The organism is Parabacteroides sp. ASF519, from assembly GCF_000364265.2.
GTDB lineage: Bacteria > Bacteroidota > Bacteroidia > Bacteroidales > Tannerellaceae > Parabacteroides > Parabacteroides goldsteinii.
The window spans coordinates 3,748,646-3,806,316 of the sequence record NZ_AQFV02000006.1; the positions used below are offsets into that span (position 1 = coordinate 3,748,646).

The following is a 57,671-nucleotide window of genomic DNA, read 5'->3' on the forward strand; positions in this document are numbered from 1 at the left end:
TATGAAAGAATCTTATATAAATGTTTGCTTCGTGTTATTAAACTACTTGTCAATTAAAAATTATCACACTCCTCTCTACGTAAGAGTTACTATGAATAATGAAAGTGATTGAGAATTAGGACTTGAATTGCTATTGTATCTCGTATTTGCTAAACAATTTCATGGTTTAACCATCTGCAAAGTCTTTTATGGGGATTCAAACAGTGCTATTTGCTTAATTTTGCGTACTTTTGCATAGAATTTAGTAACTCTTACGTAGAGTGCAATCAATTTGCTAAACAAGCATCTTTATTTTTACAAGCATTTTAATATCTGAGAATTAGCATTATCTACGACAGAACTATCCAACGAAGCCAAATAGATTTGCATAGTCATTTCTGAATCGTGCCCCATTCCTTCGCTGATAACTGAGATGTCCGGTAAAACCATAGCTCTGACGGTTCACGGGAACAAAAGCCAAGTCGATGCAGGAATCGCCGGCCACATCGAGCGTATCCATTATATAATACTGGTAGTAGTTCACGGCTTGTGTAGAAGATAACGGACTGACGAAACGATTTAGCAAAATAGGGATGTTATTATCGAATATATTGACCGTTTTGAATATCTCTTCCAGATTGGAAGTAATCCCTACACCGTCATCCACCCCGTAGTCAATACCTTGCATACGTTTGGCCTTTACGAGCGTCTTTGCCACTTTGGGACTTTTCCGGTAATATACATCCGACAACTTCTCACGAACGGAGACGGTCAGGATCGGTTTCCCGTTGAACGCCGAGGTATCCACATAATTCTGGATAAATTTGAACTTGTGGAGCAGTTTGTTCTTATCCAGATTGGGTTTGAAGTCATCCAGCGATAAGACCAACTTCTCATATATCTCCGCCTGGTATTTGTCTTTAGACTCAATACGATTTTCATCCTTATGCTCAATTACTTTTTTGATTAGTTCCACTGCCGGATTATTTTTGCGACGGTATTTTTCCCTCTTTGGTTTCACCACGACTTCGGATAGTTGGAACACGGCAGGTTGGAGCAGCAATTCCAGTCCTTCATTCTTTTGTCCTGCTTTTAAAGAGATTGTTTTTGGATTATATTCCAGAGAAGATGCGGAGAGTTTCAAATGTTTTCCTTTATGTTGTAGAGTGAATCTTCCGTTTTCATCGGTTAGCATCCCTATTGTAGTACCTTCAAAATACACGGAAACAAAAGGCAAAGGTTCACCGGAAATGGAATCTTTTACCATACCGGACACCGAGGTTACGTTTTGAGCATGTACCGTAGAAAGAGCAGACGTGGCTGTATGAAACAGGGACAGAAGCATAAAATATCTGATTGCTATTTTCATATCTTCTTTACTGATGTTTCTGATTTTTAAAAGCATCGGCTGCATCACATTCGGTGGTTGTAACAAAGCGGGTTCCCATCTGAATGCTGGAGGTTCCCATTTCCAATATGCGGTACATGTCTTCTCCTGTATAGATACCTCCTGCTTCCACAAAACTATCGGATGCCTTGGCATATAAAAGACTAAGTCCGGTAGCGGAAATAACTCCGATGCCACCTTCGTTGGCTACTGCCGCAGCCAAGCCCGATAAAGAGACACCGACTCCCATTCCTCCCTGAATAATAGGAAGGCGGAGTATTAAATTACCTATTTGCAATGTTCTCATTGAGTGTTTTTTTATTCTTTTTGTCCTTTATGTAGAAATCTGGGGACGAAAGTAGAGAGGGATTTCTGGAATATTATTATCTTCTAACGTAAGTAAGGAACCGCTGTATGCCGAACGGTATGTACTGTTTTACGTAACAGGATTTCAGTATATTCCATTTTGCAGCTATGGAATAACAAGAAAATGATGGGTAGGTATAAAAAAACGAAATGGTCTGCTTTCACAAGCGGGCCATCTCTTATTAACCAAAACCTTAACTATGAAAAAATTTACGTTTTTCAACAGCAAATATACAATTTATTTTTTTATAACCTCATGGAAATATTATTATTTTTCCTCAAAGTCGCATTTTTAACATTTACCATCGTTGCATGTCGATGACTTGGTTTGAGTATCATAAATCAACAGACCTTCTGTTTTGCCAAAAGGAATCACACATGGGGGAGTATCGCTTCAATTTGTGCAATACAGATTTTCATATAATTATTTCATTTTAGTTTTAACAGATTGGTTATTACTATTAAACATGGAAGGACGGTTTCTGAAATGCTTCTTGAAAAACTTATTGAATGCACTCTGGCTTTCAAAACCGAGTAGGAAACCTATCTCTGGCAGAGGGATTCTTTCTTTCAAATATTTTTTTGATAATTCCATGCGTAAATCATTGAGGATTTTTTGATAGGAGGTTCCTTCTGCCTTTAGTTTTCTTTGGATATTGCGTTCACTCATATTGAATTTCTCCGCGACATCTTTTAAAGACAGGCTACTGTTGGAGAGACTGTGCATGAGATAGCGACGGACAGTTCTGGAGAGACTGTTGTTTTGACCGCTTTCATGCATTTGTATTTCATTCATATAATCTTCAAAAATGGCAAGCATTTCTTTATTACCTGTGACGATTGGTAAATCCAGGACTGACTTATTGAAAATAAGGATAAGTTTGTCATGGTTGAATATGACGGGGCAACCCAGGTATTCCTCCAGTTTGTCTTTTGTCCCTTCTTTCTCGTACATGGAATATACGCGTATTGGATGCAGAAACCTTCCTGTAAAACTGTAGGCATATTGAAGGAAAAAGCCGCATTGCATTTCAATCCATTGTTGTGATGCGACCGGGTAGGACTGTTTAAACTGCGAGTCCAGGGATATTTCGAGGGAGAAATTGTTTTCGTCTTCTTTCGTTTCAAATGCGTATATGTTATTAATTGCCGGGTCGAACGGGTTTTCATTCTCAAAAATCTCTCGTACGGTCTTGCTTTGGTTATAGATATTGAAAAAGCTCCCGGTCAGGACGAATGGCAGTAGAAATCCGGTTTCCAGGCCTATTCTGGTATTACCTGTCTTTTTAACGATATGTTCCAGATATACACCCAGTATGTTTGCGTCGATTAGAGATGTCGGATTTTGCAGAATGGCATAATCATACTTTAAGCCTGTTAATATTTCTGAGATTTCTGCTTGTGTCGTTCCGAAGTGCTTTAGAAGCATATTCAATAGACCTGCTGTGATAAACATATATTTGTCGCTTTTGGACAAAAGTATGGCTTAATTTTCAATTGCCAAAAAATTGCAGTATCTATCTTTGCAGCGTGTAAGAGTTAAATATAAAATATGGTGAACATGAAGCTTTGGAAGTATAGCGGAACATTCCTGACATGGACAGGGATTATCCATACAATTTATGCATTCTTTATCGGAAAAGATGCTTTGGATAAAATGTTGGGAGATGGATTGGTCGATTCGGTAAGAGAAGATTATGAGCGTGGTTTTGCCTTTTGGTTCCTGATATGTGGGATTGTACTGATACTTTGGGGGCAGACACTTCAATACTATATAAAGAAAGAGCAAAAGCCGGCTCCTGCGTTTCTGGGTTATTGCATGTTACTTTTTACTGTGGCTGGTTGTATATTTGTTCCGGTTTCCGGTTTTTGGCTTTTCCTCCCGCAGGCTGTTATTATAATTTATTCGAATAGAACATCCAGTACATGGAATGTCTGAAATGCGTGTCTATGGAATAGGACTGTAGCGCCATAAGTTTTTCTCCGGCTTTGTTTGTAGTTTATTTTCCTTGTTTCGTCATCTGAAATGACGTGATTCGTCGAATAAGTCTTTTCCGGGTTGCAATAGAACCTACTTTTGCATTCCAATTTATTATTAATGTGTATGAAAAAATATATTTTGATTTTTCGGACATCCGTAAGAAATAAACAAGATATAAAGCGTATCGAAACGCTTTTCGTCCAATTCCCCCAAATCGACAAATGGCATGTGGACTTGGAGAATTGGGAGAAGGTATTGAGGATAGAATGCCGGGAAATGATTCCGGCTACCATCCTAAACGCATTACAGACTATCCATATTTATGCGAAGGAGCTGGAATAGCATCTGTCGCAAAACCTATAGGTCTGACAACGAGCCGCAGTTTTTCCCCATGATATAAGGTAAAGAACGGCGTATCTTTTCGGTGGGCCAGTCCCACCATTGTAATTCCAGCAACCGGGCGATTGTTTCTTCGTCGAAACGTTTGCGTATTTCCCTGGCCGGTGTTCCGCCTACGATGGTATAAGGAGGAACGTCTTTGGTGACGACTGCCCGTGCTGCTATGACAGCTCCGTCTCCGATATGTACGCCTGCCATGATTACAGCCTCATAACCTATCCATACGTCGTTGCCGACGACGATGTCGCCTTTGTTGTCCCAGGCAGAGGCGACGTCTTTTTTATCCAGGCCCCACTCTTCGAAGAATAGGGGAAATGTATAATTAGACAGGGAATCTAATGTATGGTTGGCACTGTTGAAAAGGAATTTCGCTCCACAGGCGATGGAACAGAACTTCCCGATTATCAACCGGTCTTTATTGATCGGATAATGATATAAGACGTTGTTCTTCTCGAACTGGGTCGGGTCGTTGACAAAATCGTTGTATATCGTATAGTCGCCGACAAGGATATTGGGGTTTGTAATGACTGTGTTCAGATAGATAGTCTGAAAGTCGTTTGTACGTGGATATGTTTTCATTTCTTTTGTTTTACCAGCATAATTACCGGATTATCTTCTTCATCCAACCTCGAGGCTATTTCTTTCAATTTGCCATCTTTCAGTTGGCCTTTCTTGTAAATCTCAACGAGAGGGGAGGCATTTAGACTGGTGACGTTTTCGATTTCGCGATTAATTGATTTCGCAGTCATAGCCACGGTTCTTTTTTCTGCATAGTCATTATTGTATACGGCAACTTGATACAGGTTTTTTTCTTCCTTCTCGTACACCAGTTGATCCGTATAGAATCCGTTACCCTTTTCAAAATTAAATACATTTTTAACGGTTTCCATAAAATAATAACGGTCGGTATGAATACCCATATAAAGAAAAACTTCGGGCTGCATGGTATGCGCAGATGGAGTTCTTACGATAAAGGGGTTTAATGTTCCATCCGGTGCATAGTTATACAATGTGTCGGCTGATGCGTCCATAAGTGTCCATTGGCCGTGGCTCAGGCGTATTTGGTAAGAATAACTTGCCACAAAGTTACTTCCATCGGTCACTATCGGTGCGTTAATCGTTTTAAAAGGAATAAAAATCTCCCGGGTGATGCTTCCGTCCTGTTTGGATAGAATAACATGGTATGCTTTACTTCTGTCCTTTCCTTTATTATGATAATCTGACATATCATAGCAAATCAAATTATTTTTGTCGTAATCAAAAACAGATGAAACTTCCCAGTCCAGGTTCAGACACCGTTTGAATTTTCCGTAAAGGCCGTACACCAGGATTTTATTGCCCGGCGACTTTACGAATATTTCGTCATTGCTTTCATCGAGAATAATCTCGTTAATCCTTGTATATTCTTCCGCTCCTGGGCCTTGCCGGTTTATCTTTCTTACTCCTTTGCCGGTTTTTCTGTCAAAAATAAAAATATCCCCGTCGTTATTCCTGTTTGTTACCAGTAAGCATTTTTTTCCTACATCTTTGACCAAGCCTTGTGTAAGAAACTCGTCGGTGGTTTCCAACGCAATATATTCCACATCCATAAAATCCTGAAGAATCAGTTCCTTTTTAGGATAGCTTTTCGATACGTCGACGGTGATTAAATCATCGGTTGACTGTTTGTTTTCTCCACACCCTGCCAATACCACCAACAGAATGATTGCTAAAAATGTATTCGTTTGTTTCATGGTAACGATTTTTATGTGACAAACATACATAAAATAATCGTCGCATTGTATGTGAACCGAATAAAAATCAAGATAACTCTCTATAACGATTCTTTTTTGTTTAGGATAAAAAGAATGAAAAGAGCTAATGTTTTTTTATTTAGAGGTAGGTGTAAATCGATTTAGACCTACCTCTAAATGAAAATAGACCTACCTCTAAATTTATTTACACCTACCTCTAACAAAAGAATCATTGGATATATGATCAAATGACTTTTAGACGATACTGATAAAAGATTTTGTTTTTCGGAATATGTCTTATTTTTTTAACTAAAGATAAAATCACCCAACATAATAAACTAAAAGACACCTTTTTATGTTTACCCGGAAATTAAATTACAGACAAAAAGACATGATGATGAAAGCAGAAAGAATATTACCTGTTGATTTGTATAATTCCGTATCAACGCCGGAACTGAAGCTCGAAAGTTCGCTGAGAATCCTATATGTAAAAGAGGGTGAAGACTATAAATTGCTACCTCTGGACTCGGGTACCCTGGCCGTAATCTGTACCGGAGGAACTTTTACCTGTAAAGCCTTGCACCATACATACGATGTATCGGCCGGACAACTTTTGCTCGCTGCCAGTGACGACGTGACGGCGGTCGAAGCCTTTCCCAGTTCCCGGTTTTCCGGAATAATTGTTTATGTGTCCGAAGAGCTGTTGATTAACCGTCAGCGTCTCGTGTACCGCGATATTCCTTCCGACGAAATCGAGGAGACAAAAATTTATCTGCACCTTGTCGAATCGCAAATAGAACAGATGAAAGAGATGCGTGCGAAGGTGGTCGAATCTCTCCTGAGAGCTCTGATTATAAATTTACAACAGGGAAAAGCGGTGTCTGACACGCCGAAAACAGAAAATTCACTCTTTTTCCAACAATTTGCGACATTAATTAGTAGATATCACCATTCTCCTGCGTACTTTTACGCAGAGAAATTAGGAATCACTTCGCAAGAGTTGAATATCCGGTGTAAGCAAGGAGCCGGTATCTCTGCGGCCGAGTGGATTAGTGAGTTCGTATTGCTGGAAGCAAAAGACCTGTTATCGAAAACCCGTCTGCGTCCTTCGCAGATTGCAACGATGCTGGGATTTGCCAACCACGACACTTTCTCGCGTTGGTTCCGCAGGCATACCGGGGAGATTCCGACGGAATGGAGATAACACTAAGTATATGAATACGATAGATTTATTATTTGAGAACACAAAGATTAAAGGAAAAGTCATTTTATCAGACTCCTTACATGAAAACAAGGCTTTGCTGAAGGATAAAACCTTGTATAAGTTTATATGGGTTTTGTCCGGTCAACTGGAGCTGGATGTCGACCACCAACCGGTCGTATTGAAAGAAGGCCAGTTACTCACCTTGTCCCATCTGCACCATGTGGACTTTGTACGGGTGGACGGCGAGTATCTGTCTTTGTTGTTCAACAGTAATTTTTATTGTATTTATGGCAACGACCATGAGGTTTCGTGCAACGGGTTGCTGTTTCACGGTTCCTCGCATGTCGTTATCTTTGATTTGTCCGGTGAGGAGCGGCGGAAAATCGCGACGCTGACCGGGATTATGCGTGAAGAATTTGAAAGTCGCGACCATTTGCAGGACGAAATGCTCCGCGTGCTGTTGAAACGCTTTATTATATTATGTACGCGTATCGCAGAAAACAGGCAGGGCGTAAGGAAGGAAAACGGGATGCAGTTTGAGACGATTCGCAAGTTTTATGTTTTGGTCGATACCCATTTCAAAGAAAAGAAACAAGTGCAGGAATATGCCGATATGCTGAATAAGTCGCCCAAGACGCTGGCTAACCTGCTGTCTACCTACCAACAACCTTCGGCCATCCGCGTAATCCATAACCGGGTGCAGGCAGAGGCGGAGCGCTTGCTGCTCTATTCATCCAAAAGCTCCAAAGAGATTGCCCTGATGCTGGGTTTTGAAGACCAGGCCACCTTCAGCCGCTTTTTCAAAAATGCCACCGGATTGAGTACGACTGAGTATCGGAAGAAGAATAAAATCATCAAAGAATAGCGCAACATTTGTTTCTCCCGTTTGCTTATCGGATTGGGTTATAAGTTCTGAACCGATTTTGTCCGGCTGCTTTCCCATGCCGCTTCAATCAGACGGATAACGTCTACCACTTCGCGGGCATCGCTTTCTAAAATGATGCCGTTACGGATATGCTGGTAAATGTTTTCGTAGAAAGCACCGTAATTGCCTGGGAGGCTCGGATATCGTTCGCGTACATTTATAGTATTCTTTTCGGTATGCAGGAGACCCCAGATGGAGGAATCCTCTTCGCCCCAATGAGGGGAGTCGGGCATCAGGCCGTTTGTCAGGTCCTCTTCCTGGCGGTCGAGGCCGTATTTGACGAAAGAACCTTCCGTGCCGTGCAGGATGAAACGCGGCTCACGTTCGCACATCAGGTAGCTGGCTTTCAGGGTGATTCTTACCTCAGGGGCTTTGGAGGGTTTTAGGAGATGGATGATGAAATAATCGTCTACCACACCGTTATCGCGCAAGGTGGCGATGTCGGCAAAGATGGCCTGCGGCATGCCGAACAATTGCACGGCCTGGTCTATCACATGTGTTCCCAGATTGTAAGTCATGCCTCCTCCGGCTTCGCCTGTTTCTTTCCAGGTGCCTTGCTTGATGAAATTGCGGAAACGGGGGAAGGTCGATTCGAACTCGACCAGGCGTCCGAGCAGGTTTTTAGCGAGTATTTCCTTAACGGTCAGGAAATCGCTGTCCCAACGGCGGTTCTGATAAACACTCAATGTTAGTCCTTTTCCGGCGGCGAGGGCGACCAGTTCATTGGCTTTTTCTACCGTTTGGGTAAAAGGTTTTTCTACAATGACATGTTTTCCGGCTTCAAGTGCGCGACGGGCATATTCATAATGGGAACTGTCGGGAGTGTTGACTACGACCAGTTCCAGACCGTCCACTTCCAACAATTCGTCGAAGCTGCGGACGATGCGGGCTTGTGGATACCGTTCGCGGGCCAGGTTTTTGCTTCGTTCGGTGATAGCCGTCAGTTCGAAATGCGGATTCATGCTGATAAACGGGGCATGAAATACCTGTCCTGACATTCCGTAGGCGGCTAATCCTGTTTTAATTTTATTCATAACATATAAGAGTTTGATTGATAAAGCAGCCGAATTATGTATTCGGCTGTATGTGATCCCAATCGGCACCGTTATTCGCTCCGATAATCCAGTTAAAGGCATAATGGCGTTCTATCACGATTCCGCCGTCGATTCCGGTCGGAGCTTTTTGCCCATGAATGCGTGCATCCACACAGGCCCAGTCGTAACGCAATGTAAGGTCTGCTTCATCCAGTATTTCCTTTTCCGGACGCGAATAGCCTTTGGACAATAAGTCCTGCAATCCTTTATGTTGCCAGAAAATAGCAGCCAGGACGGGCACATCGACAATCTCAGACGGATAGGAGAGGTCGTCGACAACACCTGCCGCCCAAAGCAGCACGGCGCAGCATTCGTAACGCCATACGAACTGGATACAGGTTTGCCGTTCGGGTTTGGGGTCATTGATATAGGCTGTTTCTTTTGTCGTAAGGTAAGATTTGGAGCCATACAAATCGTTCATCTTGTTGAAATAAAAGAGAGCTTTTTCGCGGTCCGCATCTTCCGAGAGGATGACTTCCGAATAGACGGCAACGGCAAACAATGCGGCCGCCCGTTCCACCATTTCTTCACGGCTTCTCATCTGCACTTCGCTTTCCAGGACTTCACAAGGCAGTTGTTCCATATAAGGAATGTTTCTTGCTTTGAGCTGGGCGTTTGAACGCAGGCGTCTTTTCATATCGGCAGGCGATTCTTGGGGGCGGTTTCCGTCCAGCAGGTCGGCATTGGCAATCGGGATAAATTCCGTCAACTGGCTTTCGCCTTTGATAGAGAATAGCAATTTGCCTTCCTGGGTATATATCTGCATGCTGGGGTAGAGCAGGAAGCCGTTTACATCGTTCGCAATGGCGAAGAGGCCGTTGATGATATAGCTGGTGCGATCTCCATTGTCGTCGATATCGAAAGTGATACCGGTCACGCAGTTGAATACACGGATTTGCTGTAAAACGTTCTCCTTCAGTTCGACCAGCGGAGTTTCTGCTGAAGAAAAATAGTTTGCCATCCCGGCTGTATGGGAGGCGATAAAATCAGGCTTGTCCTGCCGGTGATTGATATTGAAGGAGATCGTTGAATCGTCTGCAAGGGTTAGGAGGATATTTCCGTTTTCCGGTGTGAACTCTTTTGTCATTTCCTTAAAATGCTCCCGGATGGCTGTTACGATGCGGCCGGGGTCGCCAATGACTGTGTATAGCGTGATATTCGCTTTTTCCATATTTATCTGATTTTATTCTTTTGCGAATATACTGTATTATTTAATTATTAATGATATAATTCGTTTTATTTCTTTTTGAGCAGTGGAATATAATCGGCATATCCTTCCTCTTTCATCTTTTCCTTTGGGATAAATTTCAGGGAGGCGCTGTTGATACAATAACGTAATCCTCCTTTGGCGATAGGGCCGTCATTGAACACATGTCCCAGGTGTGCGTCTCCTGTTTTGCTGCGTACCTCCGTCCGGTTCATGCCATAAGATTTGTCTGATTTCTCCATAATCAAACTTTTATCTATCGGCTTTGAAAAGCTGGGCCAGCCACAGCCGGAGTCGAATTTATCCGTCGAAATGAATAATGGCTCGCCGGTTGTGATATCTACGTAGATGCCTTCCCGTTTTTCGTTCCAGTATTCATTCTTGAATGCCCGTTCCGTTGCATTCTGTTGTGTTACTGCATACTGTTCTGCTGTGAGTTTCGAACGTAGTGTTACGTCGTCCGGCTTTTCGAATTTCTTTTCCGAGGCAGTCTTATCGTTTGTATTCATGTCTGTTTTTTTTGATAGTTGATTACTCCTTGTTACTTGTGCCATTACTATCACGTTTGTCAATAGCAAAGCGGCAGTTAATATAAAACTCTTCATATCTGATATTTGTTTATATGGATTTATTTCTTTTCGAGTTTAGTTCGTCATAACATGAAATACTGGCACAAATTAAGAAACTTTTTCTTGATAAATTTGAACGTCATTGAAAAACTGTAATTCAGGTATATTTATCCGTAATGTGTATACAATATAATAGGTTGCATCCGAATACATTTGTAACAGAATAAAAATGTATAGATTATGGGTGAAAAAAAGAAGGTATCACAGATTACGAGGCGTGGTTTTATTAAAACATCGGTAGTAGCCGGAGGTGCTTTATTGGCATCCAATTTGGTTCCGTTAGCTGCATGTTCCACCAATAACGGACAGGGAGAAGAACCCGGAGAAAATGGAGGAACAACAAATAATCCGTCAGGTGAAGCAGCGGCAGTTTATATGTTAACAGAGATTTCTCCGGCTAGTTTGCTGCGGATCTATGAAGCACTAGGGCGTTCAGCTTCAGGTAAAGTTGCCGTGAAACTGAGTACGGGAGAACCCGGCGGGCATAATTTCCTGCAACCGGCACTTATCAGCGATCTGGTGCGGAAAGTAAACGGAACTATCATTGAATGTAATACAGCTTATGCCGGCGGGCGTTCCAATACGGAAGCCCACCTGAAAGCAGCGGCAGATCATGGTTTTACAGCTATTGCAGATGTCGATATCATGGACTCGGAAGGGGAGATCAGTCTGCCGGTGAAAGGGGGAAAACATCTTACAGAGGATATTGTAGGTTCCCATTACACCAATTATGACTTTACGGTTGTTCTATCCCATTTCAAAGGACATGCCATGGGCGGCTTCGGCGGAGCGATAAAGAATATATCTATCGGTATTGCTTCGGCTTCCGGAAAGGCGTGGATACACTCAGCCGGTAAAAACAGAAATGCGGAAGAGATGTGGAGACAATTGCCTGAACAGGATATTTTTCTGGAATCGATGGCTGAAGCTGCCAAAGCGGTAGTTGATCATTGTGGTGATAAGATACTTTATATCAGTGTGATGAATAATTTATCGGTGGATTGCGATTGCGATTCGCATCCGGAAGATCCGCAAATGGCAGATATCGGTATCCTGGCCTCATTGGATCCGGTAGCATTGGATAAAGCCTGTGTGGACATGGTGTATAGTTCACCTGATGAAGGACGGAGTCGCTTGATCGAACGGATGGAGTCGCGCCACGGCATTCATACACTTGAACATGCAGAAGCAATCGGTATCGGTAGTCAGAAGTATAATTTAATCAGACTGGATGTATAAAAAGGAGTTTTGCATCAGGTCAAAAAGACGCCATTTATATCTTTATAGGTATGATCGCTTGAAATAAATCAGTTTGAGAACGTTTTTGTTTGAAAAAAATAGTATATTTGTATATTCACAACCTAATAGATATGAGTGATGATGAACTATTCGAACTATCTTTACATTGCTATCCGGGCAGCGATAGATGCCGGTAAAGCTATCATGGATATTTATACAGATCCTGCATCTGATTTTGAAATTGAACGCAAAGCTGATAATTCTCCGCTAACAAAAGCAGACAAAGCTGCTCATAAGCTGATAATGAATGTCCTTTCCGTGACCCCGTATCCGATATTGAGCGAGGAAGGGAAGGATATTCCGCATGCTGAACGGGCTGCCTGGGAAACTTTCTGGCTGGTTGATCCGCTGGACGGAACCAAGGAGTTTATTAAAAAGAACGGTGAGTTTACTGTAAATATCGCTTTGATTCAAAAGGGAGTCCCTGTATTGGGAGTTATTTATGTGCCTGTGCGGAAAGAACTCTATTTTTCGGCTGACTCTGTAGGAGCTTATAAGTTGATTGCAGATTGTGACCTGCAACCTTCTATGGATGAGATTATGCAAAAGGCTACGCGACTGCCTGTATCTATGGGACATCAGGGTATTGTCGTTGTCGCTTCCCGTTCGCATCAGAGTCCGGAGACGACCGATTTTATAGAGAATCTGCGGAAACAAGGACAGCCTGTTACCTTGATCAGTAGCGGTAGTAGCCTGAAAATCTGTCTGGTGGCAGAAGGAAGTGCGGATATTTATCCCCGTTTTGCACCGACAATGGAATGGGACACAGCTGCCGGTCATGCGATCGCAAGAGGGGCCGGATGTGACGTATTCCACATAGATGGCCGAACTCCGTTGAAATACAATAAGAAGGATTTGCACAACCCCTGGTTTATCGTGAAACCTCTTTCTTCCATTTGCTGATTATTTTGGTCAAAAGGATTAAAATAGGTTTTTTGCGTACGAATAACGTTAATTTTCTTATTACATTTGCACCTTATCTGAGAAATTTAGACAGATTAGGAACGCGATGAACTTCGAAATATTATTTGTATTGCTAGCCTTGGCCGGAATGGTTGCGGCATTGATATGGGATAGGATGCGACCGGGAATGGTATTACTGACTGTTGTAGTATTATTCCTGGTCGTAGGAATATTGTCTCCAAAAGAAATGTTGGAGGGATTCAGTAACAAAGGGATGATAACCGTCGGCATGCTCTTTTTGGTGAGTGAAGGAATCCGGCAGAGCGGGGCGCTCGGGCAAGTTATCAAGAAACTGCTTCCGGAAGGAAAAACTACCGTTTTAAAGGCCCAGGTCCGGATGTTGCCTCCTATTGCATTTATTTCTGCCTTTCTTAATAATACTCCGGTAGTTGTTATTTTTGCCCCGATCATCAAACGATGGGCTGAGTCGGTAAAACTTCCGGCTACCAAATTTCTTATACCTCTTTCTTATGTAACCATATTAGGCGGTATTTGTACGCTGATCGGAACCTCCACCAACCTGGTTGTTCATGGTATGGTTATTGAAGCCGGCTACGAGGGGTTCACTATGTTTGAACTCGGAAAAGTCGGCATTTTTATTGCCATAGCCGGTATCCTGTATCTGTTTGTATTCTCCAATAAGTTATTGCCCGATTCCCGTCAGGATAATTATGTGGACGATGGGGAAGAAGAGAGTCCGGGAAACCTGCATCGGGTGGAAGCTGTATTGGGTTCCCGTTTTCCCGGTATCAATAAGACATTGGGAGAGTTTAATTTTGCTCGCCATTACGGTGCTATCGTAAAGGAAGTGAAAAGTGGGGGAGAACGTTTCACTCATGATCTGGATAAGGTTACTTTGCATGAAGGCGATACACTGGTACTTTGGGCCGATGATTCGTTTATTCCGACGTGGGGAGAATCGAGTGTCTTCCTGATGCTTGCCAATGGTAATGAAAATACTGAACCGGTATCGAAAAAGAAACGTTGGCTGGCACTGGGGTTACTTATCTTTATGATTGTAGGGGCTACAGTTGGCGAATTGCCGGCCGTGAAAGAAGCCATTCCGGGGATGCGTCTGGATATGTTCTTTTTCGTTTGCATCACTACTATTATTATGGCTTGGACGAAGATATTTCCTCCGAAGAAATATACCAAATATATATCCTGGGATATTCTGATTACAATCGCTTGTGCGTTTGCTATCAGTAAGGCGATGGAAAATTCCGGTTTTGCAGCCTTGGTAGCCAGCTATATCATTAGTATGGCTGACAATCTCGGGCCGTATGCTCTGCTTGCCATTATTTTTATCATAACAAATATTTTTACCGAACTGATAACGAACAATGCGGCAGCGGCCTTGAGTTTTCCGATAGCATTGTCGGTCGCTACACAGTTGGGAGTAAACCCGACACCATTCTTTGTGGTGATTTGTATGGCGGCGTCAGCCAGTTTCAGTTCTCCGATCGGTTATCAGACGAATCTGATCGTACAAGGTATCGGTAGTTATAAGTTTACGGATTTCGTCCGTGTGGGATTGCCGTTGAACCTGATTACGTTTTTGATTTCCGTGTTCGTGATACCGATGATCTGGGAGTTTTAATATAAAAGGTAATAAGAAATAAAATGAATAATACACAGCCGAATAATATATATCCGATTTTCGACCGTATGTTGGGAAGAGAGGATAAAGAGGCGCTTTTGAAACAACGTAGTGTGATGGTTTGGTTTACCGGGCTGAGTGGTTCCGGTAAAAGTACGATTGCCATTGCTTTGGAGCGTGAGTTGCATAAGCGCGGTCTGTTATGCCGTATTCTGGATGGCGATAATATCCGTAGCGGTATCAATAACAATTTGGGATTTTCTGCGGAAGACCGGGTGGAGAATATCCGTCGTATTGCGGAAGTAAGCAAACTATTTATTGACACCGGTGTTATAACTATAGCGGCTTTTATCAGTCCGAACAATGAGTTAAGGGAGATGGCTTCTACGATTATCGGAAAAGATAATTTCCTGGAAATTTATGTGAATACGCCGATCGAAGAATGTGAGCGGCGTGACGTAAAAGGATTGTATGCAAAAGCCCGCAAGGGAGAGATCAAAGATTTTACAGGCGTTTCGGCCCCATTCGAAGCACCGGAGCATCCGGCTTTGTCATTGGATACCTCGGTGTTGAGCCTCGAAGAGTCGGTAAATAAATTATTGGAATTGATATTGCCTAAAGTGAAAGTATAGAAAGAAATGAGCTATCCCGTTCCCGTGCTTGATACGGGATCGCAAAGGCACAGACCGTATCCTATATGTATCTTTTGATATTGCTGGTTCTTCTGCGGCCCCGTGTCAAGCACGGGGACAAGATAGCTCACATCTGATAAACATTGAAACAATAAATATAACAAATATAAACTATGTCAGATTACAAATTAAGCCATCTACAGGAGCTGGAAGCAGAATCTATCCATATCATACGGGAGGTTGCTGCTGAATTTGAAAATCCTGTGATGCTTTATTCTATCGGTAAAGACTCATCGGTGATGGTCCGGTTGGCAGAAAAAGCCTTTGCTCCGGGAAAAGTGCCGTTTCCTTTGATGCACATTGATTCTAAATGGAAGTTTAAGGAAATGGTTCAGTTCCGTGATGAATATGCAAAAAAGTTCGGATGGAACCTGATCGTTGAATCAAATATGGAAGCATTTCATGCCGGTGTAGGACCTTTTACGCATGGTAGCAAGGTACATACCGACCTGATGAAAACACAGGCGTTGTTGCATGCCCTCGACAAATATAAGTTTGATGCCGCTTTTGGTGGCGCCCGCCGTGACGAGGAAAAGAGTCGTGCCAAAGAACGTATTTATTCGTTCCGCGACAAGTTCCATCAATGGGACCCGAAGAACCAGCGTCCAGAATTATGGGACATTTACAATGCTCGTGTCCATAAAGGTGAAAGTATCCGTGTCTTTCCGTTATCCAACTGGACTGAACTGGATATCTGGCAGTATATCCGCCTGGAGAATATTCCGATCGTTCCTTTATATTATGCCAAGGAACGCCCTATCGTTGAACTCGACGGTAATCTGATCATGGCTGACGACGACCGTTTGCCGGAACAGTATCGCGACCAGATCAAAATGCGTATGGTCCGTTTCCGTACACTCGGATGTTGGCCTTTGACCGGAGCGGTAGACAGCGATGCCGATACAATCGAAAAGATCGTGGAAGAGATGATGACAACCACCAAAAGCGAACGCACCACTCGTGTAATCGACTTTGACCAGGATGCCAGCATGGAACAGAAGAAACGGGAAGGATATTTTTAATTTTCAATTCTCCATTTTCAATTTTGAATTAAATTATGGCAACATTAAATATAAAAGAATTCCTGGACAGGGACGAACAGAAAGATTTGCTTCGTTTCCTGACGGCAGGTTCGGTAGATGACGGTAAATCGACCTTAATCGGACGTCTGCTGTTCGACAGTAAAAAGATATATGAAGACCAGCTGGATGCCCTTGAACGTGACAGTAAACGTATGGGAAATGCCGGCGACCATATCGATTATGCCTTATTGCTTGACGGCTTGAAGGCCGAACGTGAACAAGGTATTACGATCGACGTGGCTTACCGTTATTTCAGTACGAACAACCGTAAGTTTATCATCGCCGATACTCCGGGACATGAACAATATACCCGTAACATGATAACCGGCGGTTCGACTGCCAACCTGGCTATTATCCTGGTAGATGCCCGTACCGGTGTAATTACGCAGACCCGCCGCCACACTTATCTGGTTTCTTTGCTGGGGATCAAACATGTGGTACTGGCTGTGAATAAAATGGACTTGGTCGACTTCGACAAACAAATATTCGATAAGATTGTCGCTGATTATAAGGCGTTCGTGAAATCCTTGAATATTCCGGATATCACTTATATCCCGCTTTCTGCTTTGGATGGCGATAATGTGGTGGATAAGAGCGACCGCACTCCCTGGTATGAAGGACCGTCTCTGTTGGATTTCCTGGAAACAGTGCCAATCGACCAGGATCGTAATTTCGAAGATTTCCGTTATCCGGTACAATATGTATTGCGTCCGAACCTGGACTTCCGTGGCTTCTGCGGTAAGGTCTCCAGCGGTATCATCCGTAAAGGAGATACGGTGATGGCTTTGCCTTCACGCAAAACATCGAAAGTGAAAAGTATCGTTACTTACGATGGCGAATTGGATTATGCTTTCCCTCCCCAGTGCGTTACCATTACTCTGGAAGACGAAATCGACGTTTCCCGTGGCGAAATGCTGGTACATCCGGATAATCTGCCGATGGAAGACCGTAACTTCGAATCGATGCTGGTCTGGATGGATGAAGAACCGATGGATATGTCCAAACAGTTCTATATCAAGCATACGACCAACCTGACCCGTGCACGTGTGGACAGTATCCGTTATAAGGTGAATGTCAATACAATGGAGCAGTTGTCGGTTGAGAACGGACAGTTGACTGCCGATAGTTTGCCGATGAAACTGAATGAGATCGCCCGTGTTGTGTTTACGACCGGAAAAGAACTGTTCTTTGACCCTTATCAGAAGAATAAACAGACGGGAGCCTTTATCCTGATCGACCCGATTACCAACAACACGTCGGCTGTCGGAATGATTATCGACCGGGTGGATGCCAAAGATATGGTGACAGAGGATGCTCTGGCTGTATTGAACCTGCCGGAACTCGGAATAGGCGAAGAACATTATGAGGCGATTCGTACGGTATGTGAAGAATTAGGACGTCAGGGCGTTCCTGTGAAATGTATAACTGAAAAGAAATAACTTATGGGGTTGCTGGAATTTGATAAATTGCCAATCAATACGCTGGTTGGTGCGGACTGGAAGACGTTTAAGGCTGTGACAGCCGATAAAACGATCGACAAAGGTTTTCGAAACAAGTATTATCTGACAAAATCGGTATGCCGCCTGCTTAGTTTACTGCAACCTTTAGAAGACGCCCGTTATCGTAAAATAGCGGATAAACCGTTGGAGATGGACCCGGTGTTCATACTGGGTCATTGGCGTAGCGGTACGACATTCGTACACAATGTATTTTCGTGCGACAAGCATTTCGGATACAACACCACGTATCAGACGGTATTCCCGAACCTGATGCTTTGGGGACAACCTTTCTTTAAGAAGAATATGTCATTCCTGATGCCCGACAAACGTCCGACCGACAATATGGAACTGAAGGTCGACCTTCCGCAGGAAGAAGAGTTTGCTTTGGCGAACATGATGCCGTATACTTATTATAATTTTTGGTTTTTCCCGAAACACATGCTGGAATATTGCGACCGGTATCTGTTGTTCGACAATACGACCGAGCACGAATTGAAAGTGTTTAAGGAAACTTTCCTGAAACTTGTCAAGATATCGCTCTGGAATACACACGGCTCACAGTTCCTGAGTAAGAACCCGCCGCATACCGGACGTGTGAAAACATTGTTGGAAATGTTTCCGAATGCCAAATTCATTTATCTGAAGCGTAATCCTTATACCGTATTTGAGAGTACACGCAGTTTCTTTACAAATACGATACAACCGCTTCGTTTGCAAGATATCACTAATGAACAGATTGAAAGCAATCTTATTGAAGTATATCGCCGCTTGTTCTACAAGTTTGAAGAGCAGAAAGGGCTTATCCCTGAAGGGAACCTGGTAGAAGTGAAATTCGAAGATTTCGAACAGGATGCTTTTGCGATGACCGAAGATATTTATCGCAAATTAAACCTGCCGGGATTTGAATCGTCTAAAGCCGAGATAGAGAAATATCTGGGAAAGAAGAAGGGATATAAAAAGAACCAGTACAAATACGACGACCGTACAGTACAGATCGTTGAAGAGAACTGGGGAATGGCTCTCAAGGAGTGGGGATATTCTTTATGATATTCTTTCAACTTTTAAGCAAAGCTTATGAATTATATAAAGAATATATTGTTATTTTTGTTTGCGGGCAGTCAGTTGTCGACTATCGCCGGACAGGAGAAGGTTGTGCCTTTTGCGTTTGGTGATATGGATCAATGGGTTGTCCGTGAAATCCAGGAGTCTGGAATTATAGGTGGAAATAAGAAGCATCTCTATGAGGTGGGACCGACGGATACGATTGTCGGCAATACCGCTTATCACAACCGGGGAGGTTCGCCGTGGGCGAATTCCAATGTGATGGCGAAAGTGGCCGGAGTAGTGAAGACGAATACATCTGTTTTTCCGGAAAGGAGAGGAGATGGCTGGTGTGCCCGCCTGGAAACACGTATGGAAAGTGTAAAGGTTTTTGGCCTGGTCGATATTGAAGTGGTTGCGGCCGGTTCTGTCTTCCTGGGTTCGGTTCATGAACCGATCAAGGGGACAAAGAATCCTCAGGCTATGCTGAACAGCGGTGTTCCTTTTACAAAGAAACCGACGGCAATCCGTTTCGATTATAAGGTAAAGGCAGCACCCGAAAAAGACCGTATCCGCAGTACAGGATTCAGCCGTAAGTCGAAAGTGGCCGGGCAGGATTCTATCGCAGCGATTTTGTTTTTGCAGAAACGCTGGGAAGATAAGGAAGGTAATATATATGCTAAAAGGGTAGGAACGATGGTTCAACGTTATGTCTCATCGACAGATGGTTGGGTGAACGACGCTACTTATCCGATTATGTATGGCAATATATCCGGCCATGCGGATTACAAACCATACATGTGCATACAGGTAGAGGAACGTTATGCAACGAACAGCCAGGGCGAGAGCGTCCCGGTAAAGGAGATCGGCTGGGCAGAGGAAGGAGACGAACCTACACATATGGTTTTACAGTTTACTTCCAGCCATGGAGGCGCCTATATCGGTTCTCCCGGCAATACGTTCTGGATTGATAATGTAAAACTGGTATATTAATTTTCAATTATAATGGTGGAGGCAAAGATAAAAGCACTGCGTGATGAGTTGGAACAGCATAATTATAATTATTATGTACTTTCCACACCGACGATATCAGACCGTGAGTTTGATGAGAAGATGAAAGAATTACAGGCATTGGAGGAAGCTCATCCCGAATTTGCCGATCCGCATTCACCGACGCAGCGGGTGGGAAGCGACTTGTCGAAGGAATTTGAACAGGTAGTCCACCAGTATCCGATGCTTTCTTTGGGAAATACCTATTCCGAAGAAGAAATACGTGATTTCTATGAGCGGACGGAACGTGCTTTGAACGAGCCTTTCGAGATTGTTGCCGAACTGAAATATGACGGAACTTCCATTTCGTTGATTTATGAGAACGGACGCCTGGTCCGTGCCGTGACCCGTGGCGACGGAACCCGTGGCGATGATGTGACGGCTAATGTAAAGACAATCCGTTCTGTCCCGTTAAAGTTACGGGGGGATAACTATCCGGAAAACTTTGAGATACGGGGTGAAATTCTATTGCCCTGGGCAGAATTCGACCGTCTGAACAAGGAACGTGAAGAGCAGGAAGAACCGCTTTTCGCCAATCCTCGTAATGCTGCTTCAGGCACATTGAAACAACAGAATCCGGCTATCGTGGCTTCACGTAAACTGGATGCTTATTTTTATTATTTACTGGGTGAAGGTCTTCCTGCCGACGCTCATTACGAAAATCTACAGATTGCTCGTACCTGGGGATTTAAAATACCTGATGTCATCCGTAAATGCGACAGCTTGCAGGATATTTTCGACTATATCGCTTATTGGGATGTGGAACGGAAGAACTTGCCGGTGGCTACTGATGGCATCGTATTGAAAGTAAATTCACTGCGCCAGCAGAAGAATCTGGGATTCACCGCCAAGAGTCCTCGTTGGGCTATTGCTTATAAATTTCAGGCAGAGCGGGCGGTAACACGTCTCAACTCAGTCTCTTTTCAGGTAGGACGCACAGGGGCCGTTACTCCGGTTGCCAATCTGGAACCGGTATTGCTGGCTGGGACGACCGTCAAACGTGCCTCTCTGCATAACGCAGATATTATTGAAGGACTGGATTTGCATCTGGGAGATAATGTATATGTAGAAAAAGGCGGAGAGATCATTCCTAAGATCGTTGGTGTCGATGTCGATTCCCGTTCGATGTTGTTGGGAGCGAAGGTAACTTTTATCAAGACTTGCCCTGAATGCGGTACGCCTTTGTATCGTCCGGAAGGGGAGGCGGCCCATTATTGTCCGAATGAAGCCGGTTGTCCGCCGCAGATTAAAGGTCGTATCGAACATTTCGTTACCCGCCGCGCCATGAATATAAATATCGGTCCGGAAACGGTAGAAGATTTGTATGAAGCCGGACTGGTAAAAAACGTTGCCGATCTGTATATATTGGAGATGCCGGACTTGTTGCGTCTGGAACGTTGGGCGGAGAAAAGTGCCCGTAACCTGATGGCGAGCCTTGTAGAATCCAAACAGGTACCGTTTGAACGGGTGTTGTTTGGGTTGGGTATCCGTTATGTCGGCGAGACTGTGGCAAAGCGCCTGGCATCTGCATTCCATTCGATGCAACAATTACAGGAGGCTTCCTTGGAGACATTGACGGAAGTGGATGAGATTGGCGAACGTATTGCCCGTAGTGTCGTAGACTATTTTGCCGACGAAAACAACCGTATCCTGGTAGCCCGCCTGCAAGAATACGGATTGCAAATGACGGTAGCCGAAGAAGTGCTGGCAAACCGTTCCGATAAACTGAAAGGATTGACAATCGTGATTAGCGGTACATTTACCCAACATTCACGTGACGAATATAAAGCCATGATCGAACAGCATGGCGGAAAGAACAGTGGTTCCGTCTCCGGCAAAACGGATTATATCCTTGCCGGGGAAAACATGGGTCCGGCCAAACTTGAAAAAGCAGCAAAGCTGGGAGTGAAGATTATAAATGAAACTGAATTCTTAAACATGTTGGCAGAATGAGACTGACGAACCATTTTATCCGTAAGAAAGTAAAGGCCTTGGCTGGGCAGTCCGGAAAGCGTCAGAGTAACTTCTGCACCCTGAAAGATGCCCGCCATATCCTGGTGTTGTTTAATGCCGAAGACCGTGATGTCGTTGAGCCTTGCCTCAAAACATTACGTACGTTGAATAAGAATGTCAATGTTTGCGTCTATGTGTCCGGCGAAACGGTGCCAGAGATGAATCCGTCGTATATGGTTGTCCATGCCAAGACCGATCTGGATATGTGGTATATGCCAACGGATGAAATCCAAAAGAAGTTTTATTCATGCAATGCAGATATACTAATCGACCTTACCCAAGGTAATAATTATGTCATGCAATATTTGTTGTTGAAGCATCCCGGAACCTTAAAAGTCGGAGCAAAAAACGGTGAACTGGATTTATATGACCTCACGATTTCAATGACAGAAAACGCTGATATAAAGCATTTATTCGAACATATCTTATTTTATTTGCAGACAATCCGTTCCAAATGATATAATTTCGTTATTTTTGCAGTGCTAAATAACAAAAAAGGAATATTTTCCCCATGGCAGACATAAATTTAAAAGGAATGGGTGTGGCATTGATCACTCCCTTTAAGGACGACGAAAGTGTGGACTATGATGCGTTGAGCAAACTGGTAGACTACCAGGTGCAGAACGGAACCGATTATTTGGTAGTGTTAGGAACTACTGCGGAAACACCAACCCTCACTGAAGAAGAAAAAAAGAAAATTATCAGCCTCGTTGTAACTAAGGTTAACGGCCGTATTCCTATCGTTTTAGGTGTTGGCGGTAACTGTACCCGCACGATTGTTGAGAAATTAAAGAACGATAATTTTGATGGTATCGACGCTATCCTGTCTGTCGTACCTTATTATAATAAACCTTCCCAGGAAGGAATTTATCAGCATTACAAAGCTATTGCCGGAGCCACCAAACTTCCCATCGTATTATATAATGTACCGGGAAGAACAGGTGTAAATATGACTGCTGCTACAACACTCCGTATTGCACGTGAGTTTAAGAATGTAGTCGCTGTAAAAGAGGCTTCCGGTAATATCACCCAGATGGATGACATCATTAAGAATAAACCGGCGAATTTTAATGTTATTTCCGGTGATGACGGTATCACCTTTCCGTTGATTACATTAGGTGCGATCGGTGTTATTTCTGTTATCGGTAATGCCTTCCCCCGTGAATTCAGCCGGATGGTTCGTTTGGCGTTGGCCGGCGATTACGATCATGCCCGTACTATCCATCATCGTTTCACCGAATTATTCGAATTACTGTTTGTAGACGGTAATCCTGCCGGAGCGAAGAGTATGCTGAATGCAATGGGCTTCATTGAAAACAAACTGCGTCTGCCATTGGTGCCGACACGTATCACGACCTTCGAGAAGATACGTGACGTACTCCGTGAGTTGAGCATTAAATGTTGATGCACCCCGTGCTTGTCACGTCTGAATTTTGAACGATTATTTCCTGAAATAAAAACAATTGTTTTTGAAACTAAATACTTAAGTTATTGTAGTTAAATACTTAAGTATCTGAAATCAAAAACAATTGTTTTTTTGTCCCCCCATATCATCTCATGCAGTTACTTTCAGCTTTCAGTTTTCCTTTGATGATATATTTTTCAATTTGTCCGGCTGAAGGGATGAATTTGTAAAAAAATGTATACAAAAAATCAGTGTAAAACAACTTCCGGCAAAACATATGACTTTTGTCTTCAAAGCATATATGTTTTGTCATCAAAAGATAGGTCTTAACATTTCGAAACACCTATGCTTTGTCAGCGGATAACTACCCGTCGGCAAACGGATAACTACCCATCAGTAAACAGATAACTACCCATCAGTAAACAGATAACTATCGGTGGGCAAACGAATGCCTACTTGTCGAATTTTGAATTCAATATAATCACCTTTCAGCCAAATCCAATCTTTTTCAAGGCGGATATCTGGCTGAAACCTGAAAGGTGAAGTTTGGGAACACCTCCGGAGAATCAGTTTTCTTCTGCCGGCTGGTATAAATACCGTTTGATGCTGCGCTTCGGTGTCTTTTCGAACTCTTCCTGATACAATTTGAAGCAGGTTACTTTGCTGTAGCCCGGCATCTCTGTATTGAGTTGGTCGATGTTTTGTTGCATCAGTTTTTCTATTTCGGAATGTTGGATGCCTGCTTTGTCAACCTGTTCCCAATCCGGATAGATCAGGGCAACCAGTTTACCGCCTTGCGAGATTACCAACGATTCGGAAACATAAAGCATGTTGTTCAGGCGGTCTTCTATTTCTTCCGGATAGATGTTCTGTCCGCTTGGTCCCAGAATCATGGATTTGCTACGTCCGCGGATATAGAGGAAACCGTCGGAATCTATTGTTCCCAGGTCGCCGGTACGCATCCAGCCGTCGGGCATCATGACCGCTTTGGTCGCTTCGGGATTCTTGTAATATCCCAACATGACGTTCATGCCGCGTACCAGGATTTCACCTACTTCGTTAACCGGGTCGGCAGAGTCGATACGCGCTTCCATCCGGTCGACAATGCGGCCGACAGAACCTTGTCTGAACGTATCCCATTGTTCGTATGCCACCAACGGACCGCATTCCGTCATTCCGTAGCCAACAGTATACCGGAACTTGATGGAGCGGAGAAATTCTTCCACCTCTTTGTTCAGGGCGGCGCCACCGATTACCACTTCGCCGAATTTACCTCCGAAAGAATCATTCAATTTCTTTGCGATGGTGTCGAGTACTTTCTGGTCGAGGTAGGGGACTTTCAGCAGTAATTTGATGAGCGGCTTTTCCAGTTCCGGGAATATCTTGTTCTTGACGATTTTCTCGATGATAAGAGGTACGGCGAGTATCAATGCCGGTTTCACACGGGCAAATGCTTCGGCGATAATCTTCGGGCTCGGTGTGCGGGTAAGGAAATGCACATGGCATCCTTTGTTCACACAATTCAGAATCTCGAAAGCCAGGCCATACATATGTGCCATCGGCAACATGCAGACCACACTGTCTCCCGGATGGATAAACGGCAGGTTGTCGTAAGCAAATTGCGTATTGCTCCATAAGCTGCGGAAAGGAATCATAACCCCTTTAGAGAAGCTGGTCGTTCCCGAAGTATAGTTCAATACGGCCAGTTCTTCCGGTTGTTCGACATGATATTTAACATCGGCAGCCGTGAAGGAGCGGGGATATTTCTTTCCGAAATACTCGTTAATCCTGTCGCGCACTACCCGTACTTCCTTATTCTTGCTCTTGATGATGGAGAAATTGTCCAGCATCATGAACAGTTTGACATCGGGCATCATCTGCTCGTTCATATTCTCCCAGTTGTTGGCTCCGGCCAGTACGGCCTTTGCCCCTGAATGGTTTACAATATGATGGATATTGTCCGGCTTGAACTCGTGGAGGATGGGGACGGCAACCGCACCATACGCCAGTATGCCGAAAAAGCAGATGGCCCAGTTAGACGAATTTCGTCCGACCAAAGCTACTTTGTCTCCTTTCTTTATTCCTGCATGTTCGAGTATTATATGAAATTTTTCGATACGCCGGGCCACATCTTTATAATGGTACGTGTGTCCATTATAATCTGAGAAAGCAGGCAGGTCCCAATGTTCCTTGATGCTGTTCTCTATAAGTCCTAAAAAACGATTTTCCATGAAGATATATTTATATGAATAACCATGAAAACAAAACGAATGTTGCAAATATAGTAAAAAATACAGACGCTATTATTTTGTTTATTCATGAAAAGTATTTATGTTTGCGGTATTCGTATAAATCTTTGTATATTATATGATTATAAAAGGTTACAGAAAACTCTTCAATTGTTTGATGTTCTATCTTTAAACAATACATTCTTTCCCGGACAGAACCGTCTGTGGCACGGTTTACTATTTTCTTATTCTTAGTTATTTCTTAAAAAATACTGTGTTCAATATGAGTACGACAACAGCTCAGCGTGCACCCCGCAGTGCATCCAATTTTGCTCCGGCGGCGGAAGCAAATGGGTATGGTATGAACGACCGTATCAAACGGTTACGCCAGCTTTCTTTTGAGGCTGAACCTTCCCTGTCTATCGAACGGGCGCTTATCGAAACCCGTTTCTACAAGGAGAATTACGGGAAATATCCTGTTCCGATCCTGAGAGCATTGAACTTTCTTGAGATATGCCGGCAAAAGACCATCTATATAGGTAAAGACGAACTGATTGTGGGTGAACGTGGTCCGGCACCGAAAGCTGTTCCTACTTTTCCCGAGCTGACCTGCCATAGTGTGGAAGACCTGCATGTGCTGAATACCCGTGAATTGCAACGTTATACCATCAGCCAGGAAGATATAAATACTTATGAACGCGAAGTAATCCCATACTGGAAAGGCCGTACTCAGCGTGAACGTATTTTCAGCCATGTCCCGAAAGAATGGAAAGAGGCTTATGAAGTCGGTATGTTTACCGAATTTATGGAACAGCGTGCTCCGGGACATACGGCTCTTGACGGAAAAGTCTACCGCTACGGTTTGCTGGACCTGAAAGAACGGATTGCCGGCGAACTGGCAAATCTCGATTTTATGAATGACCCTGAAGCGACGGATAAACAGGAGGAACTTACCGCCATGTCTATCTCCTGCGATGCCGCCATTCTCTTTGCCGAACGTCATGCCGACTTGGCGGACGAAATGTCGATGGCGGAGAAAGACCCGGTGCGGGCTGCCGAACTTCGTAAGATAGCTGAAGTTTGCCGTTGGGTTCCGGCCCATGCTCCCCGTACGTATTGGGAAGCTATCCAGATGTATTGGTTTGTCCATCTGGGAACTATTACCGAACTGAACGGCTGGGATGCCATGAACCCGGGACATTTCGACCAGCATCTGGCTCCTTTCTATGAAAAGGAAATAGCTGCGGGAACCCTTACCCGTGATGAAGCCAAAGAATTGATGTCTTGCTTCTTTATCAAGGTAAATAACCATACGGCACCGCCGAAAGTCGGTATTACCGCCAAGGAAAGCGGAACCTACAACGACTTTACCAACCTGAATATCGGAGGAGTGAAAGCCGACGGTAGCGACGGGGTAAGCGAAGTTTCCTATATCATGCTTGAAACGATTGAGGAACTGCATATCCTGCAACCGGGAAGTGCCATTCATATCGGTGCCCGTACGCCGGAACGGTTCTTGCGGGCCGGATGCAAGGTGATTCGCCAGGGACACGGTTATCCGTCGGTATTCAATCCGGACGTGTATATCCAGGAACTGATGCGACAGGGGAAATCTCTGCATGATGCCCGGGAAGGAGGTTGTAGCGGTTGTATCGAGGTGGGTGCTTTCGGGAAGGAGGCTTATGTGCTGACCGGCTATCTGAATGTACCGAAGATACTGGAAGTAACCCTTCACAATGGTGTCGACCCGGTGTCCGGCCGTAAAGTAGGACTGGAGACCGGTAATCCGTGTGACTTTGCCGGTTACGATGATTTATACGCCGCCTTTATGAAACAAGTGCATTATTTTGTGGATATGAAGGTGCGTGTAAGCAATTATATCGACCGGATGTTTGCCAAATATGCACCGGCCACATTCCTTTCCTTGTTTATTGACGATTGTATTGCCAAAGGACGCGATTATTACAACTGCGGACCGCGTTATAACACCACTTATATACAATGTACGGGGCTGGGAACAATAACCGACAGCCTTTCCTCCCTGAAGAAACATGTCTTTGAAGACAAACGTTTTTCGATGGATGAAATGCTGAAAGCAATGGCTGACAATTTTGCCGGAGCGGAAGTTATGCGTCAGACAATCCTGAACCGTACGCCTTTCTTCGGTAATGATGACGAATATGCCGATGCTATTGCCGTCAAAGTATTCGATGATTTGTATGATGCTATTGAAGGCAAACCGAATACGAAAGGGGAGTGTTTTCACCTGAATATGCTGTCGACTACCTGTCATGTTTATTTCGGTAAGGTGATGGGAGCGACCCCGAACGGCCGTCTGGCAGAAAAGGCTATCTCCGACGGGACTTCTCCTTCACATGGTGCCGATACGCACGGACCGTCTGCCGTTATCAAGTCATTGGGCAAGCTGGACCAGGTGAAGAGTGGCGGAACATTGCTGAACCAGCGTTTCCTTCCGAGCCTGTTGAAGCGGGAGGAAGATATATCGAAACTGGCTTCCCTGATTCGTAGTTATTTCGCTTTGGGCGGACATCATATTCAGTTTAATATTGTGGATACGGAAACGCTGTATGCCGCCCAGAAATGTCCGGAAGATTACCGCGACTTGTTGGTTCGTGTAGCCGGTTACAGTGATTATTTCAATGATATGAATGCTGACTTGCAGGCAGATGTGATTGCCCGTACGGAGCAGGAAAGCTTTTAGTAATTGAAAATTAAGAATTGAGAATTGAAAATTAGTTGATGGGGTTAATATTCGATATTAAGCGGTATGCTATCAATGACGGGCCGGGCATCCGGACGACTGTCTTTATGAAAGGGTGCCCGTTGTCGTGTGTTTGGTGTCATAATCCGGAGGGGGTATCCAGCCGGAAACAGAAACTCTATACAAAGAAGAAATGTATAGGATGCCGGACGTGTGTGGAGAATTGTCCGCAAAAGGCACTGGCTTTGACACCCGAAGGGATTGTTACCGACAATGCTCTCTGTCATTTGTGCGGCAAATGTGCGGAGGGCTGTCCGGCTCTGGCAATGGAGATATCCGGAACCGAATATTCCGTAGATTACCTGATGAAGGAGATTGAAAAGGAAACGGTATTCATGGACCGGTCGGAGGGAGGCGTAACCTTTTGCGGAGGGGAGCCGTTGTTGCATCCGGATATGTTGCTGGAATTACTTCATCGTTGTGGTGACCTGGGTATCCATCGTGCCGTCGATACGACATTGTTTGCCGGAGAGGAGATTGTCAGGGAGGTGATGCAACATTCCGAGCTTTTTCTGGTAGACCTGAAGCATATGGATACAGTTAAACATAAACTTTACTGCGGAGTGTCTAATGAATTAATATTGTCTAACTTACGCATGGTGGCGGAAGCTGGTCATGCGTTTCATATCCGTATCCCTTTGATAGAAGGTATGAATGCGGATGAAGAAAATATAACCCGTTCGGCCGCATTCCTTTCTTCCTTACCCTGGCAGCATCGGACGGTGAATCTGCTCCTTTATCATGATATTGGTAAGAACAAACATGAGAAGCTGGGGACGGTATATAACCCGGCCCATTATCCGATGGCGACGCCGTCGGAAGAAACGGTGGAGCGTTGTAAGGCTATTTTCAGTATGTATAATATAAATGTAATAATCGGGGGATAAAGGCAATATTATCCCCTATCGTTTTCTGTATTCTTTGGGAGATATTCCTGTGTGATGCTTAAAATACTTTCCGAAGAAAGATTGGTTGGCAAAGTTTAAACTATCGGCTATTTCCTGTATGCTCATCTGGCTTGACTTCAATAACGTTTTTGCTTCCAGAATCACATATTCGTCAATCCAGTTTCCGGCAGGCTGTCCGCTGACTTCTTTGGATATGAGTGAAAGGTATTTGGCTGTGACACAAAGTTTGTCGGCATAAAAGGCAACACTCCTTTCCTGCTTGTAGTTTTCCAGTACCGTTTGCATAAACAATCCGAACAGCTCTTCTTTGCGAGACCTTTTACCTTCATTAGCCGGTTGGTGTTTGCGGAAGATATTGCAGACGTCGTAGAATAATGACAGTAACAGGCTTTGAATAACTTCTTTCCGGTATACATGCTCTTTCATCTTAACCCTTTTCCATAACATGGGATGATATTCGGAAAGATAATCCAACTCTTCCTCAGTCAGGGTAGTGCATGGATGGTCCCTGACGTAGAAGAAAGCTGATAAAAGATTCTTCATTCCCGGGATCGTATCGTCAATGAACTGTTTGGATACTCCCAGGAAAATACCGGCAAAGTCATCACTGCGTTCGTAATGCTGCACTATCTGGTCCGGCAGAAGAACTACCAGATTATTAGGAACGATTGTATATTCTTTCAGATTGATGCTGATCCGTACGGAACCTTTCTGGCAAATGGCAAAAACGGCGGCATCTGCAATACGGCTGGGATAATCGAATAGCGGAATTTCATTCAAATCGTCGAAAATAACGAAATCGTCATCAAAGAAGTCTATTTTGGATGAATGTTCGACCTTCGAGATGTCTATTATAGGAACTGTTTGGTTCATCTTTTCTTTATTTATATGCAAATATAGGAAAAGAATGCATACGAATGCGAAAAACAGAACAATTCTACGGCTCAACTGACCTTTTATAAAATAAGGATTCTCATCACTTTTGCATCGTTTATTTCTCTTTAAAATACTAATAAATAGATAGGTATGAAGATTGTAGAATGTGCGGGCATCTCTTTGCTTATAATTCTGTTGATGAGCTGTTCCGGCCAAAAGGACAAGCCGACGGAAGAGAGGGTAATACCGGTGAAAGTGGTTGAAATAACGGGCAGCAGCCTTGTTGATGGTCAAAATTATGTTGGAACGGTAGAGGAAATGTCTGCCTCTTCCCTGAGTTTTCAGGTTATGGGGAATGTGCAGGAAATTCTTGTCCGTGAAGGGCAGAAAGTTCATAAAGGGCAGCTTCTGGCTTTGCTGAATCGTGCGACTCTTCAGGATACGTATGACGCATCCCGCGCTTCCCTGGTGCAGGCGCAGGATGCTTATGACCGTATGAAAACATTGTATGAAAACAAAAGTCTCCCGGAAATCAAATGGGTGGAAGTACAGAGTAAGTTGCAACAGGCACAGTCGATGGAAAGCATCGCCCGGAAGAATCTGGAAGATGCCAGCCTGTATGCTCCTTTTGACGGTGTGATCGGGAAAAGAAATGTGGAGGCAGGCGAGAATGTGCAGCCCGGTAAACCGGTTTTCACCTTATTGGATGTAGGGACGGTGAATATTAAGATTGCCGTACCGGAAAAAGAAATACCGTTCATCGACCACCGGAAAGCGGCTATAACCGTTGCTGCTTTGGGAGGCCGGCTGTTTGAAGGCATGGTTACGGAGAAAGGCATTACCGCTAATTCGGTATCCCATACCTATGAAGCCAGGATAAAGCTGGATAATAGGGATGGAGCGTTATTGCCGGGAATGGTTTGCCGGGTGAGAGTGGAAGATAAGGACAGGGTTACTACTATCTCGTTGCCTAATAATGTGATACAATTATCGCACACCGGCGAACGGTATGTCTGGTGCCTGCGTGACGGAAAGGCCAAAGCGGTAACGGTTCGTATCGGAGAGTTGACCGACAATGGCGTACAGATAACGGACGGACTGAGCGAAGGTGACCTTGTCATAACAGACGGTTATCAGAAGGTGAGTGAGGATATGAAAGTGAAAGCCTTATGAAAAGACAGCAGGGAATTATAGAATGGGCCATGCATTATTACCAGATCACCTTATTGGTGCTGACCGTCTTGGTCGGTCTGGGAATTTATGGCCTGGTAAATATGCCGAAACAGGAGTTTCCGGAATTTACCATCCGTCAGGGTGTTGTCGTGGGTGTTTATCCCGGGGCGACTTCTGCCGAGGTGGAGGAACAACTGGCAAAGCCTTTGGAACGCTATCTTTATACTTTTAAGGAGATAAAGAAGAAGAAAACATATTCCATGTCGCGTGACGGAATGGTGTATATCATGGTGGAACTGAACGATGAAGTGAACAATAAGGACGAAGTCTGGTCGAAGATTAAGCTGGGTTTGCAGAACTTCAAATCGCAATTGCCTTCGGGTGTCCTGGCTGTCATTGCGAACGACGACTTCGGTGATACCTCCGCTTTGTTGATTACGCTTGAATCGGAAGATAAAACATATCGTGAACTGGAGGATTATCTGGAATCACTGGAAGACCGCCTCCGTCGTATTGAGTCTGTTTCAAATCTGCGCCGTTACGGCATACAAAAGGAACAAATCAGTGTCTATCTCGACAGGGATAAGCTGACGGCTTACAAGCTGGATACCCGAATGTTGATGACAACGCTTTTCACACAAGGATTTACCACATCGGGAGGCTCGTTGAAAAGTGAAGACCTCGATATTCCAATCCATTTCTCTAACACCTATGCTTCTGAAAAAGAGATAGCCGACCAGATTATCCTGGCGGATGGTGACGGGAATATAATCCGTCTGAAAGACATAGCACGTATTGTCCGTGAATATCCCGAGCCTGACAGTTATATAATGAATAACGGAAAGAAGGCTATCATCCTTTCCATGGAGATGCGGGAAGGCAATAATATTGTACAGTACGGAAAGGAAGTGGATAAGGTGCTGGCAGCTTTCCAGGAAGAGCTTCCGGAAAGCGTGTCCATTCAGCGGATTGCGGACCAGCCCAAGGTGGTGGATGATTCGGTGAGTTCGTTTGTGCGTGACCTGTTTGTCTCCATCGTGGTCGTTATCCTGGTGATGATGCTGCTTTTTCCTTTCAAATCGGCTCTTGTTGCGGCTACTTCCATTCCGATTAGTATTTTTATATCTATCGGGATTATGTATGCTGTCGGCATCCCGTTGAATACGGTTACATTGGCTGCTTTAATTGTTGTGCTGGGGATGATTGTGGATAACTCCATCATTGTTATAGATGCTTATCTGGAACGGCTGGATAACGGAATGTCTCGTTGGCATGCCGCAGTATCGAGTGCCAAGAACTATTTCTCTTCCATCTTTCTGGCAACGCTCAGCCTTTGCATTATCTTCTATCCGTTGCTGTTTACGATGACGGGGCAGATGCTGGACTTTCTGAACTGGTTCCCCTGGACGATAACGATTTCATTGATGACCTCGCTGGCTATCGCCATGATATTTATTCCCATGCTGGAACACACCCTTATCAAAAAGGGATTGAAAAACGGGCAGAAGACGGACGGAAAGAAACGTTTCAACTTGTTGGATACGGTACAGGCTGTCTATGAAAAGGTACTTGAATGGACTTTTCGCTATCCCAAGACAACGTTGTTTATCGGGGTATTATCCGTGTTGCTGGCTGTGGTGATTATGATGCGTATCCCGCAACGAATGATGCCGGAAGCAGACCGTGACCAGTTTGCTATAGAGATTTATTTGCCGCAAGGTTCGTCATTGGATAAAACGGCAGCCGTTTGCGACAGCGTATATGCTTTATTGAAAGATGACGAACGGGTTTTGTCGGCTACCGCATTTGTGGGAATGGCTTCCCCGCGTTTCCAGGCAACTTATGCTCCGAATATGGGTGGGAAGAATTATGCGCAGTTTATTGTAAATACAACATCCGTAGAGGCAACGGCCAACCTGCTGGATGAATATGCCAATGCTTATGCCGATTATTATCCGAATGCTTTCATCAAGTTCAAGCAGTTGGATTATCAGACTGTGAGTTTCCCGATAGAAGTTCGCTTTATGGGAGATGATATAACGGCCTTGAAGCAGGTGGCCGATACATTGATGACATCATTGCAGGATATGGATGGCCTGGTTTGGGTTCATACGAATTTTGAGGAGATGCTACCCGAAGTTCGTGTAACACTTGACCCTGTGGAGTCGTCCCGTCTGGGAATTTCGAAAGCGATGGCGGCGGCCGATATGGCTATCCGTTATAACGGTATGTCGGTCGGCTCTGTTTGGGAAGGCGATTATCCGTTGGCTATCTGCCTGAAATCGGATAAGGGAGAGGATGCATACGATTCGTTTGATAGGATAGGGGATGCTTATTTGCCGACGGCTGTTCCGGGTGTCAGTGTTCCGCTTCGCCAGGTGTCTGAAATACAGGGAGGATGGAATGAAGGGCAGATTGTTCGCCGTAACGGAGTGCGTACGTTGAGTGTGATTACTCAGGTTAAACGCGGCTTTAATGAAACGAATATGCAGAAGAAGGTAGAAAAGGTGATGAACAGCCGGGTGATACCCAATCTTCCGGAGGGCGTATCTTTTGAATACGGAGGTGTAAAAGAGTCTGACGAGGAAATTATCACTCCGATAATAGAGGGGCTTTCGATTGCCGTTATTATTGTCTTCCTGTTCTTGCTGATAAATTATAAGAAAATCGGATTGGCTGTTGCTGCCCTTACTTCTATTTTACTGTGCCTGTTCGGTGCTGCTCTCGGTCTCTGGGTGTCCGGGATGGAGTTCAGTATCACTTGTGTGTTAGGTATAATCAGTTTGATAGGTATTGTGGTACGTAATGCGATTATGATATTCGACCATGCCCAGGATTTACGTATCAATCATCACATCTCTGTCAAAGAGGCTGCCATGGATGCCGGTAAACGTCGTATGTTACCGATTTTCCTGACGTCGGCAACAACAGCGGTAGGGGTTGTCCCGATGATTATCAGTAACAGTGCCTTATGGACGCCGATGGGAGTCGTGATTTGTTCGGGAACAGTATTTGCCATGATATTGGCCGTTATTGTTATTCCGGTATTTTACTGGATAATATTCGGAGGGAATAAAAAAGTCGTATAACTATTAAGAGTAAAGAATATGTCTGGAAAAAAGATAATATATGTTTTAGGCAATCTCCTTTGTCTTTTGCTGGTACCGGCTTTATCTGTCGAAGCCCAGCGTAGTTTGACACTGGAAGAATGCAGCCAACTGGCATTGGAGAATAATGCCCGGATGAAGAACGCCCGTTTAGATGTCAAAGGAGCGGAAGAAGTGCGTAAAGAGGCTTTCACGAAATATTTTCCATCTATAAGTGCGACGGGAGGCGCTTTTACCTCTGACAATGGAATGGCAGAGTTGGCACTGGTTCCCGGTCTGTTAGAAATGACAATGGCAAAGAACGGTGTTATGGGAGGAGTAACGGCTGTCCAGCCGGTTTTTGCAGGAGGACAGATACTTAATAATAACAAACTGGCTGCCCTGGCGGTGGAAGTGAGCCGTTATCAGATGAAACAATCGGAGAATGAAGTATTGCTGACTGTCGAACAGTATTACTGGCTGCACGTTTCTTTGCAGGAAAAGAGAAAAACGGTTTCCTTACTGGAAACATTAATCGACAACTTGTATAAGGATGTGGAAGTTTCCGTTCGTGCTGGTGTGGCGAACAGGAATGAACTGTTACAGGTTCAACTGAAAAAGAACAGCATAGCCAGTGACCGGCTGAAAGTAGATAATAATTTACGTTTGTCGAAAATGTTGTTGTCTCAGTATATCGGACTGCCGGAAGATGATTTCACCGTTCAGGCAACTTTGCAGGAGCCTCTGCCTTCGCCGGAGACTTACCGGATAGACTTGATGAGTGCCTTGCCGACGACTGTTGCCTATAAACTGCTTGATAAGAATGTGGAAGCCAGCCGTCTGCAATATAAATTGAAAGTCGGTCAGAACCTGCCGTCGGTAGGAATAGGAGCCGGCTATATGTATCATAATATTCTGGATACCGATCATTCTTTCGGGATGATTTTTGCTACGGTTTCTGTCCCCTTAACCGATTGGTGGGGCGGTTCGCATGCTATCAGGAAGCAGAAGTTGCAATTGAAAGCGGCTGAATATACACGGCAGGATACCAATGAGAAACTTCTTTTGCAGATGCAAAAACTCTGGAATGAATTGGAAGAGGCCTATAAACAGGCAAAGATATCGGAAGAATCGGTAAAAACGGCAGAAGAAAATGTGCGTCTGAGTACAGATTATTATCAGGTAGGGACAGAGACATTGAGCGATTTGCTGAATGCCCAGTCTTTACTACAACAGAGTAGAGACCAATATACGGACGATTATACCAATTACCTGATTAAACGGACGGAATATTTACAGGCAACCGGACGGTAAATAAGAGAGTTGTATTATTAACGTTAGGGAAGCTAAAACCCGGTTAGCTTCCCTAACGTTTTCTATTGTAAATACTTATTGAGGACTCCCATTAGTGCCGCCAGGTCGATGGGTTTTGCCAGATGATAGTTCATACCAGCTTTGATTGCATTTGTCACATCTTCTGAAAAGGCGTTGGCGGTCATGGCTACAATTGGTATGTTACGTATATCGGCACGTTTCAGTGAACGTATTTGACGGGTCGCTTCATAGCCATCCATTACCGGCATCTGGATATCCATCAGTATCATCTGATAGAAGCCTTCAGCCGACTGCGAAACGATATTTACTGCATCGAGACCATTTACCGCCGTGTCAATGGATACACCGGTACTTCCGATGATTTCAACGGCAATCTCCCGGTTTAACTCATTGTCTTCCACTAACAAGATGCGTTTGCCGGAATAGTCGGCATCCGACAGTTTGAACTGGCTGACCGGCTCCGGTTGTTCCCCCTCAAAAAGGAAACGTTTCAGAATCTGGAATAATTTTGATTTGTAGAGGGGCTTGGTTATGAAACCATTGGCTTTTGCAGCTTTGGCCTCTGCTTCATATTCTTCAATATCGTATGCGGAAAGAATGATTATCGGAACATCTGTCCCAACAATATTCCTGATTTGCCGTGTTGTTTCTATGCCGTTCATTTCCGGCATTTTCAGGTCAATAATGACTGCAAAGTAGTTGTTTGCTTCTGCATACCGTTTCCGGACGTAGGTTATGGCTTCATTTCCGGAACATACCCAGTCACTTTTTATTCCGATTTCCTGCAAGCAACTGCAAGTACTTTGGCATGCAATCTTATCATCGTCGACAACAAGCACTTCCAATCCGTCTATTCTTATTTTCTCATCCGGAACCTGTTCGCAATGACGTAATGGCATGTTGATTGTAAAGCGGGAACCTTTGCTGTATTCGCTTTCCACTTTAATGTCGCCCCCCATCATCTTTACGATTTTATGACTGATTGCCATCCCGAGTCCGGTCCCCTGTATATTCTTGATACCATTGTCGCTGGCACGTTCGAACGGCAAAAAGATTTTGTCAAGAAATTCGGGTTTCATTCCTCTTCCGTTATCTTCAAAGACAAATTCGTAGTCACCGAACCCATCCCAGGTTACTTTTTCGTTGATGTCTATGGTGATTTGCCCATTTTCCTGTGTATATTTGACTGCATTGGAGAGGATATTCATCAGTACCTGCTTGATGCGTTGTATATCGCCCGTCACATTTTCATGCTTTAACCCTTTTACATGGATATCGAGTGTCTGCTGCTTATTTTTAATTTCAGACTGCATCATGACGACGAGGTCTTGTAGAAGTTCTCCTATGTTGAATTCATCTTCAGACAAAATCAGCCGGCCACTTTCTATCTTCGACATATCCAATACTTCATTAATCAGGCTAAGTAACAATTTGGATGCTCCGTTGATTTTTTCCATACAGTCAAGTAGCCGTTCCCGTTCATCTACATGTGCTTTGGCAATGGCTGTCATTCCAATGATAGCGTTCATGGGAGTTCGGATATCATGACTCATGCGGGCAAGGAAATCTGATTTAGCCTGATTGGCTTTTTCGGCAGAATCGAGTGCCTCTTTTAATTGCTCGGATTGTTCCTGAAGTTTTTTTTGTAATTCGCGTTGTTCGGTAATATCGGTGATATCGATAAATACAATCAGATAGATTGGTTCATCTCCTTCCCAGCCAATACATTCCCCATTCAGTTGTAACCAGGAATCGTTATCGTTCTTGTCTTTCGACTGGATAACAAAATGCACTGGTTTCCCTTTTTGCATAAATGCTACATGTTCTTTCAGTACTTCCCGGCTTTTTTCGTTCAGACGGGAGAAGGGGGAGAAAAAAGGATATTCTCCTTTACTAACCCCCGCGAACTCCATATATTTATCATTTGCATCCAGCAGTGTAAAACTTCCGTCACGGCCAATCTTGTTCTTTGAGATAAAACCCGGGAGATTTTCGTAAGCGATTGTTTGTTCCTGTTTGGCCTGCATTATATCTTCAATATCGGTCATTACCGTGTAGGATATTGGAATCCCGTCCTGAATCTGGTCGGTGAATGTAGCCGTCAGTTTTGTCCATCTTTCACCTCCTTTTACAGGCATTTTCATAATAGCCTCGTAGCCGTTGGAGTTATTGGCTATTGCTTCATACACTTTCTGTCCCAATATATTCCATGCTTCTTCATGACCTTTAAAATATAAGTCAGGTTGGTTATGGAAAAGATTCTCATACTCTTCCTTCGGATAACCTATCAAATCATAATAGAAATCGTTTGCCCATAAGAGGGTGAAGTGCTCATCCAGTAAATGTTTGCTTACGCTGACTCCCATGAGACTCATCAGCAAACTGTATTCGATATTTGTTCCTGATTGTATGATATTTCTCTCCATAATGTCTTTATTTTAGCACCAATAAATTATGATTTGTATAGCTTTACAAAGTAAAGGCTATCGGAGTGAATATGCGTGATATATTTTTGGGATAATATGTTCTGTTTTTTATTCTTATAAAAAGAAATCATATTAATCAATATCTTTTTGATAATTGGAATATGTATATAGTTTTCCTCTATATTCCTGAGGTGTTATTCCTACATGATGGCGAAAAAATTTATTGAAAAATGATAAATTGGTGAAACCTAACTCCATTGCTATGTTTTTAATTTCCTGGTTTGTTCCTTTCAGTTGTACTTTGGCGTCTATGATTATTATTTGTGTCAGTACTTCAAGGGGAGTTTGCCCGATAGCTTTTTTTATGCAGGTGGAGAAATAGGAGAGTGTCAACCCTAAACGGTCTGCATAGAATGTAACATTACGTTCTGTTGTATAATATTGCAGGGCGAGATTTATAAAATCCTGATAAATCTCTGTATAGCGGTTGAGTTCCTGTTTCTCTAAAAAGTGGTTACTATCGTATAATTCTATAATTCCCTGACTGCACATTGTGAAAATTGCTTTTATCATTTCCTTGTTGTTCGATATATTGGGATAAACGGCGTACTGATATAAAAGCTCATAAAAGCTGGCAATCAGATTCGATATTTTTTGAGAGATAGGAATAACCGGATGTCTGTAAATAATAGATAAACAACTCATTGTACTTCTTAAGAAATTTGCATAACTCATAAAATCAGAAGAAAAAGCTGCAAAATAGATTAGAATGTCATCAGACATTTCATGTACCTGAATATAACTGTTGGGAGTTAGTGTAATTATGTTGGACTTGGTTGTTTTGTATTCTGCCAGATTGATGGTCGAGCAGACATACCCTTCCATGCAAAGAATGAAGACGCCTGCTTTAATCTTACAGGGAACATTCATAAGGTGTTTAAGTTCGTCAGCAGAAACATATTTGCCAACCATAAAATCAGTGGGAGAATCAAGACAGATTATTTGCTCATCCATGCTGTGAGATTTATTTTGAAATCAAATATAGATAATATTTGAAACACAAATGTTATGAGAGAAAAAATAGAACATATAAAACAAAAGATTTGTTTGTTTGCTGCAATTAATCGTTACGGATTAAATTATTGATGGCAGGCTTAATTTCTTGTAAAGGGATTGGATAATCTTAATTTGCTTTGGCGATAAATACTTTTCTGAAATGTAGAGAGAATAAAGAAGCCGGTATTTCCTTATAAGAATGTTACTTTCTTGTTTTAAAGAAGATACCGGCCTTTGTTGTATCAGGCAATTATTCTTCGACTTGTACTTTAACAATCACTTTGCGGATATTTCCTTCTCCGATACCGGGTGCATGGCCGTCTTCCGGAAAATAGATGGCGAACTGCCCGGGATAGATTTTTGTATAGGCAGTCGGGCGGTCAACGAAGAAAGCGATGTCTTTCTCTTCGTTATAAGGCACGGAAACTTCCTGTAATTCGCATCCCGGTTTCCAACCGATTTTTTCAACACCTAGAAGGGGAAGCTGGATGTCGATATATTTCTTGTGTGTCTCGATTGCGGCATCGTTTTTATCTTTGCCGGATAAACTGGCTACGCTGACAAACAGGCGGGAGCCGTCCAATTCGTATTTGCCGTCTTCCATTTTGGAGAAGTCAGTAGCTTTTACATAATCAAAAGCTTTTTTAAACAAAGGGTGCAAGCATTCAACCTTTTCTGTGTTATTCAAGGAGTCAAGTATCATAACTGTATTCGTTTTATAAATTCATTCGTTAATTCGTCTGACAAAGGTCGGGTATTCGATTGTTAAATAATAGGACAAATATACCAAATAAAACTATTAAATTCGTACATATCTTAATGAGCGTAATGAAATTCCGCAACTTTGTTGCAACTGATTTATTCGTATCTTTGTTCTACAATAGAATCGGTATAAAATAAACATAATAATGAAAGATGTAGAAAGTAAGGTACTGCCCGTCCTTGAGATGAGTTGTGCGGTTTGTGCCAATAACGTGGAGGGTACCGTCAAAGCACTTCCCGGAGTAGAAGAGGCATCTGTTAATTTTGCAGCGAATACATTATCAGTTATATACCATCCTTCGGTAATCAGTTTACAGAAAATGCAGGAAGCCGTACAGGCTGCCGGATATGATTTGGTGGTTGAGGCCGAAGACCCGCTGGCCGTACAGGAAGAGATGGCGCGTAAACATTATAAGAAACTGAAGCGGAATACAATCGGAGCGTGGATATTATCAGTGCCTTTGGCTTTATTGGGGATGGTGTTTATGCACATGCCCTACGCCAACTGGATAATGATGGTGCTGGCATTGGCTATTATGGTTCTGTTCGGGCGGTCGTTTTATGTGAACGGTGTGCGCCATGCGCTGCAAAAGAGTGCCAATATGGATACTTTGGTGGCCCTCAGTACTTCCATTGCTTTTATATTCAGTTTCTTCAATACGGTTTATCCGCAGTTCTGGATTGAAAAGGGATTGGAGCCGCATGTGTATTATGAAGCCTCGGGGGTGATTATCGCCTTTGTGCTGTTGGGCAAGTTGATGGAGGAGAGGGCGAAGAACAGTACTTCTTCTGCTATTAAAAGCCTGATGGGATTACAGCCTAAAACGGCCCGTCTCGTAACTGACGGAAAAGAGGAGGAAGTTCCTATCTCTTCTTTGAAAAGGGGAAATATTGTAAGTGTTCGTCCCGGTGAGAAAATACCGGTGGACGGAACTTTGCTGCAAGGCTCTTCTTCCGTAGATGAAAGCATGCTGAGCGGGGAACCGATTCCTGTGGAGAAAGTTGCCGGCGACCGGGTATTGGCCGGAACAATCAACCAAAAAGGTGCTTTTACGATGGAGGCGACCGGAGTCGGGAATGAAACAGTTTTGGCGCAAATCGTCAAGATGGTGCAGGCTGCCCAGGGAAGTAAAGCACCTGTGCAACGTATAGTTGACAAAATAAGCGGTATATTTGTCCCGGTAGTCGTTCTCCTGTCTATCATAACGTTTATCTGCTGGATGGTGATTGGCGGCGAGGATTATTTCTCTTATGCCCTTCTTTCAGCTGTTTCAGTATTGGTGATAGCCTGTCCGTGTGCGCTTGGGCTGGCAACTCCGACGGCACTGATGGTCGGGATGGGAAAAGGAGCCGAACGGCATATCCTGATAAAAGATGCTTATGCATTGGAGACTCTTTGTAAAGTCGATACGATTGTACTGGATAAGACGGGGACATTGACGGAAGGGATTCCGGTTGTCGTCGATTCCTGCTGGTTGACAGAATCGAATGTCTGTTATCTGGATATTCTCTATACTGCTGAATTGAAATCGGAGCATCCGCTGGCGTCTGCCATTATCCGTTGGCTGGAAGATTCGGGAGCCTCTACGTGTGAAGCCGGAGATTTTGAAAGTCTTACCGGCCGGGGAATCCGGATGGAAGTCAATGGTGTTACTTACTGGGGTGGAAGCCATGGATTGTTGGAGGTATTTGGTTCGGAGATACCGGATGACACAATGAAACAGATACGTCAATGGCAGGACAACGGAATAAGTGTCGTTTATTATGGCGAAGGTAACCGTTTGCTGGCTGTACTGGCTATTTCAGACCGCATCAAACCGACATCGGCTGCGGCTGTAAAGACCCTGACGGATATGGGAATAGAAGTGCATTTGTTGACAGGCGACGGTGTGAAGACGGCGGAAAGAGTGGCTGATACTTTAGGTATAAAATATTTTAAGGCCGAAGTGATGCCTGATGATAAGGAAGAATATATCATGGCTCTTCAAAAGTTAGGAAAGAAAGTTGCTATGGTAGGCGACGGTATAAACGACTCGCAGGCACTGGCTCGTGCCGATGTGAGCATTGCGATGGGAAAAGGGACGGATATTGCGATGGATGTAGCGATGGTGACATTGATAACATCTGATTTGTTATTGTTACCGGAAGCAATCAAATTGTCGAAACGAACGGTGCGGCTGATTCATCAGAATCTGTTTTGGGCCTTTATTTACAACCTGATAGGAATACCTTTGGCGGCCGGCGTTTTGTTCCCGGTAAACGGGTTGTTATTGAATCCGATGCTGGCAAGTGCGGCGATGGCTTTCAGTTCCGTTTCTGTGGTGCTTAACAGCTTGAGACTGAAATTTATGAAGTAATAGTATAAACAAAAAGATTATGGCAACAATGAAATTTAAAACAAACGCAAAATGCGGCGGCTGCGTGGCTGCTATCGGTGCTAAACTGAATAAGTTGGTGAAGGAAGATGAATGGTCTGTCGACCTGAAATCGCCGGATAAGGTTTTGGAAGTAACAGCGGATGTTCCTGCTGATAAAATAATTGCAGCAGTAACAGATGCCGGCTTTAAGGCTGAACAATTGTAACCTGCAATGGTCAGGACCCAACAAAGACAAACTTATGGTGAAGAAGTAGCCAATGTGCTGACGCACGGTGCAGGAATGATTTTCGGGATAGTTGCTATCGTTTTATTACTGATAGCTTCTATCCGTAATGGAAATCCCTGGGCAGTGGGCAGTTCGGTGGTTTATGCGCTTAGCATGACGCTTTCGTATGTCACCTCTACATTTTATCATGCTTCGTCCCATGCGCGGCAGAAGAGATTACTGCGTCGTTTTGACCATAGTGCTATTTATCTACATATTGCAGGTACTTATACGCCTTTTACTTTGGTAGCGCTCCGGCAGGAAGGTTACTGGGGATGGTTATTATTTGCAATTGTATGGATTGCTGCCGTTATCGGCGTTTTTCTCAGTTTCAGGAAGATGAAAAAGACCGATCATCTGAAAACTACTTGTTATCTGGCAATGGGATGGGTGGTTATTATCGCTTTCAAACCTTTGGTTGATGTCTTTCAGCGGACGGATTCAATGGATGTGTTGTACTGGCTGATTGGCGGAGGATTGTTCTATACGGTAGGATGCGTTTTTTATTTTTTCGATACATATAAATATATGCATCCGATGTGGCATTTCTTCGTTCTAGGCGGTAGCGTCTGCCATTTTATTTCGATTTATTTATTGATAAGATAAAAGAAAAGGATATTGCATAAGTGTTTGACAGTTACGGTGTCAGCTGCTTTTGCAATATCCTTTTTCTGAATAAGTATTATAACCCGCTGAAATCAACGCCGTCGAAAAGTAATGACGGAATACGCCAGCTGGAGAACAGACGAGGGTCGTTTCCTACTTCTGTCAGATTAGTCCATAAAGCAATCATGTTTCCGGTTGCATTCATTTCTGAAATCGGCTGGGTCAATTTCCCTTTTTCGATAAGGAAGCCTTCCACGCCATACGAGAAATCGCCGGTTGTACTGTTGCAGTTACCTCCGTTGAAACCTGTAACGAGAATACCTTTATCTACTGAAGCGATAAGGCTGTCCGTATTTTTGTCGCCCATCTGCATGGTCAGGATGGAGGGGGAGGCAATAGTCGGCTTCACTTCCATCTTGTTGGCAGAATAGGTATCGATATAATAGGTCTTCAGTACTCCGTTTTCGAATACGGGCATCCGCTTGGTGGCAACACCTTCACCATCGAAATAACGGGCGCCGGATGCTTTGATAAGATGCGGCTCGTCTATGAGGGTTAGTTTGTCTCCCAATACTTTCTGGTCGAGCTTATCCAATAAGAAAGAGTTTTTCTGCTGGATAGAAGAACCGTATAAAGCATCGATAACAGGAGATAGCAAACGGCCGGAATTCATATTGTCGACAATCATGCGATATTTGCCGGAAGCCACTTTCTTTTGTCCCAGCTTGCGGAAAACACGTTCCAATGCCTTTGTACCCAATCCTTCCTTAATCATCGTATCGAAATACAAGGAAGAATCGTACCAGTAAGATTCGGGACGGGCATCGCCTTCGCCACGGATACTGACGCTGGCAACCAGGCTGAAAGAAGAACCGCAGGCTTCACCTTCGAAACCATTGCTGGCAACCATATATTTAAAGTCTTTCTCATCGCTGTAAGAAGAGTTGGCAGAAATAATACGGTCGTCTTTTCCCATCATTTCTTCACAGGTCTTCATGGCCAGCGATACTTTTTCGTCCGGCTGTATGGAGTCGAATTTCGGGTCAATCAGTTGCAGGTCGGCACCGTCTCCTTTGTAGTACAAGGAAGCGTCAGGCAATGTACGGGCCTTGTCTTCTGCCAGGTAACGGGTTGAATCGATTCCGTTGCGGATAAATTTTTCCAGTTCCTTTTTATCCAGGCGGTTGGTGGAGAAAGAACCGTAACGGCCATCGACAAACAGATGGATAACCAGACTGTTTTCAGAAGCCTGCTGTAAGCGGTCAATCTTCATGTCCCGGATTTCGAATGAACTGCTGGAACCATTATACAGCGTTACCCGTGAGGACTGGCAACCGTTCTTTAATGCGAACTCCATGGCCCACTGGGCCAGTTTCTTATTATCGTTAGTTATCATATCAATTTTCTCCTCCTACAGTAAGTTTACTAACCAGAGCAGATGGCATACCGCAAGTTACCGGACAGGATTGTCCGTCTTTGCCGCATGTCCATGTGCCGTTATCCATCTTATAATTGTTGCCCACCATGGTGATGTCGGCTAAGGCTTTCGGACCGTTACCGATGATGTTGATATCTTTGATCGGCTGTGTCAGTTTTCCGTCTTCAATCAGATAGCCGTCTTTTACAAAGAATGTAAAGTCGCCTGCACCGATCTGTACCTGCCCGTTGGTAAAGCTGGAGGCATAGATACCTTTCTTTACAGTTGAAATCATCTCTTCTTCCGTCACGTTTCCAGCCTCCATATAAGTGGCACGCATACGGGGGATAGGCATCTGGCGGAACGACTCTCGACGTCCATTGCCTGTAGAAGGGATACCATAATGTTTCGCACTGATGCGGTCGTGCAGATAACTCGTCAGGATACCTTCTTTCACGATATATGTCTTTTGTCCTTCCACACCTTCGTCGTCAATATTCACGGAACCACGGTTGAACGGGATTGTACCGTCGTCAACCACATTGATGTGTTCGTTGCAGACTTTCTTATTCAGCTGGTCGGAGAAAATGGACGTGTTCTTGCGGTTGAAGTCGGCTTCAAACGCATGTCCGATGGCTTCGTGCAACAGGATACCTGAACCACCGGCCCCCATCACGACAGGCATTTCGCCGCCTTTGGGTTTCACGGCCTGGAAGAGGATTGACGTTTTTTCTACCGCCTCTTTTGCTACTTCGGCTATGATTTCGTCGGTCAGGAACTCGGCACCCATACGGAATGCGCGGGAAGCGTAAGAGTTTTCAATCTTACCGTTGTCTTCCATGATGCAGACGGCGCCCAGGGTTACCATCGGACGATAATCGTAATATGTTTGTCCTTCTGAATTACAGAAAAAGATGTGCGATGTCGTATCTCCGAGAGAAGCCATTACCTTATGGACACGTTTGTCGAGTGCAAAAATCTGGTCGTTCAGTTTTTGCAGGTAAGGCGTTTTCTGGTTGACGGCAATCTCGTCCCAAGGTGTTTGCACACCATAATAATTATTGATAATCGGTTCTTCAGTCAGTTTGGCCGGTCCTTTTCCGGCAGCACCGTTAGCGATACGGGCAGCCGTACGAGCGGCTGTCAGCATCTCGTCGAGCGAGATATTTTCAACGTAGGCATAACCTGTCTGGTCTCCGGACAGGACGCGTACGCCCATTCCGAAATCTATGTTTGAAGAGGCGCGGTTTACCGCACCGTCTTGTAAACCGATGTTGTTACGGTAAGAATGTTCGAAGAAGAGGTCTGCATAATCTCCTCCTTTTTCCAGTGCTGCGTTCAGCACTTTTTTCATATCGCTTTCGCTTAAACCGAAATGGTTTAACGCAAACGAGATACCGGCAGCTTTATCAGCAGTACTACCGGCACAACCTTCTAAAAAAGAAGGAACTGCCAGTGAACCAAGCATAACCATACCTCCTGTTTTAATAAAATCACGTCTGTTGTATTTCATATTGTTTTATAAAATCTCTCTGTTCTCTTTTGCCCATTGCATCACGTTTGCGGGCGGACGCTGGGCCAATAATTCTTTTTTCATAAAATCCATATAGGGCGCTACGTGCCTGAAATATTTTTTGTAGCCCTTGCACAAATAGTTTAATCCCGGTTCGCCGCTGGCTGTATGCAGGAAGCGGTTTTTGGGACATTCTCCATTGCAGGCAAAGAGAAATTCACATTCTTTGCATTGCATCGGCAACTTGTCGTATTTATCAGCTCCGAACTTTAACTGGTTCTGGCTGTACATCATTTCTGTTAATGTCTGCGTGTAGATGTTGCCCAGTTTGTATTCGGGGAATACAAAGTGGTCGCACGCATAAAGGTCGCCATTGAATTCCATCACGCCGGCATGTCCGCATGTCCGGGCCAGGGTACATACGCCCGGCTGTTCTCCGACCCAGTTTGCCAGTGTGGCATCGAATAACTGGATATAGTAATTTCCCACATCTTCTTTTAGCCATTCATCAAAGATAGCACAAAGGAAATCACCCCATTTTTCGGAATCGACGGAGAAGGGGGCCAATTTTATATGGGCGTCCTGTTGTTCCGGCGAAGTCAGCGTTGTCCCGTCCGTGTGTTGTCCCAACCGTTCCACGATAGGGGCGAACTGGATATAATGACAATCTATTTCTTTGAAAAAGTTATAAAAATCAAGCGGATAATCGACATTGTAATCGTTTACGACTGCCATCGCATTGTATTCTACCTGATGTTTTTTTAGCAACTCGATTCCCTTCATCACTTTGTAGAAGGAGGGAAGGCCCTGGCGGTTCCGGCGGTATTCGTCGTGAAATTCCTGCGGACCGTCGATTGATATTCCAACCAGAAAGTTGTTTTCTTTGAAGAAACGGCACCAGTCGTCTGTCAGCAACGTTCCGTTTGTCTGGATGCAGTTGTCTATCTGCCTTCCACGGCCGTATTTCTGTTGAAGTTCGAGTGCTTTTTTGTAGAAACTTATCGGACGCATCAGTGTTTCGCCGCCGTGCCAGGTGAAGAGTACCTGAGGCATTGTCTGGCATTCCAGATAATCTTTGATGAATTTTTCCAGCAGTTGCTCGCTCATGATGTGATTCTTTACTTCCGGATACAATTTCCCTTTTTCCAGGTAATAACAGTACTCGCAGGCCAGGTTACAAACCGAACCTACCGGTTTCAACATCACATAAACGGGTTTTGCAAAAGGAGATATGTAAGAATTATTCATGGTGTTTTAAAACGATTCAACAATAATCTCACAAAGGTATATATTTTTATGGAATAACGGTTGTTCTTAAGGGGTAATAATTAGAAAAAATTGAGCTGTTCGATTATTGACCGGCTCATTTTCAAAAGAATGTTTGTATATATGTTTTGTCATTAAAACACCTATGTTTCAACAACGGTTGTCATATACCGTCTCCCGTTTATTTCAGTTTTTTCCTGTAATGTTTGTAATCGGTTATGAAACCTTCGCAGAGCCAGTTTGCTAAAGCCTGGCGGTTGTCGCTGAGAATGAAACGTTTCTGGTCGAAGCTATTTTGTATGTTGCCGAGTTCGACAAAAACGGAGGGAGGCGTTGTTTTTCTTAAAACATACAATCCGCGCTGGCCGACTGTCCCAGTGAATCCGCGGCCGGGCTGATGTCTGTTGTATTTGTGCTCGAAAGTCGATTTCATTGTCTTTGACAGGTGTTTGCTTTCCGAATTTTTGTCTTGATAATAGAAGAAAACATCAGTCTGGTGACTTTTACTGCGGCTGTCGATATGCATGAAGATGGCGCGTTTGTATACTTCTTTGTCTTTCTTGAATAAAGAGTTGATTTTATCGCACCGCTGTTCAAGACGGCGGAACTGGTTAAATGGTATCGGGTCTCCCATGCAGGTTTCGCGTTTGCTGTTTTTCAGGAATTTGTCGTTGCGGATACCGTCTTTGGCATCCTGGATGATGATGTGCACTTTGGCGCCCCGCATCAACAGGTTACGGGCCAGGCGGAGCATGACGTCGTAAGCATATTCGTCTTCGTGAAGTTCTACATTGCCCATTTTACCGATGGCTCCGGGGTCGGGACCGCCGTGTCCGCTCACCAGATAAAAGCAGCAGCCTTTCAACTCGGAGGATGTGACTTTGTATTCGGCCATTTCCTTGCCGAATAAGGGCTCGTAATTAGGTTTCCTTGCCACGGTAGCCGCTGCCCCCTTTAATGGCGGCAATTGGTATTTAACGCCCATTTTCAGGCTATTCCCATTACCGAGTTTAGTCTTGTTCAGTTTTACGAACTCATCATGATACTCTTTTCCGACACGGTTATGGCGTTTCAGAAAAAGGGTGATGCCTTCTCCCTTTTTGGGAAATGCTTTCTCTTGGGCAAAGAGAGTGCCGTTGAAAATAAAGAGTGCAACGAATACAGATAGTACGAGCGTTATTTTTTTTGTAAACATGTTTTCCGGTTATAATGCGGTAAAGATAGGAAAAGCTGCTAAATAACAGAAATATCGGGAAAGAAAAAAAGACATTCGATTTTTTCCGCTCTCGCGCACGTGTTGTTGCTGTTGTTGTTACTTTACTATTCTTTACTTTACTTTGTGTACTTAAAGTCTGTTTTTGGGGAGTTTCGGACTCGGAAACTAGGGTTTCGGGAGAATTAACTATTGTTAAATTGATGCTATACTAATAATATACAGCGTGTTGAGTCTTTTTTTGTAAAAATGCCATTTTATATGTAAAATAAGTCATAATCATCTCTTCGCGTATTTTCTTCTCTATAATATATTTTCCTCCTAAAACAGGAAGAACGCCACATCCGGGAGAAAATAAATTTTCATCCGAATGAAATCGAAATTTCTCCCGGGTGAAATTAAAAATGGATTCGAATGGGATTTTTACCTGTCAAATGTTATTGTATTATTTTGTTTTTATATATCCCAACTTCGTATAACGGATATTCCGGGAAGTATAATGCTTGATTACTTTGGCCGAACGGATATGCATGATTTCTCCCGCCTGATAAGCATGGTCGGCATTACTTAACTTACCGCTTTCCAGGCTACGGTCGGATGCCCGGATGGTGAAGAAAAACAGATTGCCGGATTCATCAGAAGCAACAATTTTCTGGTCGACGTAGAAATGGGTGGTTCCCCGGACTGAACGGGTTTTGTACGGATTGTCTTCCACCTTGACCCGCCGGACGGAAAGATGCAAATCGTTTAATTTCTCATCTATCGTTCCGATAAAACGGCTGACAGGCACTTTGTGCATGCGGGAAGTGTTCAGGTCCTGATATACCCATGAATAGGTCGCTGCCAGTTCCTTGAAACGTCTTTCGCTTTGTACGCGTGCTTCATATTTGTTGGCAATCCAGGTGACATATTTAGGGTCGATGGCGGCCACTTCAAACAGATGATAACCATGGTATTTACCAAAAGAGATAATGTCGTCGGCATTATGTGAGATGGATTCCAGTCTCATTTTAACCGTCAGCCTGGCGAAAGAGTTGGCTGTCGTTTTCATCGCTTTTTCCACTGAATTTATAGCGTTCACATCCAGTGTGGAGAGAAAAACATTCGGATGAAATTCCGCTGCCGGGTTGTAGAACCAAAGTGTGTAATAAGCCGTTTTTTCATTCGGCAAAAGTATGAAATACACACCTTTATCTGTGTTTCTGCCTTCGTTAAACGTATTCAGTTTATCCAGGACAAATTGCTCAATATAACCTGAAATATTATCCATAACTCATCCTCCTCATATTCTTCCCTAACAAATATACGAAATAGGAACGAGTTTTCCTAATAAAAGTCCGGTTAATACAGGTTATTTCTCCTTTTATGCTGGAAAACAGCCGGATATATATGGTGACTTCAACAACTTCTTCATTTATTTATCTGTTATAAAATAGGAGTGAATACCACTAAATTATTTACCAGATGAAGATACACGAATATCAGGCGAAAAAATTCTTTTCAGACTATGCGATTCCAGTGGAACGGCACATTCTGTGTAACACGGCGCAAGAGGTTACGGCTGCTTTCAGTCAGCTGGGGAATGAAAAGGTAGCAATCAAGGCACAAGTATTGACCGGAGGAAGGGGAAAGGCAGGAGGTGTTAAACTGGCAGGCAATGCGGAAGAAGCATTGCAGCACGCCGAAGCGATTCTGGGCATGACGATTAAAGATTTCCCTGTCACCCGTGTGATTGTGAGCGAGGCGGTGAATATCCATCTTGAATATTATGTCAGTTTTGTTATCGACCGCAATTCCCGTTCAGTTGTCCTGATGATGAGTGCGGAAGGAGGGATGGATATTGAGGAAGTGGCTCGCCGGAGTCCCGAAAAGATATTTCATTTCCGGATCGACCCGCTTATCGGGATTCCGGATTATCTGGCACGCCGTTATGCCTTTACCTTGTTCGATAAGATAGCTCAGGTGAACCAGATGGCTGCGATTATCCGGAATATGTACCGGCTTTTTATCGAGAAAGATGCTTCTCTGGTTGAAATCAATCCGTTGGTTATGACGAAGGACGGAGTCTTGATGGCTATTGATGCCAAGATGACGTTCGATGATAACGCGTTATACCGCCAGCCTCGTGTCTTGGCACTGTTTGAACCGACAGAGGAAGAAAGGACGGAGGCGCAGGCGAAGGAAAAAGGTTTTAGTTATGTGCATCTGGGTGGCGAGATTGGTTGCATGGTGAACGGTGCCGGACTGGCGATGGCTACGATGGATATGATTAAATTGTATGGCGGAAACCCGGCTAATTTTCTGGATATAGGAGGAAGTTCGAATCCGGAAAAAGTGATTGAGGCAATGAAGCTACTTTTAAAAGATCCACAGGTAAAGGTTGTGCTGATAAATATTTTCGGAGGTATTACGCGTTGCGATGATGTTGCCTACGGGCTGCTGAAGGCTTTTGAGCAAATTGATACCGATATCCCTGTCGTTGTCCGTTTGACAGGCACAAATGAGAAGGAGGGGCGCGATTTGTTGCGCAACACTCGTTTCAAAGTTGCCGAAACAATGGGAGAAGCCACCCTGATGGCTGTTGAAGCATCACATAAACAATAAAAGAAAAGTTACCATGAGCATATTGATAAATAAATCGACCCGGCTGGTCGTGCAGGGAATAACCGGACGTGACGGCCTCTTCCACGCACTGAAAATGAAAGAATACGGAACCAATGTCGTAGGTGGTACCTCACCGGGCAAAGGCGGTACGGAAATCGAGCATATCCCGGTTTTCAATACGATGTACGATGCCGTACAGCAAACACAGGCTAACACTTCGATAATATTCGTTCCTGCCCGTTTTGCGGCAGACGCTATTATGGAAGTGGCCGATGCCGGGATTGAGTTGATTATCTGTATCACTGAAGGAATCCCGACCGTCGATGTCATAAAAGCCTATCGCTTTGTCCAACTGAAAGGGGCAAAGTTGATTGGGCCAAACTGTCCCGGATTGATTTCTCCGGGTGAAAGTCTGGTCGGAATCCTGCCGGGAAAGGTTTTCACGAAAGGTCATACAGGTGTGCTCAGCCGTAGCGGGACATTGACCTATGAGGTCGTTTATCATTTGACGGCCAACGGTATGGGGCAGTCTATCGCAGTAGGAATGGGAGGCGACCCTGTTGTCGGCCTCTATTTCCGCGAACTGCTGGAGATGTTCGAGAAGGATTCGGAAACGCATTCAATCGTGATAATCGGAGAGATTGGAGGAAATGCTGAGGAACTGGCTGCCGATTATATCCGTAAGCATGTCACCAAGCCGGTGGTCGGCTTTATTGCCGGCCAGTCTGCACCGCCGGGTAAGCAGATGGGACATGCCGGCGCTATTATTTCCGGAGGGGCCGGCACCGCAGTCGAAAAGATACGTGCATTGGAAGATGCAGGAATAAGGGTTGCCAGCGAACCATCTGAAATACCGCAACTTTTACGTTACAAATGAAACTTTATCCTTATCTTTGCACCTTCGTAAGAATGAGTAAATGAATAAGGAAGATAATTTCGGCAGGTTGCTGATGCTGTTACTTATAACGCTTTGCATCTGCCTGGGACTATATTATCTGCCGGACAACATGTTCGGCCAGAAAATAAAAAAGGTTGACTTACTTTCGGATTTACGGGTGAAAACGCAATCGTTGTCAATGGACTCGCTACGTAAACAGCTCGAACAACCGGATACGTTGGAAATAGATTCAGTAGCATTGCGCGATTCGATTATCCGTTCGACGGGGATTGATTCGACGGCATTGGTGTTACGCGATTCCCTGTATAATATAATGTATTCTGTCCAGGGGGCGGATTCGCTCGGTACGCATATCGAAGATTATTCGGTAGGCCATATCGGGTTGAAGCGTTTCTTTACAGCCTTGAAAAACCGGGAGACAATGAACCGACCGGTGCGTGTCGCTTTTCTGGGTGACTCGTTTATTGAGGGGGATATTGTCGTTGCCGACCTGCGTTCTGCCTTGCAGAAAGAGTTTGGCGGGCGCGGAGTGGGGTTTGTTCCTATTACTTCCGTGGCTGCACAGTTCCGTCCGACTATCGAACAGCGCTCGGAAGGATGGCACACCTGGTCAATGCTGACCGACCATGAACATGGGTATACGCTTTCCGGAATGATGTTTGAACCGAAAGGTGAAAAGGTATCCGTATCTGTCAAGACAACAAACCGTTATCCGGAGTTACAATCGGCTTCTTCACTGAAATTCCTATATGAACAGAATGCCCGAACCCGGATGAAACTGCATTATAACAATCAGCCGGATACAATCAATGAGTTATTGCCTGTCGTTTCGAAAATAACACAATATGAGCGGAAAGGGACATTTACAGAAGCTACTTTCTCTTTTACGGAGACGGAAGGTTTCCGTGCGTTGGGTGTCGCTCTGGAGGATAATTCAGGTGTTGTCGTTGATAATTACTCCCTGCGTGGTAATTCCGGTATGATATTGAACCGTCTGGATAGTTCGCTTTGCCGGAATCTGACCGAAGTCCGGCCATACGACCTGATTATTCTTCAGTATGGTTTGAATGTGGTAAGCGACAGCGTTTTACATTACGGCTGGTATAGCAAACGCATGGAAGAAGCGGTTCGCCATGTACAGGTTTGTTTCCCGGAGGCGGATATCTTGCTGTTAGGTGTTTCAGACCGTAGCCATCAGGAAGAGGGTGAGTTTGAAACGATGCCTGCCGTGCTTGCCTTGCTTCATACACAAAGGCAGATTGCCCGTAAAACAGGTATTCCGTTCTGGAATACGTTCGGTGCGATGGGGGGCGAGAACAGCATGGTCCGTTATGTTGAGAACAATTGGGCAAGCAAAGATTATACACATCTGAGTTTCAGAGGCGGGCGCGAAATAGCGACGGCTCTTTTTAATGCATTATTATTGGAAAAGGAGTTTTATGATGAAGCAGACAAAGTGGTTAATTAATTTGTCGGTTTTGTTGGCATTGCTCGCGATTACCGTAGGGGCGAAGAATCTTTCGCCTTCCCGCTCATCGTTTCAGGATGCAGGGGATGTGTTGTCCGATACGTTGACTGTGCCGGATACGATTGCCTTGCCTTTTGCTTCTTATCTTATGGGAGCCGTTGTCGACTCGATTCAGTTGCCGGCCTCCGACAGTTGCGTAAATGAATATGCTCCGTTGCATCATTTCTTTGCTGGACTCGATTCCTTGCGTGCGGGAAAAGATACGGTTATCACGATTGTGCAGCTGGGCGATTCGCATATACAGGCAGGACATTATAGCGGGCGCATGATGCGTCTCCTTCAACAGCAGTTCGGCAATGCCGGGCGTGGTTGGATTGCTCCCTTCAAACTGAGCAAGACGAACGAACCGGACGATTATTTCATTTCATCCGTAGCGAAGGAATGGATTGCCGGACGTTGTATCCAGAACAACCGGAAATGTCCGATTGGGCCGGGTGGTATCGGTATCCAGTCCGCGTCGCCATCCATCAATTTCGATATCAGCATAGCACCTAATAACGGTGCCGGATATTCTTTTAACCAGGCAGTCATTTACCGTGGGGAGAAGTCCATGCCGATGCTGCCGGCCGGAAAAATGAAAGATTCTGTCAGGACGGTATTAAGTACGGCGCCGTGTGCGCCGGGAGTGATTGCCGATACGTTCCGCATCTCTTGTCTCGTCGACACGTTGCAACTGCACAGTACGCGAAGGAAACAGGGGACGGATAACTTGCTTCCGGCTTCTTCTTTTAAGAACCTTTATTATGGTTTCAATCTGACCAACGAGCAACCGGGTATTTTGTATCATTCGATCGGTGTGAACGGTGCCATGTATGTAAATTATACAGACGAGAACTATGTCCGCCAGTTGGCTTTGCTGAATCCGTCACTGTTGATTATTTCTTTAGGAACGAACGAGACTTTCGGCCGGCGCTTTACCCGTAATGAATTTGCCGGGCAGATTGAAGATTTTATATCCTTAGTGAAAAAACAAATGCCGCATACGGCCATCTTGCTGACAACTCCTCCCGAATGTTATAAACGGGTGTATGTGAACAAGAAACGTACGTATGTGCGCAATGAAAATACAGAACGTGCAGCAAAGGCGATTGTCGAAGTGGCACGTCGCGAAGGTCTGGCATGCTGGGATTTGTTTGCTTCGACAGGAGGGAAAAACTCTTCTGCCAGATGGCGCAAGACCGGTTTAATGGGAAGAGACCGTGTTCATTTTACGAAAGAAGGCTATCAGGAGCAAGGCATTTTATTGTATCGTGCCCTGATGCAAACCTATAACCGATATATAGCAGATAACGATGTTCGATAATATAGATTTATCCAAGTTGGGAGAGGTGCTCACCTATCAACACCTGTCGCCGATACTGTTCAGTAGCGGGTTGTTCTTTTTCCTGTTTATAGGATTCCTGATTATTTATATGTCACTCAGGAAACATTTGCTGGCCCGTATTATATATGTAACGCTGTTTTCTATCTATTTTTATTATAAGAGTAGCGGATTCTGGTTTTTCCTGCTGTTATTTACTGCCACGTCAGATTTTTGTATTGCGCAGGGAATATTCCATACTACAACCCAATGGAAGCGTAAACTGTGGGTTGTTCTTAGTTTATGTATAAACCTCGGGATGCTGGGATATTTTAAGTATTTCAATTTCCTGTTGGATATGATTGCTTCGGTAACAAGGATGTTTGGTTACCAGTTTGGAAATACGGCCATGCAAAGCGTTACGTATCAGCCGATGGATATATTTCTGCCGGTCGGTATTTCTTTTTTCACGTTCCAGACAATCAGTTATGTCATTGATGTATACCGGGGGAAGATTACGCCGCTGACACGCTGGATAGATTATGTGTTTTATGTATCGTTCTTTCCGCAGTTAGTGGCAGGGCCTATCGTCCGTGCCCGTGACTTTATTCCGCAAATCTATAAGGAACCGACCGTCACCCGTTCCGAATTTGGCGAAGGATTGTTTCTGGTACTCTGTGGTTTGTTTAAGAAAACGGTGATTTCCGATTATATCAGCCTGAACTTTGTAGACCGTATTTTTGATGCGCCTTTGCTTTATACCGGTGTGGAAAATCTGCTGGGCGTTTATGGTTATGCTTTGCAGATTTATTGCGACTTTTCCGGTTATTCGGATATGGCGATTGGTATTGCTTTGCTTTTAGGTTTCCGGTTTAATGTAAACTTCGATTCACCTTACCAGTCGGCGACCATTACCGAATTCTGGCGGCGCTGGCATATATCTCTGTCTTCATGGCTGAAAGATTATCTGTATATTTCGTTGGGTGGGAACCGGAAAGGGAAAATCCGTACGTATATAAACCTGCTGATTACAATGTTGCTGGGTGGTCTCTGGCATGGTGCTTCGATGAGTTTTATCATTTGGGGAGCCATTCATGGAGTGGCGCTGGCGATTCATAAGTTTATAATGAGCCGGTTCAGCAGTTTCAAGCAACTAGGGTCTGAAATGAAGCCCTGGCGCAGGGTTTTGGGCATATTGATTACGTTTCATTTGGTTTGTTTCGGATGGATATTCTTCCGTGCCGATTCGATACGAACGGTGAAGGAGATGCTTTCGCAAATCTTTACAAACTTCCATCCGGAAGTATTTACACAATTTGTAGCGGGTTATAAAGGTGTTTTTATCCTGATGGTGATTGGTTATGTGCTTCACTTCATGCCTAAGTCGGCAGAGAATGCGGTGCAGGGAGTCGTAACCCGCTCTCCTTTGTTGGTGCAGGCTGTTATTCTGGCGGTTATGATTTTTGTTGTAGTGCAGTTCAAGAGTGCCGGTGTGCAGCCGTTTATCTATTTCCAGTTCTGATGTAAAGTAAATGTATATAGTATGAAAGTTAGCCTGTTACAATTTTTACTTTTGTCTGTTTTCCTGCTGGGGAACATGGACGCGAAAGCACAACTGAATAATAATCTGACAGCAGATGAACTGCGTATAAAGCAGGAAGTGAAACCTTTTCTGGATAGCTTGATTATTGAGGAACCGAAGATTACCGATAAAGATATTTCCCTGTTCCGCCTGGAAGCTGTTTTTCCGGCAAAATCATTTACCCGTTTCGGTACGAATGAGGGTGAATTTACAGCCTTTACGCCTGATAATCCCAAAAGCCAGGGACTTGTAAGCGAGCCGATTCCTTTGCTGGGTGGTGCCCGAATCAGCCTTATCTATTCTTTTATAGATGATTACAAGAGCAATGTCCCTATTGCGGGGAAGTATCGTTTCGAGAGTATCAGGGAGAAAGATGCTTCAGGAGAAGAAATGGTTCGCCAGTCTTTGTATCTCCATGTTTTGAACGATTTGCGGTTTTCCAGGATAAAAGTCGGATTGATGGAGGTTGTGATGTTGCCTCCTGATAATGAGGGAAAAAATATCAATAACTTGCCATCGTTGGGATATCGTTCCATGAGTTTCAGCCGGATGGAGGACAATCAGTATATGTTGACGTATTTGTTGCGCAGCAGTGAAGGGGTTTATAGTCCTATCCTTCGTTCTGAAGGTTCTGACCGTACTTTCCCGGAATACACAGGTGGTTCGGCAGCACAGTTCTGGTTTATCCGGCAGAATATGCAATATCCCGAGAAGGCCGCCGAAGAGGAGGTGAGTGGGACAGTCCTTGTTTCCTGCACGGTAGAGCCGGATGGCTCGGTTACCGAACCGCATGTCTTTTTAGGTTCGGAGCCGTTGCTGAATGATGAAGCGATTCGCCTGGTTGCCCTGACAAGCGGAAAATGGATACCCGCTACCCGTAACGGAGAGAATATCGCAGATGAAAAGGTAATCCCCATCACA

At 44.2% G+C, this 57,671-nt stretch carries 45 protein-coding genes and 2 pseudogenes (1 of these 47 cut by a window edge); 29 read left to right on the plus strand and 18 right to left on the minus strand.

Features of this window, described 5'->3' with window-relative positions:
• Positions 1–469: 469 nt before the first annotated feature.
• The 3 genes and pseudogenes from C825_RS27870 to C825_RS14715 all read right to left on the minus strand — a co-directional run.
• Positions 470–1,393 (minus strand): annotated as a pseudogene (locus tag C825_RS27870) (carboxypeptidase-like regulatory domain-containing protein); the annotation flags it as partial.
• Positions 1,356–1,673 (minus strand): nitronate monooxygenase, encoded by a 318-nt coding sequence (locus tag C825_RS14710; protein WP_010803024.1) that lies wholly within the window; start codon positions 1,671–1,673, stop codon positions 1,356–1,358. The gene C825_RS14710 and the pseudogene C825_RS27870, both read right to left, overlap by 38 nt.
• Positions 1,674–2,156: 483 nt before the next feature.
• A complete protein-coding gene (locus tag C825_RS14715; protein ID WP_010803025.1) occupies positions 2,157–3,188 on the minus strand; it encodes an AraC family transcriptional regulator in 1,032 nt (343 codons plus the stop codon).
• A 105-nt stretch (positions 3,189–3,293) separates the two neighbouring features.
• Here C825_RS14715 and C825_RS14720 point away from each other — a divergent pair, with 105 nt between their 5' ends.
• Positions 3,294–3,671 (plus strand): DUF6463 family protein, encoded by a 378-nt coding sequence (locus tag C825_RS14720; protein WP_010803026.1) that lies wholly within the window; start codon positions 3,294–3,296, stop codon positions 3,669–3,671.
• Positions 3,672–3,836: 165 nt separating this feature from the next.
• Positions 3,837–4,055 carry a hypothetical protein gene (locus C825_RS14725; RefSeq protein ID WP_010803027.1) on the plus strand — a complete coding sequence of 73 codons (219 nt, stop codon included), beginning with the start codon at positions 3,837–3,839 and terminating at the stop codon, positions 4,053–4,055.
• Between the two features lie 15 nt (positions 4,056–4,070).
• On the opposite strand, the gene C825_RS14730 is transcribed toward C825_RS14725, so the two are convergent.
• Entirely contained in the window at positions 4,071–4,691 is a 621-nt protein-coding gene (locus C825_RS14730) for a CatB-related O-acetyltransferase (RefSeq protein ID WP_007656959.1), read from the minus strand.
• Positions 4,688–5,845, minus strand: coding sequence for a 6-bladed beta-propeller (locus C825_RS14735; protein ID WP_010803028.1), 1,158 nt, complete (start codon positions 5,843–5,845; stop codon positions 4,688–4,690). The genes C825_RS14730 and C825_RS14735 overlap by 4 nt, the downstream gene beginning before the upstream one ends.
• Before the next feature lie 391 nt (positions 5,846–6,236).
• Between C825_RS14735 and C825_RS14740 the strand changes: the two genes are divergently transcribed.
• A complete protein-coding gene (locus tag C825_RS14740) occupies positions 6,237–7,049 on the plus strand; it encodes a helix-turn-helix domain-containing protein (protein WP_228100027.1) in 813 nt (270 codons plus the stop codon).
• A gap of 10 nt (positions 7,050–7,059) precedes the next feature.
• On the plus strand, positions 7,060–7,914 hold the full coding sequence (locus tag C825_RS14745) for an AraC family transcriptional regulator (RefSeq protein WP_007656956.1): 855 nt from the start codon (positions 7,060–7,062) through the stop codon (positions 7,912–7,914).
• A 38-nt stretch (positions 7,915–7,952) separates the two neighbouring features.
• Here the strand turns inward: C825_RS14745 and C825_RS14750 are convergent, their stop codons facing one another.
• The 3 genes and pseudogenes from C825_RS14750 to msrB form a co-directional block, all read right to left on the minus strand.
• Entirely contained in the window at positions 7,953–9,008 is a 1,056-nt protein-coding gene (locus C825_RS14750) for a Gfo/Idh/MocA family oxidoreductase (protein ID WP_010803030.1), read from the minus strand.
• A gap of 34 nt (positions 9,009–9,042) precedes the next feature.
• Positions 9,043–10,239, minus strand: a complete 1,197-nt coding sequence (locus tag C825_RS14755) for a DUF4272 domain-containing protein (RefSeq protein ID WP_010803031.1) — start codon at positions 10,237–10,239, stop codon at positions 9,043–9,045.
• 65 nt (positions 10,240–10,304) lie between these two features.
• A pseudogene (gene msrB, locus C825_RS14760) lies at positions 10,305–10,745 on the minus strand (peptide-methionine (R)-S-oxide reductase MsrB); the annotation flags it as partial.
• Positions 10,746–11,084: 339 nt separating this feature from the next.
• On the opposite strand from msrB, the gene C825_RS14765 reads away from it, so the two are divergent.
• The 11 genes from C825_RS14765 (at position 11,085) to dapA (ending at position 23,548) form a co-directional block, all read left to right on the plus strand.
• Positions 11,085–12,143, plus strand: coding sequence for a DUF362 domain-containing protein (locus C825_RS14765; RefSeq protein ID WP_010803033.1), 1,059 nt, complete (start codon positions 11,085–11,087; stop codon positions 12,141–12,143).
• 138 nt (positions 12,144–12,281) lie between these two features.
• The gene (gene cysQ / locus C825_RS14770) at positions 12,282–13,106 is read left to right on the plus strand and encodes a 3'(2'),5'-bisphosphate nucleotidase CysQ (RefSeq protein ID WP_007656950.1); all 825 of its coding nucleotides are present in this window, start codon (positions 12,282–12,284) and stop codon (positions 13,104–13,106) included.
• 106 nt (positions 13,107–13,212) lie between these two features.
• Positions 13,213–14,766 (plus strand): SLC13 family permease, encoded by a 1,554-nt coding sequence (locus C825_RS14775; protein ID WP_007656949.1) that lies wholly within the window; start codon positions 13,213–13,215, stop codon positions 14,764–14,766.
• Positions 14,767–14,789: 23 nt separating this feature from the next.
• Complete coding sequence (cysC, locus tag C825_RS14780) at positions 14,790–15,398, plus strand: adenylyl-sulfate kinase (protein ID WP_007656948.1); 609 nt, start codon at positions 14,790–14,792, stop codon at positions 15,396–15,398.
• 173 nt (positions 15,399–15,571) lie between these two features.
• Positions 15,572–16,480 carry a sulfate adenylyltransferase subunit CysD gene (gene cysD / locus C825_RS14785; RefSeq protein ID WP_007656947.1) on the plus strand — a complete coding sequence of 303 codons (909 nt, stop codon included), beginning with the start codon at positions 15,572–15,574 and terminating at the stop codon, positions 16,478–16,480.
• A 35-nt stretch (positions 16,481–16,515) separates the two neighbouring features.
• Positions 16,516–17,979, plus strand: coding sequence for a sulfate adenylyltransferase subunit CysN (gene cysN, locus C825_RS14790; RefSeq protein WP_010803034.1), 1,464 nt, complete (start codon positions 16,516–16,518; stop codon positions 17,977–17,979).
• A gap of 3 nt (positions 17,980–17,982) precedes the next feature.
• Positions 17,983–19,086 (plus strand): cholesterol-responsive sulfotransferase, encoded by a 1,104-nt coding sequence (locus C825_RS14795; protein ID WP_007656945.1) that lies wholly within the window; start codon positions 17,983–17,985, stop codon positions 19,084–19,086.
• A gap of 27 nt (positions 19,087–19,113) precedes the next feature.
• Positions 19,114–20,073, plus strand: coding sequence for a PCMD domain-containing protein (locus C825_RS14800; protein WP_010803035.1), 960 nt, complete (start codon positions 19,114–19,116; stop codon positions 20,071–20,073).
• Between the two features lie 12 nt (positions 20,074–20,085).
• Positions 20,086–22,083, plus strand: coding sequence for an NAD-dependent DNA ligase LigA (gene ligA / locus C825_RS14805; RefSeq protein WP_010803036.1), 1,998 nt, complete (start codon positions 20,086–20,088; stop codon positions 22,081–22,083).
• Positions 22,080–22,601: a DUF6913 domain-containing protein gene (locus C825_RS14810; RefSeq protein WP_010803037.1), complete on the plus strand. Its 522-nt coding sequence runs from the start codon at positions 22,080–22,082 to the stop codon at positions 22,599–22,601. Before ligA ends, C825_RS14810 begins: the two co-directional genes overlap by 4 nt.
• A 53-nt stretch (positions 22,602–22,654) precedes the next feature.
• Complete coding sequence (dapA, locus tag C825_RS14815) at positions 22,655–23,548, plus strand: 4-hydroxy-tetrahydrodipicolinate synthase (RefSeq protein WP_007656941.1); 894 nt, start codon at positions 22,655–22,657, stop codon at positions 23,546–23,548.
• Positions 23,549–24,114: 566 nt separating this feature from the next.
• On the opposite strand, the gene C825_RS14820 is transcribed toward dapA, so the two are convergent.
• Positions 24,115–25,779 carry an AMP-binding protein gene (locus C825_RS14820; RefSeq protein WP_010803038.1) on the minus strand — a complete coding sequence of 555 codons (1,665 nt, stop codon included), beginning with the start codon at positions 25,777–25,779 and terminating at the stop codon, positions 24,115–24,117.
• Between the two features lie 358 nt (positions 25,780–26,137).
• Here C825_RS14820 and hypD point away from each other — a divergent pair, with 358 nt between their 5' ends.
• Both hypD and C825_RS14830 read left to right on the plus strand, forming a co-directional pair.
• Positions 26,138–28,498: a trans-4-hydroxy-L-proline dehydratase gene (hypD, locus tag C825_RS14825; RefSeq protein WP_228100030.1), complete on the plus strand. Its 2,361-nt coding sequence runs from the start codon at positions 26,138–26,140 to the stop codon at positions 28,496–28,498.
• 38 nt (positions 28,499–28,536) lie between these two features.
• Complete coding sequence (locus C825_RS14830) at positions 28,537–29,445, plus strand: glycyl-radical enzyme activating protein (RefSeq protein ID WP_010803040.1); 909 nt, start codon at positions 28,537–28,539, stop codon at positions 29,443–29,445.
• Positions 29,446–29,460: 15 nt separating this feature from the next.
• On the opposite strand, the gene C825_RS14835 is transcribed toward C825_RS14830, so the two are convergent.
• Positions 29,461–30,339: a helix-turn-helix domain-containing protein gene (locus tag C825_RS14835; RefSeq protein ID WP_007656936.1), complete on the minus strand. Its 879-nt coding sequence runs from the start codon at positions 30,337–30,339 to the stop codon at positions 29,461–29,463.
• 153 nt (positions 30,340–30,492) lie between these two features.
• Between C825_RS14835 and C825_RS14840 the strand changes: the two genes are divergently transcribed.
• The 3 genes from C825_RS14840 to C825_RS14850 are packed head-to-tail and all read left to right on the plus strand — an operon-like array spanning position 30,493 to position 35,915.
• Positions 30,493–31,515: an efflux RND transporter periplasmic adaptor subunit gene (locus tag C825_RS14840; RefSeq protein WP_010803041.1), complete on the plus strand. Its 1,023-nt coding sequence runs from the start codon at positions 30,493–30,495 to the stop codon at positions 31,513–31,515.
• Positions 31,512–34,604: an efflux RND transporter permease subunit gene (locus tag C825_RS14845; RefSeq protein WP_010803042.1), complete on the plus strand. Its 3,093-nt coding sequence runs from the start codon at positions 31,512–31,514 to the stop codon at positions 34,602–34,604. The genes C825_RS14840 and C825_RS14845 overlap by 4 nt, the downstream gene beginning before the upstream one ends.
• An 18-nt stretch (positions 34,605–34,622) precedes the next feature.
• Positions 34,623–35,915: a TolC family protein gene (locus tag C825_RS14850; RefSeq protein WP_010803043.1), complete on the plus strand. Its 1,293-nt coding sequence runs from the start codon at positions 34,623–34,625 to the stop codon at positions 35,913–35,915.
• Between the two features lie 62 nt (positions 35,916–35,977).
• Here C825_RS14850 and C825_RS14855 read toward each other — a convergent pair whose 3' ends face one another.
• The 3 genes from C825_RS14855 to C825_RS14865 all read right to left on the minus strand — a co-directional run bounded on the left by C825_RS14855 (position 35,978) and on the right by C825_RS14865 (position 40,121).
• Positions 35,978–38,362, minus strand: a complete 2,385-nt coding sequence (locus C825_RS14855) for a response regulator (protein WP_010803044.1) — start codon at positions 38,360–38,362, stop codon at positions 35,978–35,980.
• Between the two features lie 132 nt (positions 38,363–38,494).
• Entirely contained in the window at positions 38,495–39,376 is an 882-nt protein-coding gene (locus C825_RS14860; RefSeq protein WP_010803045.1) for a helix-turn-helix domain-containing protein, read from the minus strand.
• A 292-nt stretch (positions 39,377–39,668) separates the two neighbouring features.
• Entirely contained in the window at positions 39,669–40,121 is a 453-nt protein-coding gene (locus C825_RS14865; protein WP_010803046.1) for a NanQ anomerase/TabA/YiaL family protein, read from the minus strand.
• Between the two features lie 205 nt (positions 40,122–40,326).
• Here C825_RS14865 and C825_RS14870 point away from each other — a divergent pair, with 205 nt between their 5' ends.
• Genes C825_RS14870 through trhA form a run of 3 tightly spaced genes read left to right on the plus strand, consistent with a single transcriptional unit; the run spans position 40,327 to position 43,429 of the window.
• Positions 40,327–42,537 (plus strand): heavy metal translocating P-type ATPase, encoded by a 2,211-nt coding sequence (locus C825_RS14870; RefSeq protein WP_010803047.1) that lies wholly within the window; start codon positions 40,327–40,329, stop codon positions 42,535–42,537.
• 19 nt (positions 42,538–42,556) lie between these two features.
• The gene (locus C825_RS14875; RefSeq protein WP_007656928.1) at positions 42,557–42,763 is read left to right on the plus strand and encodes a heavy-metal-associated domain-containing protein; all 207 of its coding nucleotides are present in this window, start codon (positions 42,557–42,559) and stop codon (positions 42,761–42,763) included.
• A gap of 6 nt (positions 42,764–42,769) precedes the next feature.
• Complete coding sequence (gene trhA, locus C825_RS14880) at positions 42,770–43,429, plus strand: PAQR family membrane homeostasis protein TrhA (protein WP_010803048.1); 660 nt, start codon at positions 42,770–42,772, stop codon at positions 43,427–43,429.
• 76 nt (positions 43,430–43,505) lie between these two features.
• Here trhA and C825_RS14885 read toward each other — a convergent pair whose 3' ends face one another.
• The 5 genes from C825_RS14885 to C825_RS14905 all read right to left on the minus strand — a co-directional run bounded on the left by C825_RS14885 (position 43,506) and on the right by C825_RS14905 (position 50,108).
• The gene (locus C825_RS14885; protein WP_007656926.1) at positions 43,506–44,825 is read right to left on the minus strand and encodes a TldD/PmbA family protein; all 1,320 of its coding nucleotides are present in this window, start codon (positions 44,823–44,825) and stop codon (positions 43,506–43,508) included.
• Between the two features lies 1 nt (position 44,826).
• Complete coding sequence (locus tag C825_RS14890; protein ID WP_007656925.1) at positions 44,827–46,359, minus strand: TldD/PmbA family protein; 1,533 nt, start codon at positions 46,357–46,359, stop codon at positions 44,827–44,829.
• A 6-nt stretch (positions 46,360–46,365) separates the two neighbouring features.
• On the minus strand, positions 46,366–47,607 hold the full coding sequence (locus C825_RS14895; protein ID WP_010803049.1) for an anaerobic sulfatase-maturation protein: 1,242 nt from the start codon (positions 47,605–47,607) through the stop codon (positions 46,366–46,368).
• 199 nt (positions 47,608–47,806) lie between these two features.
• A complete protein-coding gene (locus C825_RS14900; protein ID WP_010803050.1) occupies positions 47,807–48,820 on the minus strand; it encodes an N-acetylmuramoyl-L-alanine amidase family protein in 1,014 nt (337 codons plus the stop codon).
• A 463-nt stretch (positions 48,821–49,283) separates the two neighbouring features.
• The gene (locus C825_RS14905; RefSeq protein WP_010803051.1) at positions 49,284–50,108 is read right to left on the minus strand and encodes an exodeoxyribonuclease X C-terminal domain-containing protein; all 825 of its coding nucleotides are present in this window, start codon (positions 50,106–50,108) and stop codon (positions 49,284–49,286) included.
• 194 nt (positions 50,109–50,302) lie between these two features.
• Between C825_RS14905 and sucC the strand changes: the two genes are divergently transcribed.
• The 6 genes in view from sucC to C825_RS14935 are tightly spaced (at most 40 nt apart) and all read left to right on the plus strand, a layout consistent with a single transcriptional unit that may run on beyond the window.
• Positions 50,303–51,442 carry an ADP-forming succinate--CoA ligase subunit beta gene (gene sucC / locus C825_RS14910; RefSeq protein WP_010803052.1) on the plus strand — a complete coding sequence of 380 codons (1,140 nt, stop codon included), beginning with the start codon at positions 50,303–50,305 and terminating at the stop codon, positions 51,440–51,442.
• A 13-nt stretch (positions 51,443–51,455) separates the two neighbouring features.
• Complete coding sequence (gene sucD, locus C825_RS14915) at positions 51,456–52,319, plus strand: succinate--CoA ligase subunit alpha (protein ID WP_010803053.1); 864 nt, start codon at positions 51,456–51,458, stop codon at positions 52,317–52,319.
• A gap of 40 nt (positions 52,320–52,359) precedes the next feature.
• Positions 52,360–53,808: an SGNH/GDSL hydrolase family protein gene (locus C825_RS14920; RefSeq protein WP_010803054.1), complete on the plus strand. Its 1,449-nt coding sequence runs from the start codon at positions 52,360–52,362 to the stop codon at positions 53,806–53,808.
• Positions 53,783–55,171 carry a GDSL-type esterase/lipase family protein gene (locus tag C825_RS14925; protein ID WP_010803055.1) on the plus strand — a complete coding sequence of 463 codons (1,389 nt, stop codon included), beginning with the start codon at positions 53,783–53,785 and terminating at the stop codon, positions 55,169–55,171. Before C825_RS14920 ends, C825_RS14925 begins: the two co-directional genes overlap by 26 nt.
• A complete protein-coding gene (locus tag C825_RS14930; RefSeq protein ID WP_010803056.1) occupies positions 55,161–56,690 on the plus strand; it encodes an MBOAT family O-acyltransferase in 1,530 nt (509 codons plus the stop codon). Before C825_RS14925 ends, C825_RS14930 begins: the two co-directional genes overlap by 11 nt.
• A gap of 21 nt (positions 56,691–56,711) precedes the next feature.
• Positions 56,712–57,671, plus strand: partial view of an energy transducer TonB gene (locus tag C825_RS14935; protein ID WP_010803057.1) — the 5' portion only. 657 nt of this gene lie beyond the right edge of the window; 960 of the gene's 1,617 nt are visible here — the first part of the coding sequence; it begins with the start codon at positions 56,712–56,714; its stop codon lies off the right edge, out of view.

Excerpts from the sequence above, each read along its gene's own strand:
- C825_RS14810 (WP_010803037.1), top strand. The coding sequence starts at position 22,080 with ATGAGACTGACGAACCATTTTATCCGTAAGAAAGTAAAGGCCTTGGCT.
- C825_RS14750 (WP_010803030.1), bottom strand. The coding sequence starts at position 9,008 with ATGAATAAAATTAAAACAGGATTAGCCGCCTACGGAATGTCAGGACAG.
- C825_RS14735 (WP_010803028.1), bottom strand. The coding sequence starts at position 5,845 with ATGAAACAAACGAATACATTTTTAGCAATCATTCTGTTGGTGGTATTG.
- C825_RS14835 (WP_007656936.1), bottom strand. The coding sequence starts at position 30,339 with ATGAACCAAACAGTTCCTATAATAGACATCTCGAAGGTCGAACATTCA.
- ligA (WP_010803036.1), top strand. The coding sequence starts at position 20,086 with ATGGTGGAGGCAAAGATAAAAGCACTGCGTGATGAGTTGGAACAGCAT.
- C825_RS14900 (WP_010803050.1), bottom strand. The coding sequence starts at position 48,820 with ATGTTTACAAAAAAAATAACGCTCGTACTATCTGTATTCGTTGCACTC.
- C825_RS14775 (WP_007656949.1), top strand. The coding sequence starts at position 13,213 with ATGAACTTCGAAATATTATTTGTATTGCTAGCCTTGGCCGGAATGGTT.
- trhA (WP_010803048.1), top strand. The coding sequence starts at position 42,770 with ATGGTCAGGACCCAACAAAGACAAACTTATGGTGAAGAAGTAGCCAAT.
- C825_RS14755 (WP_010803031.1), bottom strand. The coding sequence starts at position 10,239 with ATGGAAAAAGCGAATATCACGCTATACACAGTCATTGGCGACCCCGGC.
- C825_RS14905 (WP_010803051.1), bottom strand. The coding sequence starts at position 50,108 with ATGGATAATATTTCAGGTTATATTGAGCAATTTGTCCTGGATAAACTG.
- cysQ (WP_007656950.1), top strand. The coding sequence starts at position 12,282 with ATGATGAACTATTCGAACTATCTTTACATTGCTATCCGGGCAGCGATA.
- C825_RS14795 (WP_007656945.1), top strand. The coding sequence starts at position 17,983 with ATGGGGTTGCTGGAATTTGATAAATTGCCAATCAATACGCTGGTTGGT.
- C825_RS14725 (WP_010803027.1), top strand. The coding sequence starts at position 3,837 with ATGAAAAAATATATTTTGATTTTTCGGACATCCGTAAGAAATAAACAA.
- C825_RS14890 (WP_007656925.1), bottom strand. The coding sequence starts at position 46,359 with ATGAAATACAACAGACGTGATTTTATTAAAACAGGAGGTATGGTTATG.
- cysD (WP_007656947.1), top strand. The coding sequence starts at position 15,572 with ATGTCAGATTACAAATTAAGCCATCTACAGGAGCTGGAAGCAGAATCT.
- dapA (WP_007656941.1), top strand. The coding sequence starts at position 22,655 with ATGGCAGACATAAATTTAAAAGGAATGGGTGTGGCATTGATCACTCCC.
- C825_RS14720 (WP_010803026.1), top strand. The coding sequence starts at position 3,294 with ATGAAGCTTTGGAAGTATAGCGGAACATTCCTGACATGGACAGGGATT.
- C825_RS14870 (WP_010803047.1), top strand. The coding sequence starts at position 40,327 with ATGAAAGATGTAGAAAGTAAGGTACTGCCCGTCCTTGAGATGAGTTGT.
- C825_RS14845 (WP_010803042.1), top strand. The coding sequence starts at position 31,512 with ATGAAAAGACAGCAGGGAATTATAGAATGGGCCATGCATTATTACCAG.
- C825_RS14895 (WP_010803049.1), bottom strand. The coding sequence starts at position 47,607 with ATGAATAATTCTTACATATCTCCTTTTGCAAAACCCGTTTATGTGATG.
- C825_RS14865 (WP_010803046.1), bottom strand. The coding sequence starts at position 40,121 with ATGATACTTGACTCCTTGAATAACACAGAAAAGGTTGAATGCTTGCAC.
- C825_RS14855 (WP_010803044.1), bottom strand. The coding sequence starts at position 38,362 with ATGGAGAGAAATATCATACAATCAGGAACAAATATCGAATACAGTTTG.
- C825_RS14730 (WP_007656959.1), bottom strand. The coding sequence starts at position 4,691 with ATGAAAACATATCCACGTACAAACGACTTTCAGACTATCTATCTGAAC.
- C825_RS14745 (WP_007656956.1), top strand. The coding sequence starts at position 7,060 with ATGAATACGATAGATTTATTATTTGAGAACACAAAGATTAAAGGAAAA.
- C825_RS14930 (WP_010803056.1), top strand. The coding sequence starts at position 55,161 with ATGTTCGATAATATAGATTTATCCAAGTTGGGAGAGGTGCTCACCTAT.
- C825_RS14860 (WP_010803045.1), bottom strand. The coding sequence starts at position 39,376 with ATGGATGAGCAAATAATCTGTCTTGATTCTCCCACTGATTTTATGGTT.
- C825_RS14925 (WP_010803055.1), top strand. The coding sequence starts at position 53,783 with ATGAAGCAGACAAAGTGGTTAATTAATTTGTCGGTTTTGTTGGCATTG.
- cysC (WP_007656948.1), top strand. The coding sequence starts at position 14,790 with ATGAATAATACACAGCCGAATAATATATATCCGATTTTCGACCGTATG.
- C825_RS14740 (WP_228100027.1), top strand. The coding sequence starts at position 6,237 with ATGATGATGAAAGCAGAAAGAATATTACCTGTTGATTTGTATAATTCC.
- C825_RS14800 (WP_010803035.1), top strand. The coding sequence starts at position 19,114 with ATGAATTATATAAAGAATATATTGTTATTTTTGTTTGCGGGCAGTCAG.
- C825_RS14840 (WP_010803041.1), top strand. The coding sequence starts at position 30,493 with ATGAAGATTGTAGAATGTGCGGGCATCTCTTTGCTTATAATTCTGTTG.
- C825_RS14765 (WP_010803033.1), top strand. The coding sequence starts at position 11,085 with ATGGGTGAAAAAAAGAAGGTATCACAGATTACGAGGCGTGGTTTTATT.
- C825_RS14850 (WP_010803043.1), top strand. The coding sequence starts at position 34,623 with ATGTCTGGAAAAAAGATAATATATGTTTTAGGCAATCTCCTTTGTCTT.
- hypD (WP_228100030.1), top strand. The coding sequence starts at position 26,138 with ATGAACGACCGTATCAAACGGTTACGCCAGCTTTCTTTTGAGGCTGAA.
- C825_RS14830 (WP_010803040.1), top strand. The coding sequence starts at position 28,537 with ATGGGGTTAATATTCGATATTAAGCGGTATGCTATCAATGACGGGCCG.
- cysN (WP_010803034.1), top strand. The coding sequence starts at position 16,516 with ATGGCAACATTAAATATAAAAGAATTCCTGGACAGGGACGAACAGAAA.
- C825_RS14875 (WP_007656928.1), top strand. The coding sequence starts at position 42,557 with ATGGCAACAATGAAATTTAAAACAAACGCAAAATGCGGCGGCTGCGTG.
- C825_RS14885 (WP_007656926.1), bottom strand. The coding sequence starts at position 44,825 with ATGATAACTAACGATAATAAGAAACTGGCCCAGTGGGCCATGGAGTTC.
- C825_RS14710 (WP_010803024.1), bottom strand. The coding sequence starts at position 1,673 with ATGAGAACATTGCAAATAGGTAATTTAATACTCCGCCTTCCTATTATT.
- sucC (WP_010803052.1), top strand. The coding sequence starts at position 50,303 with ATGAAGATACACGAATATCAGGCGAAAAAATTCTTTTCAGACTATGCG.
- C825_RS14715 (WP_010803025.1), bottom strand. The coding sequence starts at position 3,188 with ATGTTTATCACAGCAGGTCTATTGAATATGCTTCTAAAGCACTTCGGA.
- sucD (WP_010803053.1), top strand. The coding sequence starts at position 51,456 with ATGAGCATATTGATAAATAAATCGACCCGGCTGGTCGTGCAGGGAATA.
- C825_RS14920 (WP_010803054.1), top strand. The coding sequence starts at position 52,360 with ATGAATAAGGAAGATAATTTCGGCAGGTTGCTGATGCTGTTACTTATA.
- C825_RS14820 (WP_010803038.1), bottom strand. The coding sequence starts at position 25,779 with ATGGAAAATCGTTTTTTAGGACTTATAGAGAACAGCATCAAGGAACAT.